Below are 55,739 nucleotides of genomic sequence, written 5' to 3' on the forward strand. Positions count from 1 at the left end.
TGTTCATCACCAAAGCTCCATTCGGGGGTTGGCGTACACACCGACGGGGGGGGTGTCGGCTACCTGTGCGCAAGCACCGTCAGGCGCTCAAAAGAGGGGAAAGTCTTCGAACCGGCTAGCTCGCGGGGCGAGAAAGGGGGATCGCCTCTTCGCGGCGCCGGGACCATATCCAACGACCGACGGCCCACCAACATTCCGGGCCCGGCCACCCCACCGGGGTGCCTCGATCGCGTGGCTCATGTGCAACGACCGACGACCCGCCATCATTCCGGGCCCAGCCACCCCGCCTCACCGGGGAGCCTCGATCGCGTGGCACATATGCAACCACCGGCGGCCCACCGACATTCCGGGCCGGCCACCCCCTGCGGGGGCTCGATCGTGTGGTTCATGTGCAACGACCGGCGGCCTGCCATCATTCCGGAACCGCGCCGGCGCCCCAGATCTCCGTGGGGCCGACCCCGGCAGCCCCGGCTCCAAGGGGCCTTCCTCGGCCGTGCACCCGCGTTCGACGACCCCCGGCCGCCCACCATTCCGGCCCCAGGATGCCGCCGGCCACATCCACAAACCGGACATCACCTGCCAGAACGCCCGGACGGAGGGGCCAGCCCTCCGAAGATCCACACAAGGTCGCGTAAACGGCGGTATCCGACAGCCGCCGATACCGCCACATCCCGTATATGGAGTCGATCAAGGACCGGCGGCACCGGCCCGGGCTGCGCCGGTGCCGGCCACCGGACCGGTCGACGCTCTGGCCAGAGCCGCTTCGCTGGCACGCACGGGGCAAAACTCCACGGAAGGGGCCCTCGGGCCGCTGGGAAGACCACACCTTCCCCGCAGGGCGCTCCGGGCGGACGGCCACCGCGCTCCGCGCAGACGCGCACTGAGGCCGTGAGGCAAGTGCGACACCCCGCACACGACGGGCGAACCACGCAGGCCGGACAGCCGGGCGGTGAAGGCGCACGACGCGGGTGTGGCCCGCCGTGACCGGCGGAGGGATCAAGCCTGACCGCCCGGAGCCGGGCACGGCGGGCCACACCCCAGCACCGCAACCGATCAGACGGGCCACACCCGAAACCGCAACCGCAAGCGGACAGCGGCCCCGAGCCGGGACCAGAAGTGATCAGGGCTCGAACTTGTAGCCCAGGCCCCGGACCGTGACGATGTAGCGCGGCGCCGACGGCTCCGGCTCGATCTTGGAGCGCAGCCGCTTGACGTGCACGTCCAGCGTCTTGGTGTCGCCCACGTAGTCGGCGCCCCAGACCCGGTCGATCAGCTGCCCCCGGGTGAGCACCCGGCCGGCGTTGCGCAGCAGCAGCTCCAGCAGCTCGAACTCCTTGAGCGGCAGCTGCACGGCGCCGCCGTCCACGGTCACCACGTGCCGCTCGATGTCCATCCGGACCGGGCCGGCGGCCAGCGTCGGGGCACCCGACTCGGTCGCCTCCGCGCTCTGCCGGCGCAGCACCGCCCGGATCCGGGCCACCAGCTCGCGCGGCGAGTACGGCTTGGTCACGTAGTCGTCGGCCCCGATCTCCAGGCCGACCACCTTGTCGATCTCACTGTCCCGGGCGGTGACCATGATGATGGGGACGTGCGAGCGCTGGCGGAGCTGCCGGCAGACCTCGGTGCCCGACATCTCCGGCAGCATCAGGTCGAGCAGCACGATGTCGGCGCCGGTCCGGTCGAACTCGGTGAGGGCGGAGGTGCCCGTCGCGGCGACGGAGACCTCGAAGCCCTCCTTGCGCAGCATGTAGGACAGGGCGTCGGAGAACGATTCCTCGTCCTCGACCACCAGTACGCGGCTCAACGGGGTGTTTCCTTTCCTGTCGGTCAGGCCTACCGGAGTTCGGCCGGGCCGGCCTCGATCCCAGCGGAGGAGAGTGTCGCCTCCAGGTCGTCCGGGGGTCGTGCGGGCAGCCGGAGGGTGAACGTCGACCCTCCACCAAGAGTGCTCGACACGTCCACCCGACCGCCATGGTTGCTGGCGATGTGCTTGACGATGGCCAGACCCAGGCCGGTGCCACCGGTGGCCCGGGAGCGCGCCTGGTCGGCCCGGTAGAACCGCTCGAAGATCCGGTCGACCTCGTTCGGGGCGATGCCGATGCCCTGGTCGGCCACGGCGATCTCGACGTGCTCGTCGGTGGCCCGCGCGGTCACCCGGACCGTGGTGTCCTCGCCCGAGTAGTTGATCGCGTTCTCCACCAGGTTCGCCACCGCGGTGGCGAGCTGGCTGTCGCTACCGTACACGGTCAGGCCGCGCTGGCCATCGACGACGATTTCCACGTGGCGGGCGGTGGCCCCGGTCCGGGTCCGGTCGATCACCTCGGCGATCACCCAGTCCACGGAGACCGGCTCGGGTGCGGGTTGCGGCTCGGCGCCCTGGAGCCGGGTCAGCTCCAGCAGTTCCTGGACGAGCCGGCCCAGCCGGGTCGACTCGTGCTGGATCCGCTCGGCGAACCGCCGGGCGGCGACCATGTCCTCGGAGAGGTCGGCCGCGCCCTCACCGGCCGGCTCGGTGGCGTCGACCAGCGCCTCGGCGAGGAGCTGAAGCGCCCCGATCGGGGTCTTCAGCTCGTGGCTGACGTTGGCCACGAAGTCCCGCCGGACCCGGGCCAGCCGGTGCGACTCGGTGACGTCGGCCGCCTCGACCGAGATGTAGCCGGCGCCCAGCCCCATCGCGCGCAGGTGCACGCCGAGCGGGTTGTCCCCGGCGCTGTCGCGGCCGCGCGGCAGGTCCAGCTCGATCTCGCGGCGCACGCCGGTGCGGCGGACCTGCCCGGCGAGGGTACGGATCAGCGGGTGCGCCACCATGCTGCCGGGCGTCCCACCGGTACGCAGCAGGCCCATCGCCCGCGCCGCCGGGTTCACCAGCACCGGCTGGTCGTCCGGGTCGAGCACCACCACGCCGGCGCGGAGCGAGTCGATCGTCTTCCGGCCGAGCCCGGCGAGCCCGCCCTGCTGATCGTCCGGAATCGCGGGCCTCCCTGTAAGCCGACGGGAGCCCTCGCTCCCCGATGACACCGCTCGCCGCCACTGCCCGACGGGTCCGGACAGCAGCAGCCCGGCGATCAGTCCGATCACCAGAGCCACGGCCACCGCGACCGCCACCGCCCAATCCACCCGGCGATCGTAGGGTCAATGTTCACCTGACGACCGGGCAGAACGGGACGAACCACGCTCACTTCCGGGAAAGTTCACTCACGGGCCCCGCGTCGTTCACCCGCGTTCACCTTGGCGCCGACACCCCCGGCCTACGGTGGGTCGCGCACCTGCTCACGCCGTTCGCGGCCGATCCCGGCCGCCGGCGGCCACCGACCTCAGGAAGTGACGATGCGCGACGAGTTCCGGGCCGACCTGCAGATTGTCAGCCAGCTGCTGGTGGACATGGCGGAGGGGGTGCGTGCCGCCCTGCGCCAGGCCACCAGGGGCCTGCTCACCGCCGACCGCGCGGCCTCGGAGACCGTGGTCGCGCGGGACGCCGAGATCGACGACCTCTACCGGCACGTGGAGGAGCGGGTCTGCGACCTGCTGGCCCGGCAGGCGCCGGTCGCCTCCGACCTGCGGGCGATGATCACGGCCCTGCACGTGGCGGCCGACCTGGAGCGGATGGGTGACCTGGCCGACCACGTGGCCAAGACGGCGCTGCGCCGGCACCCCTCCCCTGCGGTGCCGGCCGAGCTGCGTCCGGTCTTCACCGACATGGCCGCCATCGCCGACCGGATGGCCGAGAAGATCGCCTCGGTGCTGGCCAAGCCCGACGCCGCGCTCGCCGCCGAGCTGGACAGCGACGACGACGCCATGGACGACCTGCACAAGAGCCTCTTCGGCGTGCTGCTCGGCGACGACTGGCCGTACGGGGTGGAGACCGCGATCGACGCCACCCTGCTGGGCCGCTTCTACGAGCGGTTCGCCGACCACGCGGTGAACGTGGGCGAGCACGTGGTCTACCTGATCACCGGCGAGGCCGCCGCCTGACCGCGCAGGAGGGGCCCCTTGGCAACGCCGAGGCGTTCACAAGGTGCCCCTCCTTACCAGCTCAGCGGCCCTGGTTGGCGACGGCGGCCGCGGCCGCCCTGGCCGCCTCCGGGTCCAGGTACGTCCCGCCCAGCGTCTGCGGGCGCAGCTGCGGGTCGAGGTCGTAGCGCAGCGGGATGCCGGTCGGGATGTTCAGCTTGGCGATCGCCTCGTCGGAGATCTGGTCGAGGTGCTTGACCAGGGCCCGCAGCGAGTTGCCGTGCGCCGCGACCAGCACCGTCCGGCCGGCCAGGATGTCCGGCACGATCGAGTCGTACCAGTAGGGCAGCATCCGGTCGACGACGTCCTTCAGGCACTCCGTCCGCGGCATCAGCTCGGTCGGCAGCAGCGCGTACCGGGGGTCGCCGACCTGGGACCACTGGTCGTTGTCGTCGATCGGCGGCGGCGGCGTGTCGTACGACCGGCGCCAGAGCATGAACTGCTCCTCGCCGTACTCGTCCAGGGTCTGCTTCTTGTTCTTGCCCTGGAGGGCGCCGTAGTGCCGCTCGTTGAGCCGCCACGACCGGCGCACCGCGATCCAGTGCCGCTCGGCGACGTCCAGCGCCAGCTCGGCGGTGCGGATCGCGCGACGCAGCACGCTCGTGTGCACCACGTCCGGCAGCAGGCCGTGCTCGCGGAGCAGCTCGCCACCGCGCCGCGCCTCGCTCTCCCCCTTGGCCGTCAGGTCGACGTCGACCCAGCCGGTGAAGAGGTTCTTGGCGTTCCAGTCGCTCTCGCCGTGCCGCAGCAGGACCAGCGTCCCGACGGTGGGCCCCTCGCTCGCAGTCATGCGGATCATCCTGCCGTACGTCGTCGGCGGACACGCGGGGACCGGTCGTGACGACCACCACGTGGAAAAGCTGATGACCGGCGTTCCCGGGCGAGACTAGGTTGTAAGGCGCGGGGGATTCATCGGTCATTACCAAAACGGGGGCGTCAGGATGCGGACGGTACGCGGCTGGTTCCGGGACACCACGGGCGGGCTGCCGAGGTCCTTCTGGTACCTCTGGACCGGCACGCTGATCAACCGGCTCGGCTCGTTCGTCCTGGTCTTCCTGGCCATCTACCTCACCAAGGAGCGCGGCTTCTCGGCCTCGCAGGCCGGCCTGGTGATCGGCCTCTGGGGCGTCGGCGGCGCGGTCGGCACCACGATCGGCGGCACCCTCACCGACCGGTGGGGCCGCCGCCCCACGCTGCTCACCGCGCACCTCGGCGCGGCCGTCATGATGCTCGCGCTCGGCCTGGCCCGGCCACTCTGGGCGGTGGCCCTGGGCGCGCTGCTGCTGGGCCTGTTCGCCGAGGCGGCCCGCCCGGCGTTCGGCGCCATGATGGTCGACGTGGTGCCGGAGAAGGACCGGCTGCGCGCCTTCTCGCTGAACTACTGGGCGATCAACCTCGGCTTCGCCTGCGCCGCGGTGCTCGCCGGCGTCGCCGCCGAGGCCGGCTACCTGCTGCTCTTCCTGGTCGACGCGGCGACCACGGTGGTCACCGCGCTGATCATCTTCACCCGGGTCGGGGAGACCCGGTCGCCCGCGACCGGCCCGGTCGTCGCCAAGGGACCGGCGGTCCCCGCCGGTGCCCTGCGGACCATCCTCACCGACCGGGTCTTCCTCGGGTTCGTGGCGCTCAACCTGTTCTCCGCGCTGGTCTTCCTCCAGCACATCTCGATGCTGCCGATCGCGATGGGCGACTCGGGCCTGAGCCCCGCCACCTACGGCTCGGTGATCGCGCTCAACGGGGTGCTGATCGTGGTCGGCCAGCTCTTCGTACCCCGGCTGATCAAGGGCCGGAGCCGTTCGCACGTGCTGGCGCTCGCCGCGGTCGTGACGGGCTTCGGCTTCGGCCTCACCGCGTTCGCCGACGCGGTCTGGTTCTACGGCCTCACCGTGCTGATCTGGACGGTCGGCGAGATGCTCAACTCGCCGTCCAACGCCACGCTCATCGCCGAGCTCTCCCCCGCCGCGCTGCGCGGCCGCTACCAGGGCGTCTTCTCACTCTCCTGGCAGTTGGCCGGGGCCACCGCGCCGATCCTCGGCGGCCTGGTCCGGGAGCACTCGGGCAACTCCACGCTCTGGCTCGGCTGCGCGGCGATCGGCGTCGTGACGGCGGTGGCCCACCTGATCTCCGGCCCGGCTCGGGAACGGCGCGCGGTCCAGCTCCGGCCCCTCGCCACGCCGGTCCGGCCGGTCACCGTGGTCCGGCCGCCGGCGCCGGAGGTGGCCGAGGCCGCGGCCACCGCACCGGCCGAGCCGGTCCGTTCCTGAGGTACGCCCGTCCGGGTGGTGATCAGGGCCACGCTGGCGTGGTCGGACCCGGCTCCCTACGGTCTGAGGCGGACCGGTTAACAAACCTTCCTGGAGGACGGGTGCGCGGCCTGCGGCGCTGGTGGGACGACACGGCCGGCGGGCTCCCCGCCACCTTCTGGTACCTCTGGTCCGGCCTGCTGATCAACCGGGCCGGCGCCTTCGCGATGCTCTTCCTGTCGCTCTACCTGACCGCCGCACGAGGCGCCTCCGCGTCCCTCGCCGGGCTGGTGGTCGGGGCGTACGGGGCGGGCGGGGCGGGCGGGACGCTGCTGGGCGGGGTGCTGGCCGACCGCTGGGGCCGGCGGGCCACCCTGCTCGCCGCACACCTCGGCGCGGCCGCACTGATGGTGGGCCTGGCGTTCAGCCGGCAACTGGCGGTGATCGCCGTGCTCGCCGCGCTGGTCGGGGTGGTGCACTCGATGCCGGGTCCGGCCTTCGTGGCGGCCATCGTCGACGTGGTGCCCGAGGAACGCCGCTCGCGCGCGTTCAACCTCCAGTTCTGGGCGTTCAACCTCGGCATGGCGGTGGCCTCGCTGCTGGCCGGTCTGCTCGCCGAGGCGAGCTTCCTCGCGCTCTTCCTGGTCGACGCCGCCGCGACGCTGGCCGCGGCGGCCGTCATCGCGCTGAAGGTCCCCGAGACGCTGTCCCGCCGGGCGGCGACCCCTCGCGTCGTGGCGGGTCGGTCCCGGCGGCCGGGGCTGCACACCGCGCTGACCGATCGGACCTTCCTCGTCTTCGTCGGGCTGAGCTTCCTGCTGGCCGTGCTCACCATGCAGACCTCGACGATCATGCCGCTGGCCATGCGGGCCGACGGGCTGGGCCCCTCGGCGTACGGGCTGGTGGTGGCGGTCGGCGGCGCACTGATCGTGGCGGGGCAACTCTTCGTGCCCCGGCTGATCGAGCCGTACCGGAAGTCGACCGTGCTCGCCGCCTCCACCGGGCTGATGGCGCTCGGCTTCGGCGCGCTCGCCCTCGCCGATCACCTGCCGTTCTATCTGGGCGCGGCGGTGGTGTGGACCGTCGGGCAGATGCTCGCCGCACCCCCGAACGCGCAGATCAACGCGGATCTCGCGCCACCGGAGCTGCGGGCCCGCTACCAGTCGGTCTTCTACCTCACCTTCCCGGCGGCGTCCTTCGTGGCGCCCGCGTTGGGCGGCCTGAGCCTGCAGCACCTCGGCGAGCGGCACTGGCTCGTCGTGGGCGGGTTGGGCCTGGTCGCGGCGGTCGGTCACCTGCTCGCCGGGCCGCCTCGGGAACGCCGGGTCGCCGCGCTGCGGGCGGCGTCGGCGGACCGGACGGAAGCGCTGGTCGGGGGCCGCTGAGGCGGGTACGCGCGGCGTCCGGCCCAGGACGGCGTCGAGCGCCCACCTCGACCCCCGTCGAGGTGGACGCTCGCACCGTACGCCCGGCGGCGGCGGGCGACACTCACCCCCGTAAGCGTCGCCCGCTCGCGCCGCCGGTTCCACGGGTGGCACCGTCCCCCAACGATGTGCTCCACCCGATCCCTCGCGCCTCGCTTGCGCGGATCTGATCGATCCGCCGCTCCCCCGAACGATTACAAGCGTGGCGCGGTGCAATAAAGTTAGTTCGCCCGGATTCCGGATTCAACCCAGATTGCTGTCTTGCCCGTCACAACACCCGTGTCGGAAATCCGGCTGTCCCTTGCTCCGGGCCATGTGTTGACCAACAGCGGGTTCCCGCCAACCATTCCCGCAAACCTCAGGCGTCCTCCCGGTTGGGATTCTCGGTGCGGAAGAAGTTGCTCTGCCGGCCGTCCCGCATCTGCTCCTGGTAGATCAGGTTCAGGCCGCGCAGGTCGAAGGTCCGGAACCAGTCGTCCCAGGTGATCTCCCGGATCCGGCTGCTTTCCCGGTACCCCGGGATGTTGAACGTCAGCACGCCCGGCCGGCCTTCCCGCTCGGTGCCGGCGATGGTGGCCGGTTTGGCGCCCCGGTCCCGCGCCCAGCGCTGGATCACCTCGTGGTTGGCGGTCACCAGGCTCCGCCCGGGACGCTCCGGACGATCCTGCAGCGAGGTGATCTGCTGGGACGACCGCACCGAACGGGCTGAGGATCCGCCGGTCCGGACCGGCGTCGCCGCCGTACCCCCGGGAGAGGCCGCCGTCCGCCGACCCGCACCGGCGGTCGCCGTCGCGCCGCGCGCCCGGGACACCGCCGCCTTCTTCGCGGGGGCCGCCCGCTTCGCAGCAGGTGCCTTCTTCGCCGCGGCCTTCTTCGTGGGGGCCGCCCGCTTCGCGGCGGGCGCCTTCTTCGCCGCGGCTCGCTTCGCGGGGGCGGCCTTCCTCGCCGCGGCCCGCTTCGCGGGGGCGGCCTTCTTCGCCCGCGCACCGGTGACCTTCGCGGCGGGTACCGCCTTGGCCGCGGCGGTCCGCTTCGCCGGTGCCTTCTTGGCGGCCGCCTTCTTCGTGGCGGCGGCGCGCCCGGCCGGCCCGGTCGGCCTGCGTGCCGCGCCACCGCCTCGGCTCTCCGCCCGCAGGGTGTTCGCCAGCGTCTTCACCAGTTCCGGCTTGCGCAGGGCGGAGATCCCGGAGACCCCGCGTCGGCGAAGCTGGTTACGCAGGTCGTCGACCCGCATCCGGGAGATCTCGGATTCGGAGATCCGCGGTGTGTTCGGGGTCTTGTTGCCGGCTTGCCGCTTGGTCCTGGTCGCAGTCGTGCCGCGACCTGAGCTGATGCGCTGAGCCATGGGACACGCTCCTCGACAGTCCGTCCTCGGCCCGCGGTGGGTCCCAAGTGCCGCACCGCGCGGTGCGGCATACCCGTCATGACGGGTCCGAACCTCGGGTGGCCGGGCCGGAACTGGTCGACGGCGCGAAGAGGTGGGCGAACGCGGCCAGATTGGCGGTCGACTCGCCCCGCTTGACCCGCCATTCCCACTCCCGGCGGATCGCGGTGCCGAAGCCGATCTCCAGCATGCTGTCGAAGGACTCGTCCGCGTAGGTCAGGACGGCCCCGAGCAGCCGGTCCAGCTCGTCCTCGTCGAGCCCGGCCAGGTTGACCCGGCCGGTCAGGTAGACGTCGCCGACCGCGTCGATGGAGAAGGCCACCCCGTACATCCGGGCGTTGCGCTGGAGCAGCCAGGCCCAGAGCTCCTCGCGGCGCTCGTCCGGCTGGCGCATCACGAACGCCTCGATCCGCAGCGCGTGCTCGCCGACGATCAGGTTGCAGATCGTCTTGAGCTTGTGCGTCCCCGGCAGGGTGACCGCGTACGACGCCTCGCCGGTGGCCTCCCACTCCAGCTCGCGCTCGGCGCAGCCGGACTCGATCAGCGCGGCGACCTCACTCCTGCGGCTCACCGCACCCACTCTACGGGCGCGCCACGGACCCCACCCGCCGCCGGCCGGGCGGGCGGGACCGGTCACCAGGAGCAGGAGAGGGCCGGGTCGCCGGAGAGCTGCCCGGCCAGCCGGGCGCGGTGCTCGGCGATCGCCTCGCCGTACACGGCGAGCAGGCCGGAGACGGTGCGATGCCAGGAGAAGTTGCGGGCGTGACGCTGCGCGCCCCGGCCCAGAGCGGCGCGGCGCAGCCGGTCGGGGAGCAGCCGGGCCAGCGTACGGGCCCAGTCGACCGGGTCGTGGCCGTCGATGAGCACCCCGCTGACCCCGTCGCGAACGGCGGTGACCAGACCGCCCACGGCGGCGGCCAGGACGGGTGTGCCGCACGCCTGGGCCTCCAGCGCGACCAGGCCGAACGACTCGTTGTACGACGGCACCGCGACCAGGTCGGCGGCCCGGTAGAGGGCGGGCAGGTCGTCGCCGGTCTGCGGCGGCAGGAAACGCACCCGGTCGGCGACCCCGAGCGCGCCGGCCAGTTCGATCAGCGCGGTGGGCCGGTCGAGACCGCTGCCGCTGGGGCCACCGCAGATCACCACGGTCAGCTCGTCGACCAGCGCGGGCTCCCGCTCGCGCAGCGCGGCGACCGCCCGGACCAGCACGTCCGGTGCCTTGAGCGGCTGGATCCGGCCGACGAACGCCACCACGTACCCGGTGGTGGGCAGGCCGAGGCGGCGGCGGGCGGCGCGGGCGGCGGCGTCCCGGTCCCCGGCGACGGGCCGGAACCGGTCCAGGTCGACGCCGGGCTCCACGACGGCCACCCGGTCCGGCTCGGCGTCGTACCGGGAGAGCAGGTCGCGGGCCTCCACCCGGGTGTTGGCGACCAGCCGGTCGGCCTCGGCGACCACCTGCTCCTCGCCGATGAGCCGGGCCTTCGGCTCCGGCCGGTCCCCGGCGGCGAGCTGGGCGTTCTTGACCTTCGCCAGGGTGTGCGCGGTGTGCACCAGGGGCACGCCCCACCGCTCCTTGGCCAGCCAGCCGACCTGCCCGGAGAGCCAGTAGTGCGAGTGGATGAGGTCGTAGTGGCCCGGCGGGCGTGCCGCCTCGGCGCGGAGCACGCCGGCGGTGAAGGCGCAGAGCTGCCCGGGGAGCTCCTCTTTGGTCAGCCCCTCCAGCGGGCCGGCGGTGACGTGCCGGACGTGCACGCCGGGGGCCATCTCGACCACCGGCGGCAGGTCGCCGGAGGTGGCCCGGGTGAATATCTCCACCTCGACGTCGGCCTCGGCCAACCGTCGGGCGACCTCCAGGATGTAGACGTTCATGCCGCCCGCGTCGCCCGTGCCGGGCTGGTGCAGCGGCGAGGTGTGTACGGAGAGGGTGGCGATCCGGCGCGGCCGCGGCCACGGCAGGGCACCTCGCTGACGACCGACACCGGTGTGCAACTCCGCCACGTCCGCTCCCTCTGTCACGGTTGATGCCGTCCCGCACGCCCGGCGCTTTTCGGACAACGTCCTCGCCGGATGTCATCTTCCCGATCGGCGGGTGGTAATGCGCGGGGCGGTCCGCCGGCGTGACGGACCTCATCACCGCGTCGATGCCGGACGCGGGGGAGAATGCCGGGATGACCTCTGTCGCCATCGTCACCGGAGCGTCCAGCGGGATCGGCGCGGCCACCGCCCGCCGGCTGGCCGCCGAGGGTTTCCACGTGCTCGCCGCCGCGCGGCGTACCGACCGGCTGGCCGGCCTGGTCGCCGAGATCGAGGCGGCCGGCGGCGCGGCCACCGCGGTGGAGTGCGACGTCACCTCGGACGAGTCGGTGGCCGGCCTGGTCGCGGCGGCCGCCGCCGCGCCCGGTCCGGTGACCCTGCTGGTCAACAACGCCGGCGGGGCGCGCGGCCTGGACGCGGTGAAGTCCGGCTCGATCGGCGACTGGCAGTGGATGTACGACGTGAACGTGCTGGGCACGCTCCGGGTCACCCAGGCGCTGCTGCCCGCGCTGGAGGCGTCCGGCGCCGGCACCATCGTGATCGTCAGCTCCACCGCCGGGCGCGTCGTCTACGAGGGCGGCGGCGGCTACACCGCGGCCAAGCACGCCCAGACGGCGATCGCCGGCACCCTCCGGCTCGAGCTGTGCGGCCGCCCGGTGCGGGTGATCGAGATCGACCCGGGCATGGTGAAGACCGAGGAGTTCGGCCTGGTCCGGTTCGGCGGCGACGCCGAGCGGGCCGCCGCCGTCTACGCCGGGGTGGCGGAGCCGCTGGTCGCCGAGGACGTGGCCGACTGCGTCGCCTGGTGCGCCACCCGCCCGCAGCACGTCAACATCGACCAGTTGGTGGTCCGTCCGCTGGCCCAGGCCGCCCAGCACAAGGTGCACCGGACAGCCTGATGCGGCACCGGCCGCTCGGGGTGGTGACCCGGGGGACGACCAACCCGAACCGGCTCCGCCGGGTCGACAACTGGATCGTGGAGACCTGCGGCGAGGCGCTGCGCGCCGCCGCCGACCCGCTGGTGGTCGACCTGGGCTACGGCGCCACCCCGGTCACCGCCGTCGAGCTGCGGGCCCGACTCGCGGCCGGGGTCCGCGCCGACGTCCGGGTGGTCGGGCTGGAGATCGATCCGGTACGCGTGGCCGCCGCCCAGCCCGCCGCCGACCCGCCCGGGCTGACCTTCGCCCGGGGCGGCTTCGAGCTGGCTGGCCTTCGGCCCGCCCTGGTCCGGGCGTTCAACGTGCTGCGTCAGTACGACGAGAGCGAGGTGGCCGACGCCTGGCGGACGGTCGTCGAGCGGCTGGCCCCGGGCGGGCTCCTGGTCGAAGGGACCTGCGACGAGCTGGGCCGGCTGGGTAGTTGGGTGCTGCTCGACGCGGCCGGCCCACGCACCCTGACCCTGGCCGCGAAGCTGACCACCCTGGAGAGCCCGGCCCAGTTCGCCGAGCGGCTGCCCAAGGCGCTGATCCACCGCAACGTCCCCGGGGAACGGATCCACGACCTGATCGGCGCCTTGGACGAGGCCTGGCAGGCCGCCGCCGGCTACGCCCCCTTCGGCCCCCGCCAGCGCTGGCTCCGGACGGTAGCCGCGGTCGAAGAGGCGGGCTGGCCCGTCCTCGACCGCCCCCGCCGCTGGCGCCACGGCGAACTCACCGTCCCCTGGCCCACCATCTCCCCCACCTGACGGCCCCCTTCCTCTTCCCGCCCCCGCGGGCCGCGTTGATCATGAAGTTAGCGGTGCCCGGCGTCCGATTTGTCGCCGCTAACTTCATGATCGCCGAGGGCCGGCGACCCGGGTGGGTGGGGTCAGATGGTGCAGTTGATGAGGACGGGCTCGGGGTGGAGGGTGACGCCGAAGCGGTCGTGAACGCCGTCGCGGATCTCCCGGGCCAGCGCCACCAGGGCCGAGGTGCTGGCGGTGCCGCTGTGGTTGGTGAGCGCGAGGGTGTGCTTGCTGGAGATGGCCACCCCCTCCGGGCCGGAGTAACCCTTGCCGAAGCCGGCCTTGTCGATCAGCCAGGCGGCGCTGACCTTGACCACGTCCCCCGCGCCCGGCCAGGACGGCGGCTCGCCGAGGTCCGCGGCGCGCTCCCGGAACAGCTCGTACGCCTCGCGCTCCAGCACTGGATTGGTGAAGAACGAGCCCACCGACCAGGTGTCGGGGTCGTCCCCGTCCAGCACCATGCCCTTGCCGGCACGCAGCCGCAGCACGGTGGCCCGAGCGTCGGCCAGCGGCACCCGGTCGCCGACCTCGACGCCGAGCGCCCGGGCCAGTTCGGCGTAGCGCACCGGGCCGGAGAGCGGGGAGCGGGTCAGCCGGAAGTCGACCGAGAGCACCACCCAGCGGTCGCTGTACTTGAAGATGCTCCCCCGGTACACGAACCCGCAGTCGCCCGCCTCGATCCGTACCACCTCGCGGTGGGTGCGGTCGTACGCCTGGACGCCGGTGATGGTCTCGGCCACCTCCTGGCCGTACGCGCCGACGTTCTGGATGGGGGTGGCCCCGGCCGAGCCGGGGATGCCGGAGAGGCACTCCAGCCCGGACCAGCCCCGCCCGACGGTGGCGGCGACCAGGTCGTCCCAGGGCTCGCCGGCCTCGACCCGTACGGTGATCGTGTCGGCGTCCTCGGCGACCACCCGGAACCCCCGGGACCGGACAAGCACCACCGTGCCGGGGAAGCCCTGGTCGCCGATCACCACGTTGCTGCCGCCGGCGAGGATGAGGACCGGCTCGTCCCGTGCCTCCGCCTCCTGCACTTTTTGTACGATTTCCTCGGCGCTGCCGGCGGTCTCCAGCCGCCGAGCCGCGCCGCCGAGGCGAAGCGTGGTGTATCTCGCCAGGGTGGCCGGGTCGGTCGGGTCGGCTCCGGTCGTCGGTTCGGCGTAGACGTCTGACACGCCTTTCACCCTAGGCTGAGGGGTAGCCGCGGCACCCACTGGTGGCCCGGTCACCCCCGGGAGGATTGCGATGAGCAGACTGCACGGCACGAAGGACTTCTGGATCGGCGCATTGCGCACGGAGGGCCCCGCCTTCGCCGCCGCCGTCGCGGAGGCGCCGGCGGAGACTCCGGTGCTCTCCTGTCCCGGCTGGACGGTCTCCGACCTCGCTCACCACCTCTGCGGGGTCTACCGCTGGGCCCGCACGGTGGTGACCGCCGGGACCACCACCAGGCCGGTACGCGAGGAGGTGGCCCCGCCCGCCGACCTCACCCCGGCGCAGTGGTACCGCCAGGAGTTCGACCAGCTCATGCGTCTGCTCGAGGGGCTGGACCCGGAGGCGCCGGCGTGGAACTTCGCGCCACAGCCGAAGAAGGCGGGCTTCTGGCCGCGACGGGTTGCGCACGAGACGGCGGTGCACCGCTGGGACGCCCAGGTCGCCATCGCCGCCGGTGAGCCGATCGAGGCCAAGCTCGCGGCCGACGGGGTGAGCGAGGTGCTGGACACCTGGCTGCCGGCGGGCCGGCGGATCCAGCCCGGCCAGTGGCACGGCGTGGTGCAGGTGACCGCGACCGACGCCGCCCAGAACTGGTACCTGCGGCTGCGCGGCGAGGGGGTGGCGCTGCTGGACACCACCACCATCCTCGACCACGACGAGCACCATGCCCGGGCCCAGATCACCGGGACGGCGAGCGACCTGCTGCTGGCCCTGATGGGACGGATCAGCTTCGACGCCCTCGGCGTGGCCGGCGACCGCCGGCTGCTCGACGGGTTGCGGGTGGGCTGACCCCACCCGGGCGGCCCTCGGGCTCGCACAACAGCACGGCGGAGAGTGGCTTCCCGGCACGGGGAGGCCACTCTCCCCCGTTCGCCTGGGCGCCGAGCATCGGGCAACCGGTGTGACGGCGGGTAATCCTCACGTTGGGTCACCAATGCCGAACCTGCGTGACCTTGGGACCGCCCAAACCCTCCGCCGAACGACAGCAAATCGGACTTTTAGTCCAGCAGTACGGAGGCGCCGTAGTCGCTCCCTTCCGCCTTTGCTCTGCAGCCACCCACGCAGCGGACACGGAGCGTGGCTGCTGCGTGGGTGGCTGCAGAGCAAAGCGAGTGCGGGAGAAGGTACCTGCGCTCGTCGCCGTTACGCGCGGTGACGAGGTAGCGGCGATCGCGGCGTCGCCCGCGGGGTCGACCGGCGCGGGCTATCTCGTATGGTCGTCGTTGGACAACTTCGAACGGGTCGAGGGTTACCGCATGCGGTTCGGGATCGTCCACGTCGACCACCTGACCCGGCGGCGCACACCCAAGGAGAGCGCCCGCTGGCACCAGGAGGTGATCTCCCGGAACGGGCTGTGACGAGGTGGGGGGGGTAACGGGGATGACGACGGCGCAGCGCCCGACCCTGGAGGCGGTGGCCCGCCGGGCCGGCGTGTCCCGGGCCACGGTCTCCCGGGTGGTCAACGGCTCCACCACGGTCGCCGAGTCGATCCAGCGGGCCGTCCGCCAGGCCGTCGAGGAACTCGGGTACGTGCCGAACCTGGCCGCCCGCAGCCTGGTCACCCAGCGGACCGACTCGATCGCGCTGGTGCTGCCCGAGGCGGCGACCCGGGTCTTCTCCGACGACCAGGTCTTCCCGGGCATCATCCGCGGGGCGGCACAGGAGTTGGAGGCGGCGGACAAGCAGCTCGTGCTCATGCTGGCCGGCTCGCCGGCCGGGCACGAACGGGTCGAGCGGTACACCACCGGCCGGCACGTGGACGGCGTGCTCTTCGCCTCGCTGCACGGCGCGGACCCGCTGCCCGGCAAGCTGGCCCGGCTCGGTATCCCGGTGGTGTGCAGCGGCCGGCCCCTGGACGGCGCCGAGGTGCCGTACGTCGACATCGACCACGTCGGCGGGGTCGCCCGGGCGGTGCGCCACCTGATCGAGGGGGGCCGGCGGCGGATCGCCACCATCGCCGGGCCCCAGGACATGGTCGCCGGCATCGAGCGGCTGGTCGGCTACCGGGAGACCGTCGCCGCGGCCGGGCTGCCCGAGCTGGTCGCGTTCGGCGACTTCACCCGGGAGTCCGGCACCGCGGCGATGCGGCAACTGCTCGCCGAGCACCCGGACCTGGACGCGGTGTTCGCCGCGTCCGACCTTATGGCGCACGCCGCCCTGCGGACCCTGCGGGAGGCGGGGCGACGGGTGCCGGACGACGTGGCGGTGGTCGGCTTCGACGACATCGAGACGGCGGCGTACACCGAACCGCCGCTGACCACGATCCGGCAGCCGATAGTGGAGCTGGGCCGGGCGATGACCCGGCAACTGCTCCGGATCGCGGCGGGCGGGACGGTCGAGCAGGCGCTGATGCTGCCGACCGAGCTCGTCGTCCGCGACTCCGCGTAGCCGAGAACCACCGGACAGGGCCGGGGGTGTGCCACCCCCGGCCCTGGCCGCCTCGCAAACCCTCCTACTTCCCGGACAACCGCCCGATCATCACGTCCGCGTCGCGGACCAGGACGGCGCGCACCTCGGCGTTCGGTACGACCTTCGGGTCACCCGCCAGGTCCCGGAACGGCCGGAGCTCCCGCACCGCCTGCTTGTTGAGCCCCTTGGCCGCGAACTTGCCGGCCTGGTCCAACGGTTTGTGCAGCTGGCTGGCACTCTCGGCAGAGAGCCAGCCGGTGGCCCGGAACCGGTCCACCAGGTTGCCCATGTCCTCGATCGAGGTCGTCACGGTGAAGGTGATCGACCGGGTCGACCGGTTGCCCGCCTCGTCGGTCGCCACCACCGCCAGGGTGTGCTCGCCGAGCGACAGCCCGTAGAGCGGCAGCAGGGTGTTGTCGAGGATCGGCTTCCCGTCGAGCGTGCCGACCAGCGACGCCACCCCCGACGTGCCGTCCGTCGCCGAGTAGGTGATCCGTACGTCCTGGCTGTCGCCGTACGTGGCACCGGCCGCCACCCCGGAGAGGAGGACCGCCGGGGCCGTACCGTCGATCTTCAGCACGGCGGACTTCACGTCCTCGACGTTGCCCGCTCGGTCCGTCGCCCGGTACCGGAGGGTGTGGTTGCCGTCGCCGCGCACCTCCACCGAGTCGCTGTACGGCGTCCAGGCACCCCCGTCGAGCGAGTACTCGATCTTGCCCACTCCGGAGGTCTGGTCGGCGGCCGTGATGGTGACCGGCACAGCTCCGTTGTGCCACCCCGCGTCGCCGGGCGGGGCGAACGTGGCGGCGGAGACCGGCGCGGTCCCGTCGAGCTTGACCACCAGCTGCCGCGCCTCCTCGGCGTTGCCCGCGAGGTCCACCGAGCGGTACTCGACGGTGTGCTCGCCGTCGCCGGACACCGGGATCGGCCCGGTGTACGCGGTCCACCCACCGCCGCTCCGGTACTCGGTCCGCGCCACGCCGCTGTCGCCGTCGGTGGCGTTCAGGGTCACCGTGACGTCGGAGCGGAACCAGCCGGCGGCGCCGTCCGGGTCCGCCGGGGAGGTCGTCGCCCGGGTGGTGGGCGCGACGGTGTCGGCCGGCAGCTCCTGGAGCCGGATGTTGCGGAAGTAGACGTCGTCACCGTCACCGTGGTTCTGGATACCGACGTAGCTGGGCTGCTGCATCCGGGCCGGGTCGGTGTTGACGTACTGGTTGATCTTCACGCCGTTCAGGAAGATCACGATGCTCTGGCCCCGGACGACGATCTCGTACGAGTTCCACTGCCCCGGGGGCTTGAGTGCGGCGTCCCGGGCGGCCAGGTCGGCCGACTGGAAGTTGTAGATCGCCCCGGTCGTCTTCTCCGGCACGTCCGTGGCGTCGATCTGGATCTCGTGCCCCTGGTTGACCGCCGACCACGGGTCGTTGCCCGGGTTCGGGAACCCGACGAAGACCCCGGAGTTGTCGTCCCCGGCCAGCTTCCAGTCCAGCTTCAGGCGGTAGTCCCGGAAGCTCTGGTCGTACCAGTGCAGGCCCAGGCCGCCGTAGGACAGCAGGGTGCAGTCGGCGGCGTGCAGGAAGCCGCCCGGCCCGGCCTGCTTCCACTTCGCCAGGCTCGCCGCGGTGCCGTCGAAGAGGCTGGTGTAGCCGGCCTCCGGGGCGGTCGGCGTGCAGGCGTGCTGCGGCGCGTCGTCGAGCCGGAAGAAGTCGAACGACGCCGGGTTGCCGGTGCCATTGAAGGCGGCGACACCCACCTTCGGGTTCGGCACCGCGGCCAGGTTCCGCGGCCGGCCGACGGTCGTCCACTGCTCGCCGTCGGTCGAGTACGCCGCCGTCAGGGTCCGCCCGTCGCTGGTGACCTTCATCCACACCGTGTGCGGGAAGTCCACGGCCAGGTTGGGCGAACGGTCGACGGCGCCGCCGTCGATCGGCGATCCGCCCTGCTGCTGGATGAACTCGAAGTTGCGTACGCCGCTGTCGGTCCGGATGAACGAGAACTTGACGAAGTTCGGGTCGTCGCCGTGGACGATGAGGCCCGCCTGCTCCCACGTGTCCGTGTGGTCGATGGTCAGCTTCGTCACGGCCTGCCACGACCCGTCCGGGGCGTCCTGGAGCAGGATGTTCTTCGCGTCCGTGGCGCCGCCGTACATGTCACCCGGGAGGGCGTCGACCTGCAGCGACCCGTTGACGAGCCGGTAGTGCGCGGAGTCCTCGCGCAGCACCGTCCACCGGCACCGGTCGATGACCTCGCCGGTGAACTCGTCGTCCGGGTTCACCTCGGCGGACGGGTCTGCGCAGGGCGGTGCCACCCGGTAAGTGTTCACCGTGACGGTGGCCGACGCGGCCAGCCCGGACGGATCCCGCACGGTGACCTTGGCGGTGTGGATGCCGGCCCTGGTGTAGGTGTGCGTCGGGTTCTGCTCGGTCGACGTCGCGCCGTCACCGAACTCCCAGGCGTAGCTGAGCGGGTCCCCGTCCCGGTCCGCGCCGGTGGCGGTGAAGTGGACGGTCGCCGGGACCTCCGCCTGGGTGACGTCAGCCGACGCGCTCACCTCCGGCCGGGTGCTCGACGCCACGCCCTTGCCGTGGAAGGTGAACTGGTCGACGTCGAACAGCCCGCCGCCGGAGCCCTTGAACACCAGGTAGAGCCGGTGGGTGCCGCCAGGGTCGGTGACCGGGACGACCGGGCTGTCGACGTAGTTGTCCCAGCCGCCGGTGTTCGCCACGGCCAGGCTGGCGACCAGAGGCCCGTCGGGCCGGTCCGTCCGGAATTCGAGGGTGCCGCCTCCGCCGCCGGAGGAGAACCGGGCCTGGACACCGGTGATCCCGGTCAGGTTGTACGTGTCGAACGCGATCCAGTCGCCGTTGTCGATGTATCCGACGCGCTTCCCGCCGTGCGCGCCGCCCGCGTCGACGACCTGGATCCCGTTGGCCTCGGTGAAGTGCTCACTCTGCCGGACCCGCGGCTGGAGAACCAGCCGGGTCTGCCCGGTGAGCGGCGGAACGCCGGCCGCACCCTGGTCGGTGTAGGTCGCGGCGAGCACGCCGTAGAGGTTGGCGTCGGCGCTGTGGCCGTCCTCGGCGACGGTGTCGAGCACCCCCTCGCAGGCGTGCGTCTGGACCAGCCCGTGGCTGTGCGTGTCGTGGCCGAGGGCGTAGTCGATCTGCACGGTCCCGCAGTCGATCTCGCCGTCCTCGGGATCGGTGACGGTCGCCTTGAACGGCACCCGGTCACCGAACTGGAACACGCCACCGGCGGGCGGGTTGGTGAACTCGACGCGCGGCGCCGTGTTGCCGACCGTGATCTGCACGGTCGCCGTCCCGGTCGTACCGGCCTGGTCGGTCAGGGTGAGCCGGGCGGTGAACTGCCCCTTGGTGGGGTAGGTGAACGTGGGGTCCGGCTCGGTCGAGTCGACCGTGCCGTCGTCGGTGAAGTCCCAGGCGTAGGTGAACGAGTCGCCGGGGTCGGGGTCCCGGGATCCGGCGGAGGAGAAGGCCACGGTGAGCGGGGCCGCGCCGGAGGTCGGGTTGGCGCTCACCGCCGGGATCGGGGCGCGCTTGCCCTTGACGTAGTCGATCCGGTAGACGGCCGAGTCCGGCGCGCCGCCGAAGTAGCCACTGCCGTAGTCGAGGACGTAGAGGGAGCCGTCGGGGCCGAACTCGATGTCCATCGGCCGCACCACCTGCTCGGGGAACGGGTTGATGCTCTGCAGCTGGCCGGCGTCGTCCAGGACGATGTTCTTGATCCAGCCACGTCCCCAGTCGGCCGCGAAGAACGTGCCGTCGAAGTACGCCGGGAACTTGGTGTCCGACCTCAGGTCCGGGTCGTACCGGTAGACCGGGCCGCCCATCGGCGACTCGCTGCCGTCGCCGAACTCCGGCACCGAGGCGCCGTCGTACGTGATCCACGCCGGTTGCGCGGCGGGCAGGTCCTGCTTGCCGGTGTTGTGCGGCGAGGTGTTGCGCGGGGCGGCGCAGTCGAACTTCGGGCCGGAGGTCCCGGTCGCGAAGTCGTAGTCGTTGTACGCGACGTTCGGGCCGACGCAGTACGGCCAGCCGAAGTTGCCGGGGCCGCGGATCTGGTTGAACTCCACCATCCCGGCGGGGCCGCGGTTGGGGTCGGCGGCGCCGGCATCCGGGCCGTACTCGCCGAGGTAGAGCCAGCCGGTCTCCGGGTCGACGGTGAAGCGGAACGGGTTACGGAAGCCCATCGCGTAGATCTCGGGGCGGGTGCCGGCGGTGCCGGCCGGGAAGAGGTTCCCCTCCGGCGACTGGTAGCTGCCGTCGGCGGCCACCTTGATCCGTAGCACCTTGCCCCGCAGGTCGTTCGGGTTGGCCGACGAGCGCTGCGCGTCGTACGCGGGGTTGCGGCTGGGCCGCTCGTCGATCGGGTTGTAGCCGCTGGAGGCGAACGGGTTGGAGTCGTCGCCGGTGGAGAGGTAGAGGTTGCCCGCCGCGTCGAAGGCGATGTCGCCGCCGGCGTGGCAGCAGATGCCCCGGTTGGCCGGCACCTCGAGGATCTCCTGCTCGCTGGCCAGGTCGAGGGTGCCGCCGGTGAGTTTGAACCGGGACAGCCGGTTCACCCCGTCGAAGCGGGCGAAGTCCGCGCTGGTGCCGTCGTTCGGCGCGTCCCCCTCCGGGGTGTCCAGCGGGGGTGCGTAGTAGAGGTAGATCCAGCCGTTGCTGGCGAAGCCGGGGTCCACCCCGATGCCCTGCAACCCGTCCTCGTCGTGGTTGTAGACCGGGAGCCGGCCGGCGAGGCTGGTCACGCCCTCCGGGGTGGTGAGGAAGACGCGGCCGTCGCGGGAGGTGTGCAGCACCCGCCGGTCGGGCAGCACCGCGAGGTTCATGGGTTCGCCGGTGGTGTCCGCGCCCTTGGCGAGGGTCACCTGGGCGAAGTTGTCGTCGACGGTCGCCCCGCAGTCCGCCGGCAGCACGCCGGCCGCCGTCTGGATCCCGCCGAGCAGGTGCCGCAGGAACTCCGGTTCGGCGTACGAGGCGTCGGTGTGGCCGCCGCCGGTGTACCAGGATCGCCCCCCGTCGTACTGCTGGCACCAGGCGATCGGGTGGCTCGTGCCCATCGCGCCCGATCCCGCGCCGTACGTCCGCTCGTCGAGGGCCGCGAGCACGTGCACCTTGCCGCGCGGGTCGGTGCGGTAGTTGTACCACTCGTCGGTGCGGACCCACCGGTCCGGCAGGGACTCGGTGGACGGGTGCACGTGGTCGTCCACCTTGACCGTGGCCTGCTGGATGGCCGGGTGGCTGTTGAAGTACGCGCCCACGAGCTTGCCGTACCACGGCCACTCGTACTCGGTGTCCGAGGCGGCGTGCACGCCGGCGTAGCCGCCGCCCTGGCGGATGTACCGCTCGAAGGCCGCCTGCTGGTCGGCGTCGAGCACGTCGCCGGTGGTGGAGAGCCAGACCACGACGTCGTAGCGGGCCAGGTTCGCGTCGGTGAACGCCCCGGCGTCCTCGGTCGCGTCGACCGTGAAGTTGTTGTCCTGGCCGAGCTTCTGGATCGCCGCGATCCCGGCGGGGATCGAACCGTGCCGGAATCCCGCGGTTTTCGAGAAGACCAGGGCCCGGAAGCCCGGTTCGGCCGCCGCGGCCGGCGTGGCGAAGCTTCCGGATATCGGCAGCGCCAGCAGCGCACCGAGCGCTGCCGACAGCAGACGGCGTAACGGCTTGCGGGACACGGCGCCTCCTCATCCGATCGACCAGCTTCTACGGGACCTTAACGGCCGCGAAACACAAAGGACAGATGCTGGAGACGAAACTTCTGACGATGAGGGCACGACTTTTTGCATTTACAGGCGAAAGTGGCGGCATTTAACTCGTCGCGCATGCCGGGGGCTGCGGCTACCGTCGGCCCGTGTCTGCGATCCGTCCCGCCCACCCCGACGACGCGCCGGGCGTCGTGGCCCTCCGGACTGTCGTGCACCCCTACCTGGTGCGCGGTGTCGAGTCGACCCGGCACCTGATCGCCCATCCGCCGCCCGAGGAGGACTGGACGGCCTGGGTGGCCGAGGCGGACGGGCAGGTGGTCGGCTGGGTGTCGGCGTACCGGAACAGCCAGACCTCGGAGCCGGACGTGGGAGAGATCTCCACCCTGCACGTACACCCGGCGCACCGGAGTCGGGGCATCGGCACCGCACTCCTGGAGGCCGCGCTCGGCCACCTGCGCGCCATCGGCACGCGGCGGGTGCTCACCTGGTCCCAGCCCGGGTCCCTGCCGTTCGCCCGCCGGCACGGCTTCACGCCCAGTCGGGAGCTGCGCTACTCCGCACTCGGCCTACGGCCCGCCCCGCCGATGCCCGAACCGCCGCCGGACGTACGGCTGCTCCCGGCCACCGAGGTGGACCCGCGCCGGATCCACCAGGTGGACGCCGAGTCTTCGCTGGACGAACCGGGCGACGTCCCGACCGACGCCATGGGCTACGACATCTGGCACAACGAGGTCTGGATCAACCCAGGGCTGGAGCGGGACGCCAGCACGGTAGCCGAGGTGGACGGCACGCTGACCGCGGTCAGCCTGGTCAAGCGGGACGGCGACCGGATGTGGTCGGCGTTCACCGGCACGGTGCCCGGGCACCGGGGGCGGGGCCTGGCCCGCCTGGTGAAGCAGGCCGCGCTGCACCGCGCCGCCAAGTCGGGCGTACGGATCGCGTACACCTCGAACGACGAGGCGAACGCGCCGATGCTGGCGGTCAACGCCCGGCTCGGCTACCGGCCGGTGGCCGCCCAGTGGTCCTGCCTGCGCGAACTCAGCTGAGCCCGGCGGCCACCCGTTCGGCGGTCGCGTACGTGCCCGTGCCGAAGAGCACCAGCCGCGCCTCGGTGACGTGCGTCGGGGTGGCCCCGCGCAGCACGGCCAGTGCCTGGCGGACGGCGTCCTCGACCGGCCAGCGGTAGACGCCGGCGGAGATCAGCGGGAAGGCGACGCTGGTCGCGCCCAGCTCGTCGGCGACCTTGAGACTGTTCGCGTAGCAGTCGCGCAACAGCGCCGACCGGTCCTCGCCAGCAGAGTGGACCGGCCCCACGGTGTGGATCACCCACCGGGCCGGGAGGTTGCCGGCGGTGGTGGCGACCGCCTGGCCGGTGGGCAGGCCCCTGCCGTAGCGGGAGGCGCGCAGGGCCCGGCACTCCTCGAGGATGGCCGGACCGCCCTTGCGGTGGATCGCCCCATCCACTCCCCCGCCGCCGAGCAGCGAGGAGTTGGCCGCGTTGACGATGGCCTCGGCCCGCTGGGTGGTGATGTCGCCCTCGACCAGGATGAATTCCATGTCAGCCCTCCTCGACGGACTGTCCGAGCGACCGGCGGGCGAGCAGGGTGGCGCCGGCGACGGCGGCCGGCATGATCAGCACCGCGCCGAGCGGGATCAGGAAGCACACGAAGACGGCCACCCCGAACCCCAGGGTGGTCGGACGGTCGGCCTTGAGCAGTGACCGGCGCTCCGGCAGGCCCATCCCCCGGCGGTAGAAGGCCGCGCCGACCAGCTCCAGGGCGAGGAACCAGCCACCCACCGCCGCACCGATCACCGGGACGACCGTCTGCCCGACCAGCGGGATGAAGCCGGCCGCGAAGAGGGGTACGCCGACCAGCGCGGAGACCGCCACCAGCCGTAGGGAGTCGATGATGCTGCGGCGCAGCGAGGCCCAGAAGGACACCTCGACCGCGCCCGGCGTGCCGCCGAGCCGGTCCTCGACCCGCTCGGAGATCTTTTCGTAGAACGGGTCGCCGACGGCCAGGGTGACCGCGGTGAAGGTGAGCACCCCGAGCAGCCCGGCCAGGCCCACGATCGCCAGCCCGGCGATCACCCGGACCAGGCCCCGCCAGGCCCCCGACCAGTCGTCGGCGAACGGGGTGACCAGGGCGGCGAGGTCGTCCACGAAGTACAGCAGGGTGGCGAACGCGGCGACGAAGAGCACCCCGGAGATGAGCGCCGGGACGATGCCGAGCAGCATGAGCCCGGGGCTGCGGACATAGAGGCCGATGCCGCGCAGCAGCAGGCCGGCGCCGGAGAGGAAGCGGCTGGCGGCGCCGGTCACCGGCGCGGCGAGGCGGGGTACGTCCACGACCGGACAGCCTAGTGGTCGCCCGCAGCAACCCTGGTCGCGCGAACTCGGGCAGGATGGGCGGGTGCGTGCGTCCCGGCTGATCTCGCTCGTGCTGCTGCTGCAGTCGCGGGAGACGATGACCGCGGCCGAACTGGCCCGCGAGCTGGAGGTCTCCGAGCGCACCGTCTACCGGGACGTGCTGGCGCTCTCCGCCGCCGGCGTGCCGGTGTACGCGGACCGGGGCCGGGCCGGCGGGTACCGCCTGCTCGGCGGCTACCGGACCCGGCTGACCGGGCTGACCCGGGACGAGGCGGAGGCGCTCTTCCTGGCCGGGCTGCCCGGTCCGGCCGGCGACATGGGGCTGGCCGACGCGGTGGCCGCCGCCGAGCTGAAGGTGCTCGCCGCGCTCCCGCCGAGCCTGCGGGACGCCCCGGCCCGGACCGGGCAGCGGTTCCACCTCGACGTGCCGGGCTGGTTCCGGCAGAGCGAGCCACCCCGGTGGCTGACCGAGTTGGCCCGGGCGGTCTGGCGGGACCGGGTGGTCGAGCTGCGCTATCGCCGGGGCGAGCGGGAGGTGACCCGCGTGGTCCAGCCGTACGGGCTGGTGCTGAAGAGCGGCGTCTGGTATCTGGTCGGCCGGGTCGGCGACGGGTACCGGACGTACCGGGTGGACCGGGTGGTCGGCGTCGAGGTGGGCGGGGAGACCTTCGACCGGGACCAGGTCTTCGACCTGGGGGCGTACTGGCGGGAGCAGGCCGAGGCGTTCCTGCGGGACATCTTGCGGGCCAAGGTCGCCGTCCGGCTCAGCGCCGCCGGCCTGCGCGCGCTCCGGCACCTCGTCGACGCCCCGTTCGTGTACGACGAGGCGGTCGGCGCCGCCGACGGGCCCGACGGGCAGGGCCGGATGGTGCTCCGGCTGCCCGTCGAGTCCGTCGAGGTGGCGTACACCCAACTGCTCTCGCTCGGCCCCGAGGTGGAGGTGCTCGACCCGCCGGAGCTGCGGGAGCGCTTCGCCGCGGCGGCCCGCCGCACGGCCGCGCTCTACCTCGGCGGGCCCCTGCCGGATGCGGCGGAGACGGCCACGGCCGCCGGTCAGCGGTAGCCGGTGTCGTCCGCCGGCTTTCCGGCCGCGATCACCTCCCTCTCGTACCGCAGGAAGTGCGGGCGGGTGCCGTCGAGGTCGGTGAAGCCGTACACCTGGGCGAGCCCGCCGGCGTCGACGGACTGGCCGTTCCAGCGGGCCCGGTCCGGGTCGGCGGCCAGGGCGGCCACCGCGCGCCCGACGAAGGCCGGCGTCTCCGACATGACGAAGTGCGGCTCCTTCGTCGCGCCGTCGCGCCAGTTGGCCTCGGTGACCCCGTAGTGCTCCAGCATCGCCTCGGACCGCATCCAGCCGGGGGTGAGCGCGACGGCCGTGCCGCCGTGCGGCGCCAACTCGTGCGACTGGGTGAAGGCGAGCCGGTTCACCGACACCTTGGCCAGGTCGTAGAAGACCGAGAGCCGGTACGTCCGGTCGTTGTACTCCTTGGTGCCGTCGCCGATCTCGACGACCAGGCCGCCCGGGTTGCGGATCAGCAGCGGCAGGGCGAAATGGCTGGTGATGATGTGGGTGTCCACGGCCAGCCGGAGCATGCGGAAGCCGGCGCCGAGCGGCTGCTCCCAGACCGGCTTCTCCCAGGTGATCAGCGGGTCGCCGCCCCAGATGTCGTTCACCAGCACGTCGAGGCGGCCCTGCTCGGCGTCGATCCGATCGACCAGGCGGCGTACCTGGTCGGGGTCGAGGTGGTCGACGGGGATGCCGATGCCGGTGCCGCCGGCGGCGGTGACCAGCTCGGCCGTCTCCTCGATGGTCTCCGGCCGGCCCATCTCGGAGCGGCGCTCCCGGGTGCTGCGGCCGGTGGCGTAGACGGTCGCCCCGGCGGCACCGAGTTGGACGGCGATCTGCCGACCGGCGCCCCGGGTCGCCCCGGCGACGAGTGCGATCTTCCCTGTCAGCGGTTGCGTCATACCGACGACGATGGCAGCGATACCTGACAACGGAAGTCCGGTTTCCCGGGCGATCCGGATCCGCCATCATGGCCGGCATGCACCTGCTGCTCTCCGGGATCGTCGGCTCGGTCGCGTACGGGCTGGCTGGCCCGGGCTCGGACGTGGACCGGATCGGCGTCTTCGCCGCGCCGACGGTGGCCTTCCACGGCCTGCACCCGCCCCGGGAGTCGGTGGTCACCACCGAGCCGGACGTGACCCGGCACGAGGCGCGGAAATACTGCCGCCTGGCGTTGAGCGGCAACCCGACCGCCACGGAGCTGATGTGGCTGCCGGACGACTGCTACGAGACCCGGACCGAGTTCGGCGAGCGGCTGATCGCCGTCCGCTCGGCGTTCCTCAGCGCGCCCCGGGTCCGGGACGCCTACCTCGGATACGCCGGCCAGCAGTTCCGGAAGCTGGCGGGCCGGGACTCCACCGTGGGCGGGCGGCGGCGCACGGCGAAGCACGCCCGGCACCTGGCCCGGCTGCTGCACCAGGGCCGGGTGCTCTACGCGACCGGCGTGCTGGAGATCCGGCTGGCCGACCCGGAGTGGTTCCGGGCCTTCGGCGAGCGGGTCGCGGGCGGCGCCCTGGCCGAGGCGGAGGCGCTGGTCGCGGCGGCCGAGCGCGACTTCGACCGGATCCGTACGCCGCTGCCGGAGCGGCCCGACGAGGAGACCGTGGAGCGCTGGCTGCTCGATGTAAGGGCCGCCCACCTGCCGCCCGACCGGCTCCGGCGCTGAGGCACGCCCACCGAGTCGCCGGGCCACCGGCCGCCGGGCCGCCGGGCCGCCGAGGGGATATCCCGATGCCGGCACGGCACCCGGCCGGTATGCTCGCCGAGCGTCCTCGACGACCGGAAGGAGGTGAGCGCCGTGTCCATCACGACATTGCCGTGCTCCCATCCGGTCACGAGGACCCGGGCGTCCTGACGGGAGCACTCGCCTCCCGGAAGGAAACCATGACCGACCTGGTCATCCGCCCGCTCAACGCGGGCGAGGAAAAGCTCTTCGATTCCCTGTCCGACCCCGGTCTGGTCGGGCGCGCCGCGTTCGGCGAGCGCTGGCTCGACATGGCCGCCGACGGCCAGTACCGCCCCGAGTGGAGCTGGATCGCGCTGCGCGACGGCGTCGTCGTGGCCCGCGCCGCCTGGTGGGGTGGGCCGGACGACGACCAACCCCTGGCGCTCGACTGGTTCGACTTCACCGACCCCGACGCGGCGGTCCAGCTGCTCCGGACCGCGCCGCTGCGGGCCGAGTACTCGATCTCACTACCGGTCGGCTGGCGCACCGACCCGGCGGTACGGGCCGAGGCCGAGGCCCGGATCGCCGCCGCCACCGAGGCCGGCATGTCGGTGCTGGTGTGGCGGTACCGGTACCGCTGGACCCTGGACCAGGGGCTGCCCGACCGACCGGGCCGGTTGGAGTTCCGCCCGGAGCCGGACGATGCGGTCGTGCTGGACGTGCTCCGCCGCGTCGTCGAGGGCAGCCTGGACGCGCACGCCCGGCACACCGCCGCGGCGTCCGGACCGGACGCCGCCGCCCAGGAGGAGCTGGACCTGTTGCGCTGGCTGCCCAGCCCGCGCGACTGGTGGCGGCTCGCCTGGACCCCGGACGGCGAGCTGGTCGGCCTGACCGTGCCGGCCCGCAACCACCGCGACCCGATCGTCGGCTTCGTCGGCGTGGTGCCCGGGCAGCGCGGGCACGGCTACGCGTACGACCTGCTGGTCGAGGCGACCCACGTGCTGGTCGAGGCCGGCGAGACGGAGGTCGTGGCGGCCACCGACCAGACCAACCACCCGATGGCCGCGGCCTTCGCCCGGGCCGGCTACCCGATCGAACGCGAACGCGTCGACCTGGTCTGAGCCCACGGCTCCCGGCGCGCGGGTCGCGCGCCGGGAGTCGCGTCAGTCGGCCAGGCGGCTGCCCAGATTCAGTCCACCAGGCGGACGCGGACCCGGCGGTTGGCCCGGCCCTTGCTCTCCACCTTGACCACCTGGACCTTGCCGATCTGGGCGGTGGAGGCGACGTGGGTGCCCCCGTCGGCCTGCACGTCCAGCCCGACGATGTCGACGATCCGGACCTCCTGCTCGTCCGGCGGGATCAGATTGGACTGGGTACGGATGATGTCCGGCAGGGCCAGCGCCTCCGTCCGAGGCAGCACCCGCACGGCGACCGACCGGTCGGCGGCCACCTCGGCGTTGACCAGCTCCTCGATCCGGGACTTGAAGTCCGGCGGCACTTCGGGGAGGTTGAAGTCCATCCGGGCCTCGCCGGGTTCCATGTTGCCGCCGGTGACCAGCGCGCCGAAGTCGCGGAAGACCACCCCGCAGAGCACGTGCAGCCCGGAGTGGGTACGCATCAGCATGGTCCGCCGGACGTCCTCGACCGCACCGGTGACGGCGGTGCCGACCGGTGGCAGCGGGTCACCCTCGGCCGGGATGAGCCAGAGGTCGTCGCCCTTGCGGGTGCCCACGATCCGGGTCTGCACCCCCTGCCAGAGCAGCACCCCGTGGTCCGGCGGCTGCCCGCCGCCGCCCGGATAGAAGGCCGACCGGTCCAGCACGATGCCCTGCTCGGGATCGGCCGCCAGCACCGTGCACTCCCACTCCCGCAGGGTGGGGTCGGCGAGGTCGAGGCGGTGCGTACGGCCGTGGTGTGTGACGCCCATGCCGGGCACGTTACCCGTTGAGGAACGTCGAGATCCGCTCCCGCAGGTCGGCGCGGTCGGACCAGAGGACGCCCGGCCGGTCGTACACGTGCAGGGTGGCCTGCGGCAGCGCGGCGGCCAACTGCTCGGCGACGGCCACCGGGTGCAGGTCGTCGCCGGCGCAGCCGATCACCAGCGCCGGCACGGTGACCCCGGCGAGCGCGTCGGGGGTCCGCAGCGGGGTCTGGTCCGGCAGGCTGGCCAGGCCCGGGGCGAGCCCGTCCCGGAGCAGTTGGTCCAGCCGTTGCCGCAGGTAGGCCCAGCCGGCCGGGGTGTTGCGGACGGCCGGCGGCAGCTCCAGCGACACCACGTCGGCCAGCGCGGAGGCGTCTCCCTCCGCCACCGCGTCGAGCAGATCGGTCAGCCGGGCCCGGGCCACCTCGCCGCGCGGGGTGTCCAACACGGCGGGCAGGAAGAAGACCAGCTTCTCGAAGCGTTCCGGGCTCTCGGCGAGCAGCCGGCACAACGCGCCCGCGCCGAGGCTCGCCCCGAACGCCCGGGTGGCGCCGCCGAGGTCGGCGATCGCCCGCAGGTCGCGGGCCAGGTCCAGGTAGCTCCACGGCCCGGGCGGCGAGTCGGAGCGGCCGTGCCCGCGGAACTGGAAGAAGATCTTCCGGCCGGTGACCCCGCTGCCGAACGGGCGGGTGATGGCGATGCCGTTGCCGAGCCCGTGGGCGAACACCGTCACCGGGTCACCGGTGCCGGTGACCAGCCGCTCCAGCCGTACGCCGTGCGGGGTGGTGACCAACTCGGTCTCCGGCTCGGGCAGCGCCGGCCGGCCGGTGCGAGGGGCACCGGGGCCGGGCCCCCAGGTGCGGGGGCCGCCGTCCGGTGGCGGGGGCCAGCGGAAGCTCCTCACCAGGAGCCCCGGCCGTCGTGCAGGTCGCGCAGCCCGACCCGGACGTCCAGCAGGTAGATCATCGCGGCCGCGATGCCGATCAGGGTGAAGATGCTCAGCACGCCGCCGCCGACGCCGAGCAGGGTGAGGACCAGGCAGACCGCCAGGATGGCGATCCAGCCGCCCTTGGGCAGGGTGCCGATCGCGGCGAACGCGTCGGAGCGCTGGGTGATCGCGTGGACCAGCGCCACCGCCTCGATCACCAGGGCGAAGACGAGCAGGATCAGCTCGATCACGTAGCGGACTTCGAACGCGAAGATCGGCGCGGCGTAGGCCATGTCGGCAAGCTTATGCCGAGACCCCGGAAAACGTCCGACAGGACGCTGTCCGGGGTCTCGGTCCAGCTTCGACTCACTCGGCGGCGGGGCGGGTCCGCTTCGTGGTCTTCGGCAGCTTCGCCGACGGGGTCGCCGACTTCGCCGCGGTGGCCCTGGTGGCGGTGGCCTTGGTGGCTCGGGTGCGCTTCACGGCGGCCGGCTTGGCCTCGGCGGCCGCGGCCACCTCGGTCGGGGTCGGCACCTCGGCCGGGGTCGGCACCTCGGCCGGCGGGGTGACGCTCTCGGTCGCCTCGATGTCGGCGTTCACCGTGTCGGCGGCCTCCAGCACACCCGCGCCGACGACCCGCTCACCGCGGGCGACCAGCTCGGCGTACGCGGCCACCGCCCGGGCCTGCGCGGCCTGGGCCCGCTCCTGGGCGCCGGCCAGCACGGCGGCGGCGTTGCGGCCGGCGGCCTCGCGGAGCTTGTCCAGGTCGAGGTCGGTCGGGACGGCCTTCTCCCGCAGCCCGGTCGCGGTCAGGTTGGCGGTCTTCAGCGTCTCGGTGGCCTTCTGGCGCAGCTCGACACCGGTAACGACGGCCTTGCCGCCGAATTCGGCGACCACCCGGGTGCCGAGGTCGCTGACCGCAGCGGGCAGCTTGCGGAGCTGCTCGAGGGCCAGCTCGCCGGCGCCGGCGGCGGCGTAGAGCGGGGCCGGAATGCGGTTGGTCTTCGGCTGGGTCATGACTTCTCCTCCTCGGCCGCGCCGGCGGCCTTCCGGACCACCCGGTGGGCGGTCTTCCTGTCGGGGTCGGCGGTGGTCGGGGCGGGCGCGGGACCCGCCTCGGTGACGGCGACCGACTCGAGGACGGCCTCGGTCGGGGTACCGCCCGGCGTCGCGGGGCCGGCCGTGGCCGGCGTGCTGGCGGCCGGGGCCGACGGCGCCGCGGCCGGCACGCCGGTCGACGGGGTCGGCTCGGTGGCCGCGGTCGGCTCGGTGGCGCCCTGCGCCGCGGCGGTCGCCTCGGCGAGCCGGGCATTCTCCCGGCGGAACGTCTCGTAGATCTGGGTGAGTGACTGCTTCTGGGCCATGGTGAGCTCGGGATCGACGGCGATCGCCGCGAGCACGCCCTGCCCCTCCTTGGCGTCCAGCAGCCCGGCACGCAGATACATCGCCGGGGTCGAGACCCGCAGCGCGCTGGCGAGCTGCTGGAGCACCTCGGCGCTCGGCTTGCGCAGGCCGCGCTCGATCTGACTGAGGTACGGGTTGCTCACGCCGGCCTGCTCGGCGAGCTGCCGCAGCGAGATCTTCGCGTTGCGGCGCAGATCGCGAATGAACCCGCCGACGTCGGGAAGGTCCTTACCGGTGGCCATGACTCCACGCTAACGCGGGGCGCTAGCTACTGCAAGCAAAATGCTAACCAAAGTTAGCAGGGTCTCAGGTAGCCGGTTGCGCGACCGGTGTCCGGTCCGTACCGTTCCCCCGTGGTCAAGATCGACGTGAATGGTGCGGTGCTCGCGTACGACGAGGTCGGCAGCGGCAGCCCGGTGGTGCTGCTCCACGCCGGCATCGCCGACCGGCGGATGTGGCGGGGCCAGCTGCCCGCGCTCGCCGCCCGGCACCGGGTGATCGCCGTGGACCTCCGCGGCTACGGCGAGTCCGAGCTGCCACCGAGCCCGTTCGCGCACCACGACGACGTGATCGGGCTGCTGGACGCCTTGGGCGTCCCACGCGCCGCGCTGGTGGGCTGCTCGTTCGGCGGCAAGGTGGCGGTGGACGCCGCGCTGGCGTACCCGGACCGGATCTCCGCGCTGGCCCTCTTCGGCGCCCCGGTCTCCGGCAACGAGTGGTCCGAGGAGACCGAACAGCTCTGGGACGAACTGATCGGCGAGGTCGATCCGGAGGACTTCGCCGCGACCGCGGCCGGCGAGGTGCGGTTCTGGGTGGTCGGCCCGACCCGCCGCCCCGAGGACGTCGATCCGGAGCTGATCCGGTTCGCCGACGAGATGGACCGGCGGGCCCTCGCCGCCGAACTGGCGCTCAGCGCCGTCGAGGTGGGCGAACTCGACCCGCCAGCGATCGGCCGGCTGGGTGAGCTGGCCATGCCGGTGCTGGCCGGCGCCGGCGCGGACGACCTCGCGGACCTGCGCCGGCTCGCCGACCGGATCGCCGCCGAGGCCCCGCACGGGGTGCGGCTGCCGGACGTCCCGGACGCCGCCCACCTGCTCCCGCTCGAGCGCCCCGAGCCGGTCAACGCCGCCCTGCTCGACTTCCTGCCCTGAGCCCTGCCCGACGCAGGTGCGTCACGCGGATTCACGGGAAGAGTGGCTGTCCACTCTTTCCGTGAATCAGGCCCAGGGTTACCAGACCGGGCGGATGGCGCCGACCGGCAGGCCGCCGCCGAGCAGCGGCAGCTCGGCGTACTCGGCCAGCACCGGGGCCTCGACGCCGAGCCGGCGCAGCGCCGCCACCAGCACCGGCATCCGGGCCCGTCCGGCGCCGTCGTCGATCTTGACGGCCACGGCGCCGACCCCCGGGACCGCCGCCGCGACGACACCCTCCGCGCCGACCTTCGCCAGCAGCCCGGGTACGCCGCGCATCAGCCGGGTGTCGTCCGCCTGGGTGCCGCCCACCAACTCCGGGTACGCCCGCATGGCGTCCGCCACGGTCCGCTCGACGGTGCCGGGCTCGGCGGAGACCAGCCGCAGGTACGCCCGCGCCAGCCCGGTCAGCGAGACGGCGAGCACGGGAGCGCCGCAGCCGTCCACCCCGACGGCCGCCGCCGTCTCCCCGGTGAACTCCTCGATCGCGGCGGTCAGCCGCTGCTGGAGCGGGTGCTCGGGCCGCCAGTAGCCGTCCAGCGGCCAGCCGGCCGCGAGGCAGGTCAACAGCATCCCGGTGTGCTTGCCGGAGCAGTTCATCCGGGTCCGCGTCGGCCCGCCGCCGGCCCGCAGCACCGCCTCCCGGGCCGCCTCGCCGACCGGCAGGTCCGGCGGGCAGTGCAGGGCCTCCTCGGTCAGGCCGGCGCCGCGCAGCAGCGCCGTGACCCGCTCGACGTGGAACTCCTCACCGGCGTGGCTGGCCGAGACCAGCGCCACGTCGGCCGGTTCGGTCAGCGGCAGGCCGGCCCGGAGCATGCCGATCGCCTGCATCGGCTTGTTGGACGAGCGGGGGAAGATCGGCGAGGCCACGTCCCCCGCCCCGGCCACCGGTGCACCGGCGGCGTCGAGCACCGCCACGGAGCCACGGTGGATGCCCTCCACGAACCCGGACCGGACCACCTCGGCGAGCGGCACGCCGCCCTCGTACGTCTTTCCCACGAGGTGGACGGTACCGACGGGCGCGGCGGGCCTGTCACCGGGGTGACCAGCGGCGTCGGCCCTGGGCGTACAGGGGTGCCGGGCCTGCCGCGGCTTACATGCCGAGGAGCTGCCGGGCCTCGGTGGTGGTCAGCGGCGGGCGCTGGGCGAGCTGGGCGAAGCCGACCGCGCGGGCGACCAGTTGCATGTTGGACTCGACCGGCTGGCCCTTGGCGTAGGTGACCGTGTCCTCCATGCCGACACGCAGGTGGCCGCCGGCCGAGAGGGAGGCGAGCAGCACCGGGATGGTGCTGCGGCCGATCCCGGTGGCCGAGAAGGTGGTGCCCTCCGGCAGGTCGCGCAGCATCTGCTGGGCGGCGACCAGGGTCGCGGTGGTGCCCGGCATGCCGCCCGGCACGCCCATCACGAAGTCGACGTGCACGTGCCCGCCGTGCGGCAGGCCGTACTTGCCGAGCAGGCGCTGGAGGGCGGTGAGGTGGCCGAGGTCGAAGATCTCGTACTCGGGGACGACGCCCTTCTCCTGCATCCGGGTGTGCAGGTCGACGATGAACTCCCAGCGGTTCAGGAAGACGTCGTCACCGAAGTTGACCGTGCCCATGGTGCAGGAGGCCATGTCCGGGCCGGCGTCCAGCACGGCCAGCCGGTCGGCCTCCGGGTCGGTCACCGCACCGCCGGAGGAGAGCTGCACGATCAGGTCCGTGGTCTCCCGCAGCGCCGCGACGGTCTCGCGCAGCCGCCCCTGGTCGAGGGTGGGCTTCGCCTCGTCGTCGCGGATGTGGACGTGGATCACGGCGGCGCCGAGCGCCTCGCACTCCTTGGCCGTGAGCAGCAACTCGTCGAGGGTCACCGGCAGCGCCGGCACCTCCGCCTTCGCCGACTCCGCGCCGGTGGGGGCAACCGTGATCAACGTCCCTGTGCTCATGCCGGCGATCCTAGACGCCCCACCCGACTCCGGTCGATGGCCGGAGCGGGCCGAGGCGGAAGAATCATGCCTGATCGGGCGCGGAGCCGAAAGAATTTCCGCCTTGCGGCCCTCGGCAAGGCACCCTTACGACGGCTCGATGGCGGCGGCGGCCTCGCCGACCAGCAGGCGGGCGTCCTCGGCGACGTTGCGCTTGACCACGGCGAGGGCGATCTGGCCCAGCTCGTGGTGCTGCACCGCGGTGCCGACGAAACCGACCGCCCGGCCGTCCAGGGTCACCGGGGTGCCGGCGGCCGGCAGCTGGTCGGTGGTCACCCCGTCCAGGTGGAGCAGGACGAGACGGCGCGGCGGCTTGCCCAGGTTGTGCACCCGGGCCACCGTCTCCTGCCCGCGGTAGCAGCCCTTGTCCAGGTGTACGGCCGTCCCGATCAGGTCGACCTCGGCCGGGATCGTCCGGTGGTCGGTGTCCACCCCGACCCGCGGCCGTCGGGCGGCCACCCGGATCGCCTCGTACGCCCACAGCCCGGCCACCGGCACGCCGGCCCCGCGCAGCTCGTCCACCACCTGGGGCATCGCTTCCCGGGGCACCAGCAGGTCCACGCCGAGCGGCACCCGCCGGGCCCACCCGCCGACCGGCAGCGGCTTGACGTCGTACACCACGGAGGGCCGGGACGGCAGCTCGCCGGAGCGGAACTTCGGGCCCGGCACGGCGACGGCGTCCGGCGCGGCCAACCCGGTGACGCCGAGCGTGTCGAGCGCGCCGGCGGCCTCCGGCCCGACCAGCGAGAGCAGCGCGTGGTCGGCGGTCGTGTCGCGCGGGTCGACCTTGCTGAAGAACCGCATCTTCTCCAGGTACGACAGCAGCCCGGTGGTCATCCCCGGCTCGGTGTCCAGCCAGGTGGTCTCGCCGTCGTCGGCGACCATGGCGTGCTGCTCGAGGTGCCCGTGCGGAGAGAGGACGAGCAGCTCGGTGCCCTGCCAGGCACCCAGCCCGGCGAGGTGCTGGCTGGTCAGGGTGTGCAACCAGCCGATCCGCTCCTCGCCCGGCACCGCCACCACACCCCGGTGCGAGCGGTCGACCAGGCCGACGCCGGTGGCCAGGGTGCGCTGCTCGCGCAGCGGGTCGCCGTAGTGGGCGGCCACCGGGCCGACCCCGGCCGCCCGGTGCACCGGCTCCGGCTGCTCCCGGGTCTCCTCGTCGATGGCCTCGGCGGCCACCGCTCCCACGATGTCGATCATTTGCGTCCCCCGTCCTCGCACTGGCCGCAGACGCCGAAGAGCGCCACGTGCCCGATGTCCACCTGGAACCCCCGCTGTGCGGCCAACTGGTCGGCGAGCGGGCGGAGCAGCTCCGGCTCGATCTCGTCGATCGCGCCGCACTCCCGGCAGACCAGGTGGACGTGCTGGTGCTCGCCCGCCGCGTGGTAGGTCGGCGAGCCGTGGGACAGGTGGGTGTGCGTCACCAGCCCGAGCCGCTCCAGCAGCTCCAACGTCCGGTAGATGGTGGTGATGTTGACCCCGGCGGCCACCTCCCGGACCGCCGTGTGCACCTGCTCCGGCGTGGCGTGCCCCAGGTCCATCACCGCCTGCAGGACGAGCTGCCGCTGCGCCGTCAGCCGCAGCCCACGGGAGCGGAGCAGTTCCGCGAGGGAGGATTCGGACACCGTCCGATCATAGTTCGGCCACCGCACCGCCCCGCCCGCACCGGCGGAGCCCCGCGCTGTCGGTCGCGAGGTCGCTGGCGGCCTGGGGCGCGGCACCGCCGGCACCCTCATGATCCCGACGGGCCGGGGCGGCGTCAGCCGGCCACGCGGAGGAGGCGGGCGGAGAGGTGGGGGCTCAGGGGGTGGCCCATGGCGGCCATCTCCTGGGCGTACAGCAGGGCGCCCTCGACGATGCCGAAGAGGCGGGCACCGGCGGTGACCTCCTTGGCGGCGGCCGTCCGGAGCACCGCGTCGGTGGCGAACTCGATCTGGGTGCCCTTGCGCCGGCCGATGTGCAGCTCCATCACCCCGGTCGGCGTGCTCATCAGGGCTTCGACCTCGTCGGTGCCCCGGTCGCCGTCCATCACCGGGCGCCACCAGCCGACCTCACGGCCGGCCGGGCGGACCGGGCGGCTCTGCTCGTCGAGGATCCAGGCGCGGGACTCGTAGAGCAGGAACGGCCGGCCGTCGTGGCTGATCCGGATCTCCTGTGCGAAGTCAAAGTCCTCGATGGTCGGGAACCCGCCCCGGCCGCGCCCCCGCCACACCCCGATGTACGGCAGCAGGCCGTCCAGGCTCGGGTGCAGCTTCGGGCCGACGCGCAGGTCGTGGCTCTCCTCGTACGGGTACGGGTCGACCGGCGGCGCGTTCAGCCACGGCGGCGGCGCAAGTGGGTTGTCGCTCACCATTTTCCTCTCGAGATCTTCACGGCCAGGTAGACCAGGCCACCGGCGAGCGCGCCCAGGCCGGCGACCAGCAGGCTGACGAACCCGATCTCGGTAACCATCCGGGCCATCCTATGCTGGGCGCCATGGCCCGTACTCTCGTCGTCAAGGCCACCGCCGGGGCGGACGCACCCGAGCGCTGCGCGCAGGCCTTCACCGTCGCCGCCACGGCGGCGGCCGCTGGGGTCGACGTGTCGCTCTGGCTGACCGGGGAGTCGACCTGGTTCGCGCTGCCCGGGCGGGCGCAGGAGTTCGAACTGCCGCACTCCGCGCCGCTGGCCGAACTGCTGCACGTGATCCTCGCCACCGGCAAGGTCACCGCCTGCACCCAGTGCGCCGCCCGGCGGGACATCGGCCAGGGTGACGTCATCCCCGGCGTACGCATCGCCGGCGCGGCCGTCTTCGTCGAGGAGGCGATGGCCGAGGGCGCCCAGGCCCTGGTCTACTGACGGCCGCCCGGGCCGGCCCGGGACCGATGTCCACCTTGTGTGGAGCGCCGATAATGACCCGGCATGTCCGGCTGCTGCCTACGATTCGGATGTGGGTCAGGCGACCGAGGAGTTCTTCGCGGCACTGCCGAAGCGTGCCCCGGCGGTGCTGCGCGGCCCGGCCGGCGGCACCCTCCAGGTCGACCTGACTGCGGGCAACCGCACCGAACACTGGTACCTGGAGCTGGCGCCCGGGTCGGTCCGGGTGAGCCGGGAGCAGCGGCTGGCGGACGCCACCTTCACGGTCGGTGCCGACCTGTTCGAGGAACTGGCCGAAGGCCGCGAGTCGGCCCTGGCGGCGGTGTTCCGCAACGAGGCCACGCTCAGCGGCAACGTGCTGCTGTTCCTCCTCTTCCGCCGGTTCTTCCCCGATCCGCCCGGCACCCGGGATCCCCGCGAGGTGGCTCGCGAGGTCGCCCGCGAACAGGCCGGACGGTCCGGATGACGCGGGTCAGCATCCTGGACGGCAACACGTTCCTGGTCAGCGACGAGCGCGGCGACATCGAGCCGTCCTTCGACTTCCCCACCGGGCTGTTCTCCTTCGACACCCGGTTCGTCTCCGCGTGGATACTCACCCTCGACGGCCAGCGACTGCAGCCGCTCTCCGTCGACGACTCCCAGTCGTACGCGACGCGCTTCTTCCTGGTCCCCGGCGAGCCGACGCACTACGTGGACGCCAAGGTCTCGGTGATCCGTAGCCGGGCGATCGGCGGCAGCTTCGGCGAGGAGCTGACCCTGATCAACCACTCGGAGCAGGAGAAGGAGTTCAGTCTCCGAATCGACATCGGCGCGGACTTCGCGGACGTCTTCGAGATCAAGCACCAGCGGCCGAAGAAGGGGCGCACCACCCCGAGCGTGGCGGCGAACGAGCTCCGGCTGGTCTACCGGCGGGAGAATCTCCACCGGGAGACCGTGATCAGCACGAGCGCGCCGGCCGACATCGACGAGGGCGGCATGACCTTCCGGATCCGGGTCGGTCCGCACGGCGAGTGGACCACCCGGTTGCAGGTCAGCACCGTCATCTACGGCGCCCGGGGCGAGGACATCCGGAGCACCCTGCCGCTGGGCGGGCACCGCACGGCCGCGGCGATCCACGCCGAGCAGAACGACCTGATCGAGCGGGCGCCGAAACTCGGCTGCGACTGCCAGCCGCTGGCCGGGGCGTACCGGCGCAGCCTCAACGACCTGGCCGCCCTCCGGTACGAGTCGATCGCGCTGGGGGTACGGCTGCTCGCCGCCGGCCTGCCCTGGTTCATGACCCTCTTCGGCCGGGACAGCATCTTCACCTCGCTCCAGGTGCTGCCCTTCCTGCCCGGCCTGGTCCCGCCGACCATCCTCATGCTGGCCGGCCTGCAGGGCAGCCGGTTGGACGACTTCCGGGACGAGGAGCCCGGCAAGATCCTGCACGAGCTGCGGTACGGCGAGACCGCCGGCTTCGAGGAGCAGCCGCACTCCCCGTACTACGGCTCAGCCGACTCGACCACGCTCTTCGTGATCCTGCTCGACGAGTACGAGCGGTGGACCGGGGACACCACGCTGGTCCGGCAACTGGAGCACGAGACCCGGGCGGCGCTGAACTGGATCGACACGTACGGGGACCTGCTCGGCACCGGATACGTCTGGTACATGACCCGCAACCCGGAGACCGGCCTGCCGAACCAGTGTTGGAAGGACTCCTGGGACTCCGTCTCCTACGCCGACGGCCGGCTGCCCGGGTTCCCCCGGGCCACCTGCGAACTCCAGGGGTACGCGTACGACGCCAAGCTGCGCGGCGCCCGGCTGGCCCGAACGTTCTGGAACGACCCCGCGTACGCCGACCGGCTGGAACGCGAGGCGGCGGAGCTGAAGGAGCGGTTCAACCGGGACTTCTGGATCCCGGATAAGGAGTACTACGCGATGGCCCTGGACCCGGAGGGACGGCACGTCGACGCCCTCTCGTCCAACATCGGCCACCTGCTGTGGAGCGGCATCGTGGACGAGTCACGGGCCGCCGCGGTGGCCGGTCACCTGCTCGGGCCGCGCCTCTTCTCCGGGTGGGGGGTACGTACCCTCGCCGACGACCAGGGCCGCTACAACCCGATCGGCTACCACGTCGGCACGGTCTGGCCGTTCGACAACTCGTTCATCGCCTGGGGGCTGATGAAGTACGGCTTCCGGGAGGAGGCCGGCCGGATCTGCGACGGGATGCTCGCCGCGTCCCGCTACTTCGACGGGCGGCTCCCCGAGGCGTTCGCCGGCTACGAGCGCACCCTCACCGACTACCCGGTGCAGTACCCGACCGCATGCAGCCCGCAGGCCTGGTCGTCCGGCACGCCGCTGCTGCTGCTCCGGGTGATGCTCGGCCTGGAGCCGCAGGGCGAGCATCTGATCATCGATCCCGCCCTGCCCGAGGGGATCGGCCGGGTGGAGGTGCTCGACATCCCGGGCCGGTGGGGCCGGGTGGACGCCCTGGGCCGCAGCCGCGGCCCGCACGACCACAGCCACTGACGTTCGCACCCCGGCGGCCCCGCCACCTCGGCCGGGCGCGGTCCGGGGGCCCCGGGTTGGCCGAACCAGGCGGTCAGCCGATCGAGGCCGCCAGCCCGGGAGCGGCCCCGGTTCGGCCGGACCGGGCGGTCAGCCGGCGCAGCCGGTCGAGGCGGCCAGCCTTAGCTGGTCGCCGGTGGCGTCGGCCAGCACGGCCACCGGCCCGGCCCGGTAGGCGTACACCTCGGGACGGTCAACCACGGCGACGCCGAGCGGGCGCAGCGGCGCCAGCGACACGGGCTTGCCGCCGGCCGCGGCGCTGACCGTCCGGGCGGTCCCGCCCGCCGGGCAGGGTGCCACGACCACGTCGGCAGCCGGCGGGACGGAGCGGCCCAGCGCCCGCAGCGCCGCCCCCAGCTCCGGTGCGACGGCGGGCGCTGGCCGCGGCTCGGCGTACTCGGTGTCGACGGGACGGCAGCCGGTCGCGGCAGAGAGTCGGACCCGTCCGTCGGCCACCACCCGCCCGTCGACCGCGACGAACTCCCCCGCGTCGGCGCGCAGCCGGGGACCGCCCGACGCGGCACCGACCCCGGCCCACCAGTCGGCCGGCAGTCGTTGCGCCACCCGCTCCAGCACGGCCCGCTCGCCGCCGACGGCGACCAGCACGTCCAGGCCCCGGGTCAGTGTCGCCCCGTCGGCCAGCGGGGTGACCCGGCAACCCCGGCGCATCTGGGCCGGGGTCAACTCCCAGGCCTCGCCGTCCACGGCGGCCACCAGGCGCCCCAACGCGCCGTCCACCACCGGAATCGCCTGGCCCAGGCTGCGCTGCTCCTTCACGGTCGGCGGGTCGTGCCGCACCGACCACCAGGTCAGCCCGGCGAGCAGCACCGCCCACGCCGCCGCCGCGGCCACCAGCCAACGCAGCCCGCGCCGCCCCGGGGCCGGCTGCTCGGGACGGGTCGGCGGGGCGTACCCCGCCTGGACAGCACCACTCACCGGGCCATCGTGTCACGCGGCGGCGAGCCCTCGGCCTGGCGGTGCCAGGTCGCCGATCTGGCGGTGTCGCACGGCCGCAGACCCCACCAGATCGCCGACCCGCAGTCGATCAATCCCGAGCCGGCCTGACCGGGCCAGGCCGGGCGGGAGCGCCCCGGAACGACCCGCGGCCCGCCGCCCTGGGGGGGGGTAGGGCGACGGGCCACGGGTCGGTCAGAGCGTGGGTCAGGCGGCGACCGTCACGGCCACCTCGTTGATCCCGCGAGCGGCGGTGACGGCGGTGTCGCCGTTGCCGTGCCGGGAGAGCGCCCGCAGGGTCCAGTTGCCCGGCGCGGCGAAGAACCGGAACTGGCCGGCCGGGGAGGTCACCACCTCGGCGGTGAACTCGCCGGTCGAGTCGAGCAGCCGGACGTACGCGCCCGGCACGACCTCGCCGGACTCGGCCTTGACCAGGCCGGTGATGACGGTCTCCTTCTCCAGGTCCAGGCTGGCCGGCAGCGGCGCGGCCTGGTCGGGAGCGGCGCAACCGGCGGCGGTGGCAGCCGTTGCCGCAGTGGAAGCAGTCATGGTGATCAGGCCTCCCCCGGCTCGTCGCCGAGCGCAACCGGCACGCCGACCAGCGAGCCGTACTCGGTCCACGAGCCGTCGTAGTTCTTCACGTTCCGGTGGCCGAGCAGCTCCTGGAGCACGAACCAGGTGTGCGAGGAGCGCTCGCCGATCCGGCAGTAGGCGATCGTCTCCTTGCTGTCGTCCAGCCCGGCGTCCGCGTAGATCCTGCGCAGCTCGTCGTCGGACTTGAAGGTGCCGTCCTCGTTGGCCGCCTTGGACCACGGGACGCTGATCGCGGTCGGCACGTGGCCGGCCCGCTGGGCCTGCTCCTGCGGCAGGTGGGCGGGGGCGAGCAGCCGGCCCGCGTACTCGTCGGGGCTGCGCACGTCGACCAGGTTTTTGGTGCCGATCGCGGCGACCACCTCGTCGCGGAAGGCGCGGATCGAGGTGTCCGGCTCGCTCGCGACGTACTGCGTCCGCGGGCGCTCCACCCGGTCGGTGACCAGCGGGCGGGCGTCCAGCTCCCACTTCTTACGACCGCCGTCGAGCAGCTTCACGTCACGGTGACCGTAGAGCTTGAAGTACCAGTACGCGTACGCGGCGAACCAGTTGTTGTTGCCGCCGTAGAGGACGACGACGTCGTCGTTGCCGATGCCCCGGTCCGAGAGCAGCGCCTCGAACTGGGTCTTGTTGACGAAGTCCCGGCGCACCGGGTCCTGGAGGTCGGTCCTCCAGTCGAGCTTGACGGCGCCGGAGATGTGGCCGGTGTCGTAGGCCGACGTGTCCTCGTCGACCTCGACGAAGACGACGCCCGGGGCGTCGATGTTCTTCTCGGCCCACTCGGCCGAGACGAGTGCGGTGTCGCGACTCATCAGATCACTCCCTGGTGAGGACGGATGGTGAGCCTGCGCGCGGAGATCGAAGTCGGTAGTTGTCGCACCACGCGCGGGACCCAGAGCTAGGAACGGATCACGGGTACGTGCGACGGCGCCGCTGCCGGGCGATCAAGGGAAACCGGAGGGTACGCGGACCCTGCGTGCCGGTGGCCGCTAGGCGGCCGAGGACAGCCCCGCCGTCAGATGACGGGGCGACACAGGCAGGTGGCCACGCGGCACAGGTCGACCGCGCGCCGTTTGGTGAGGAGCGTCCCCATGGGGAGGGACACTACCAGCCGCTCCGGCCGGCGCCACCGGTCCGACCAGCATCCGGGACACGGCACCAGCCCGGACAACGCCGACGGCCCGACCGGTGGTCGGGCCGTGAGCAGGGATTCCGTCAGCTGGCGGAGTTGATCGGCACGTTCTTCGCGTCGGCGGTGACCACCAGGCCCTCCGGCTTCGGTTCCACCTTCCGGACGGCGAGCTGGAACGGCAACTCGGGCAGGGGCACGTTGATCGAGATGCTCCGGGCGTAGTTGGCCAGCAGCGCCTTGGCCATGGGCAGGTTCGGCAGACCCTCGGCGGTCAGGTCGTTGAACCGCAGCGCCACCTTGCCGCCGGCGACCGTCAGGTCGGCGGTGCCGTGGACGGTGAGCTTGACGCCGAGGATGTCCGCCGGAGCGGTGACCGTGAGCTTGCCGTCCCGCTCGCCGAGGGTGAGCCCCGGCCGGTCGAGCATCTTCGCCAGGCTGTCGTAGCTGATGGTGGCGCGACCGTCGACGCTCTCGGCGACCACGTCACCCTGGCCGGACCGGAGGGTGTCCAGCGACGCCCGCACGTTGCGGGCGTCCACGTCGAGCCGCGGCACACTGACCGCGTCGCCCTGCACGGAGCCCGTCACGTCGGTCAGCACGATCGAGATGTGCTGGTACTTTCCGGCGACCACCTGGGTGAGGAACGGGAAGCCGGCCACGTCGACCTTGGGCGGCGCGGACTGCACGTCCTGCTTGGCGACCTCCTGCCGCACCTGGTCGGCGATGGCGCGCTCGGCCACCCCGGCGGCCACCCGGTCGGCGACCACCAGCAGCCCGGCCAGGACCAGCAGCAGGACGACGAAGCCGATCAGCACCTTCCGGCCCCGTCGTCGGGGCCGGTCCTCGTACGCCGGGTACGCCTCTGCCACGCCGCCTCCTGTCCTCGCTGCCGGTCGCGAGATCCGCGCTGTCGTCCTCTCGGGGCGCAACGGTACTTACCCGAGGCGTGAAATCCCCAACCGCAGCTCAGAGGAAGAGCACGCACATGGCGTACGCGGCCGGCGCGGCGAGCGCGAAGCCGCCCAGTGGCCCCTGCATGTGCCGGGCGATCCACATGGTGGGCGGCTCGCCGGCCATCAGCCGGCCCGCCTCGGCGTATCCGACGGCGAGGTCGGCCAGCACGGCGGTGGCCGCCGTGACCAGCCCGACCAGGGCGGCGCTGGTCGGGGTGAAGCCGACCAGGTAGCTACCGAACACGGCGCTGGTCAGGGTGCCGAGCATGGCGCCCACGACCACGCCGGCGGCCCCCCGGGGCACCTGCGGGGCGAGCCGGGGCCAGGGCGCCACCGCGTCGGTCAGCCGGGCCACCAGGAGCGCGACACCGGTGGCGGTGAGGCAGACGGTGATCGCCTGGGTCCCCTTCGGGATCCGGCTGAGCACGATCAGGCTGGCGAACGCGACCACGCCCACCACGATCAGCAGGGTGCTGCCGAGCGAGTCGGTCACCCGGACCCGGTCCACCCGGCGGACGAGCTGGCCGAGCACGCCGAGCACGAAGCCAGCGGCCGCGGCGTACCCGAGCGGGGCCAGGCCGGCGATCTCCGACTGCACCGCGGCGGCGTCGGCGATCGCGGCCACCCCGGCGCTGACCAACGCGACCACCAGCAGCGCCGGCGGGCGCATGGCCATCGTCCAGGCGAGCACGAAGAGCAGTTGGACGCCGAAGACGATGAACGCGAAGGGCAGCCGGTGCCCCGGGCCGGCGGTCTGCGCGCCGAGTACCAGGCCGACGCCGAGCAGCGCGGCGAAGCCCGCGACGGTCAGCGCCAGTGGTCGGCGTACCGGGACCGGGGGCACCTCCTCCACGGCCTCGTCGGCGGACTCGGGGTCCGGGCGTCGCCCCGGGCCGCCCTTGCGGAGCCGGCGCGGGCCCGTCCGTTCGGTCCGCTCCTCGCCGTCCGTCGGACCGGTGCGCGGACCCGGCGGATAGCCACGGGACGGGCCGGCCGGCCCCGGACGCGCGTCGTCGGCCCACGGGTCGCGGCCCGTGTCGGGCGAGGTGGAGGGAAACACGCCCCGATCGTGCCAGACCCGGCGGCTCCGGCGGAGGTCACGGTTTCGGCAACGTTAAAACCCGGGCCGCGATCGAGGGCAGATCGGGCAAACGGGAAATCGTACGGAAGCCGGATCCGGTCGATCCGTTACGCTCAAGCCGTTAGTCGCCCGTCAGCGACGCCGGGTCCCACGCAAGTTCGCAGTGCCACCCCGCCCGGGAGTGTCGCTGGTCGCGCGCGGCCGAGGCCGCCGGGGGACGGAGGTGATCGTGTGGAGATCCTGCTGCTGGTGACCGCCCGCGCGGGGGAACCATCGGCGGTGCTGCCGGCGCTCGACCTGCTGCCGCACTCGGTCCGCACCGCGCCGCGCGACGTCCGCACGCTGGTGTCCGGCCCGACCCCGGACGCCGTCCTGGTGGACGCCCGCTCCGAGCTGAGCGAGGCCCGCGCGACCTGCCGGATGCTGCACGCCACCGGGCTGGGGGTGCCGCTGGTCGCCGTGGTCACCGAGGCCGGCCTGATCGCGCTGAACGCCGACTGGGGCGTGGACGACGTCATCCTGGCCGGGGCGGGACCGGCCGAGGTGGAGGCGCGGCTGCGGCTCGCGGTCGGCCGGCTCAGCAACGCGACGGCCGGCGCCGGCGGCTCGATCCGGGCCGGCGAGCTCACCATCGACCCGGATACCTATGCGGCCAAGCTCAAGGGCCGCCCGCTCGACCTCACCTACAAGGAGTTCGAGCTGCTGAAGTTCCTCGCCCAGCACCCGGGCCGGGTGTTCACCCGCGACCAGTTGCTCCGCGAGGTCTGGGGCTACGACTACTTCGGCGGCACCCGGACGGTCGACGTGCACGTCCGGCGGCTGCGCGCCAAGCTCGGCTCGGAGTACGAGTCGATGATCGGCACCGTGCGCCAGGTGGGCTACAAGTTCGTTGTGCCGCCGTCGCGCTCGCTGCCGGAGTCGGAGACCGCGCCCCTGCCGGTCTGACCGAAAACCTCTTCTGTTCCCTCTTTCGTGAAGCTTCCTCCCTTCTGACCCTTTTGCCCTCTTGGCCGGGATTATCCTGAGTCAAATTCGGACAAAGGGGGCGGCAGTGCGTACGGGGATCAGGGAGAAGAGCACAGGCCGACACGGCGAGCCCGACGGGCGGTGCCGGTGATGTCGGCCAAGACACTACGCCGGATCGCGACCGTGGCCCTGGTGCTGGCGGCGCTGCTCGGCTCGTCGTTCGCGATCGGCCACAGTCTGATGGCCCAGCTGGCACCCCCGCCCACCGGGGCGACCGCCAACGTCAACAGCACGCACTACGCCGACCAGCCACCCCCCACCAGCCCCTCCGCCTCGCCGTCCGCCAGCCCGAGCCCGTCCAAGCGGGACCGCCAGCCGCAGGGTGACCCGGACGGGCCGTTCGGCGCCATGGTCACCACCGGGTCGTCCCGGGTGGCGCTGACCTTCGACGACGGGCCCGACCCGCAGTACACCCCGCAGGTGCTCGCCCTGCTCAAGGAGTACCGGGTGAAGGCCACCTTCTGCGTGGTGGGGGAGAACGCGGAGAGCAACCCGGACCTGGTCCGGGCGATCGTGTCCGAGGGGCACACCCTCTGCAACCACTCCTGGAACCACGACGTGAGCCTGGGCGACCAGTCGCCGGGGACGATCCGGGACGATCTGCTGCGGACCGACGCGGCGATCCGGGCGGCGGCGCCGAACGCGCGGGTCGCGTACTACCGGCAGCCCGGTGGGGCCTGGACGTCCCAGGTCGTGTCGGTCGCCGAGGAGTTGGGCATGGTCCCGCTGCACTGGGCGGTGGACCCGGTGGACTGGTCGATGCCCGGCGCGGCGCAGATCACCGATACGGTGCTGACCCAGACCGCCCCCGGCTCGATCGTGCTGATGCACGACGCCGGCGGCGACCGGTCGGGCACGGTCGAGGCGTTGCAGTACCTGCTGCCCGAGCTGCTGCGCCGGTTCCAGCTGGAGGCGCTGCCCACCGGCACCACGTGACGACCACCACGGGCCAGCGCGGGCGTCGGGCCGGATCGGCGGCCCGCCGCCCGCTACGGTGACGGGATGAGCGAGCGGCAGCAAGCGAATCGTCAAAACGGTGCGGCGGCATGAGCAGCACCGAGCCGACCGCCGACCGGGTCGTCCGCGCCGACCGGCTGGCGCCGGTCGAGGTGTCCGAGGTGCTGGCGCTGGCCCGCGTCGCCGGAGACGCCGACGGCGCCGACCCGCTCGACGAGCACGTGCTGCTGCGGCTGCGGGAGCCGGAGGCGGCCGCCGTGCACCTCACCGCCCGGGCCACCGACAACACCCTCACCGGGTACGCCCACCTGGACACCACCGACCCGGCGAACGGCATCGGGGTGGAGATGGTGGTGCATCCGACGTACCGCCGGCGTGGCACCGGACGGGCGCTGGCCCGGGGCGTGCTGGCCGCGGCGTCCGGGCCGCTGCGCGCCTGGGCGCACGGCGACCACCCGTCGGCCGCGGCGCTCGCGGTCGACCTGGGCTTCGCCCGCGCCCGGGTGCTCTGGCAGCTGCGCCGCCCGCTGACCGCGGCCCTGCCCGAGCCGGCGCTGCCGGACGGGGTCGAGCTGCGCGCCTTCCGTCCGAGCGAGGACGACGAGGCGTGGCTGACGCTCAACAACGCCGCCTTCGCCGCGCACCCGGAGCAGGGCCGGTGGACCCTGGCCGACCTGCGGGTACGCCTCGCCGAGCCGTGGTTCGACCCGGCCGGTTTCCTGCTCGCCGTGGAGTCGTCCACCGGCCGGCTGCTCGGCTTCCACTGGACCAAGGTGCACGAGCGGCCCGGCTCGACCCCGATCGGCGAGGTCTACGTGCTCGGCGTGTCCCCGACCGCGCATCGGGGCGGGCTCGGCCGGGCGCTCACCACCGCCGGGCTGGCGTATCTGCGGGACCGGCGCGGGCTGGACCGGGTGATGCTCTACGTCGACGAGTCGAACACCGGGGCGGTCGCGCTCTACGAGCGGCTCGGCTTCGCCCGCTGGTCCGCGCACGTCAACTACCAGCTCGGCTGACCCCGTCGCCGACGTCGACAGGACCGGACAGCACGCATCACGGGACCGTCACGGTGACGTTCCGGGGCGATCCCGTGCCGCCCGACGTATGGCGATAAAGGGGACACCTCCCCGCCAGTTCATGTAATGGACAACACACACTCAGCTGGCCGTCGTTCCACGGAGCGAGCCTGTTCATCTTCCGTTCACTTCTGACCGGCGAACCGTCTACCTGGCACTTCTAGCTTCATCTTCAGCCGGTCAGCGCCGGCACCCGGCCTCCCGGACCGGGCGACCTGACAAAGACGTGAAGGGAAACCCCTCAGGTGAAGCTGCAGCGCCACGGCGCCATCGCCTGCCTCGCTCTCACCGCGGTGCTCGGTCTCAGCGCCTGCGGTTCGGACAACAACGAGCCGAGCGGCGCCTCCGCCTCCGGCTCCGCCGCCGCCGCCGACTGCGCCACGGGCACGCTGAACGCGCAGGGTTCCTCCGCGCAGAAGAACGCGATGGCCGAGTGGATCAAGGCGTACCAGCAGAAGTGCGCGGGCACCACGATCAACTACGAGCCCAGCGGTTCGGGCGCCGGCATCCAGGCCTTCATCGCCGGCACCGCCGACTTCGCCGGTTCGGACTCCGCCCTGAAGCCGGAGGAGCAGCCGCAGGCGGACGCCAAGTGCGCCGGCGGCCAGGCCCTCAACCTGCCGATGGTGATCGGCCCGGTGGCCGTCGTCTACAACGTCAACGGCGTGGACAACCTCCAGCTCAAGCCGGCCACCCTGGCGCAGATCTTCGCCGGCAAGGTGACCAAGTGGGACGACCCGGCGATCAAGGCCGACAACCCGGACGCCAAGCTGCCGTCGACCGCGATCCAGGCGGTGCACCGCTCCGACGAGTCGGGCACCACCGACAACTTCACCAAGTACCTCTCCAAGACCGCCGAGGCGGACTGGACCTTCGGCAACGCCAAGGCCTGGAAGGCTCCGGGCGGCGTCGGCGCGGCCAAGTCCGACGGTGTGGCCAGCAAGGTCAAGAGCACCGAGGGCACCATCAGCTACGTCGAGTGGTCGTACGCCGAGAACTCCGGCCTGAAGAAGACCAAGGTCCAGAACGGTGCCGGCGAGTGGGCCGAGCTGACCGCCGAGTCGGCCGGCAAGGCGATCGCCGGGGCCAAGATCGAGGGCCAGGGCAACGACCTGAAGATGTCGATCGACTACAACACCAAGGAGGCCGGGGCGTACCCGATCGTCCTGGTGACCTACGAGATCGTCTGCAGCAAGGGCCTGGCGGCCGACAAGCTGCCGCTGGTCAAGGGCCTGCTGACCCACGCGGCCAGCGCCGAGGGCCAGCAGGACCTGGTCGAGCTGGGCTACGCCCCGCTGCCGGACTCGGTCCGCACCAAGGTCGAGACCGCGGTCAAGAGCCTCGCCTGACGCACCGGCCCACACCACCTTCTCAATGCGAAGCGAGCGAGCAGATGGGTGACACCCCTCAGCGCTCGGCGCACGCCGGCACCGGCGGGACCCGCGTGGCCACGAGCCACGAGTGGCCCGCCGGTGCCTCGGCGCGTGTGGCCGAGACCTCCGGCAACCCTGGTAACCGCGAACCCGGCCTGGGCGGTGGCGGGGCCCTGCCCCGGGCCCGGGCCTTCGGCGCGGAACGGGCGTTCCGTGGCCTTACCCTGGCCGCCGGCACCGCCGTCCTGGTCGTCATCGCGGCGATCGCGATCTTCCTGATCGCGAAGGCCGTGCCGGCGCTGCGGGCGAACACCGAGTCCTTCTGGACCTTCGAGGGCTGGTTCCCGAACGAGAACCCGCCGAAGTTCGGCATCGGGGCGCTCGCCTTCGGCACCGTGCTCACCGCGCTGCTCGCTCTGCTCATGGCGGTGCCGGTCGCGATGGGCATCGCCCTCTACCTGTCGCACTACGCCCCCCGCCGGTTGGGCAACGGCCTCGGCTTCCTGATCGACCTGCTGGCCGCCGTGCCCAGCGTGGTCTTCGGGCTCTGGGGCCGGGACTACTTCGCCCAGCCGATCGCCGACCTGTCGACCTGGCTCAACCGCTACTTCGGCTGGATCCCGATCTTCGGCGAGGGTCCGTATGGGAACTCGATCCTGCTCGGCTCGGTGGTGCTGGCGATCATGGTGCTGCCGATCATCACCTCGCTGTCCCGCGAGGTGTTCCGGCAGACGCCGACGGCCAACGAGGAGGCCGCCCTCGCCCTGGGCGCCACCCGCTGGGAGATGATCCGGACCGCCGTCCTCCCGTACGGCCGGCCGGGCGTGATCGCCGCGGTGATGCTCGGCCTGGGCCGCGCGCTCGGCGAGACCATCGCCCTGGCGCTGACCCTCGGCTCCACGTACGCCATCTCGTTCAACATCCTGCAGAGCGGCGGCAACTCGATCGCGGCGAACATCGCGAACCGGTTCGCCGAGGCGAACGACACCGGTCGGGGGGCCCTGATCGCCTCCGGCCTGGTGCTCTTCGCGATCACGCTGATCGTCAACATCACCGCCCGCGCGATCATCTACCGCCGCCGCGAGTTCACGGAGTCGGCCGCATGACCACCACCGTCACCTCCCACCGCCCGCAGCCCCCGGCCCAGCCGGTCACGCTGCGGGCCAAGCGGCTTCCGGCGTACGCCGCGCCCGCCATCGCCGTCGTGGCCCTGCTGGTCGCCGCCGGGATCGTGTACGGCGCCGGCATCGGCGGCCCGGTCCTGGTCGTGGTCCTCGGCGCGCTGCTCTACCTGGCCGGCCTCTACGCCGCCGCGAACGCGGTGGAGGGCCACCGGTCCGCCCGCAACCGAACCTGGAGCGCGCTGATCCACTCCGCCTTCGTGCTGGCGGTGCTGCCGCTGGCCTCGGTGGTCTGGACCCTGGTCAGCAAGGGCGCCGAGCGGCTGGACGGCAACTTCTTCCTCACCTCGATGAACAACATCGGCGCCCGGGACGCGAACGGCGGCGCCTACCACGCCATCGTCGGGACCCTGGAGCAGGTCGGCATCGCCACCCTGATCACCGTCCCGCTCGGCGTGCTCTGCGCCATCTACGTCGTCGAGTACGGCCGGGGCCGGTTCGCCTTCACGATCCGCTTCTTCGTGGACGTCATGACCGGCATCCCGTCGATCGTCACCGGCCTGTTCGTGCTGGCCTTCTGGGTGCTGATCGTCTCGCCGTTCTTCAACGACGGCCGGCCGGGCTTCTCCGGCTTCGCCGCCGCCCTGGCACTGAGCGTGCTCATGCTGCCCACCGTGGTCCGGTCCAGCGAGGAGATGCTCCGCCTCGTCCCGGCCCCGCTGCGGGAGGGCGCGTACGCCCTCGGCGTGCCGAAGTGGAAGACCATCCTGCGGGTCGTGCTGCCGACCGCGCTGCCCGGCATCGTCACCGGCATCATGCTCGCCATCGCGCGGGCCGCCGGCGAGACCGCGCCGGTGCTGCTCGTCGCCGGTGGCGGCGCGGCGATCAACTTCAACCCGTTCGAGAACAACCAGTCGTCGCTGGCCCTCTTCGTCTACCAGCAGGCCGGCGAGGCCTCGAAGTACTCGCCGGCGCGGGCGTGGACCGCGGCGCTGACCCTGGTCGCCCTCGTCCTCATCCTGACCGTCGCGGCGAAGTTGCTGGCCCGTCGCAACCGGCTCGGCCGATGAACCCCGGAGGTACCACCACCATGGCCAAGCGCATCGAAGCCACCAACGTCACCGCCTACTACGGCGCCTTCAAGGCGATCGAGAACATCAACCTGACCGTCGAGCCGAAGACGGTGACGGCCCTGATCGGACCCTCGGGCTGCGGCAAGTCCACCTTCCTCCGGTCGATCAACCGGATGCACGAGGTGCTGCCGGGCGCCCGGGTCGAGGGCAGCCTGACCATCGACAACCAGGACATCTACGACCGGGACGTCGACGTCACCGCGGTCCGCCGGATGATCGGCATGGTCTTCCAGCGGCCCAACCCGTTCCCCACCATGAGCATCTTCGAGAACGTGGTGGCCGGGCTGCGGCTCAACGGGGTGAAGAAGAAGTCGATCCTGGAGGAGGCGGCCGAGAAGGCCCTCCGGTCGGCGAACCTCTGGGACGAGGTGAAGGACCGGCTCGGCAAGCCGGGCGCCGGCCTCTCCGGCGGCCAGCAGCAGCGGCTCTGCATCGCCCGCACGATCGCGGTCGAGCCGCAGGTGGTGCTGATGGACGAGCCCTGCTCGGCGCTCGACCCGATCTCCACGCTGGCCATCGAGGACCTGATGTTCCAGCTCAAGGACAAGTTCACCATCATCATCGTCACGCACAACATGCAGCAGGCCGCCCGGGTGTCGGACCGGACCGCCTTCTTCTCCATCGAGAAGACCGGTGACCCGGGCCGGCTGATCGAGTACGACAACACCCAGAAGATCTTCAGCAACCCGAGCGTGAAGAAGACCGAGGACTACATCACCGGCCGCTTCGGCTGAGCCACTGATCCCGGTCCGCGAGGGGCGTCGGTCGATCTCGACCGGCGCCCCTCGGCCCGGGTCAGTCGAGGAGGAAGCGGGGCTCGCCGTTCGCGGGGAGGTCGAGGCGCGGGGTGACGGGGGTGGCGGCGTCGCGGGTCGCCGCGGCCCGGGCCACGCCGGCCAGGTCACCCGCGGCGGCGACCTGATTCAGGGTGACCAGGGTGGGCGGCAGCATGTTCAGCTCGCCGGCCTCCGCCCGGGCCAGGGCCTCCGCCGGGCGGATCCACATGGTGTGGTCGGCCTCGCCGGAGACGTCCCGGGTCCGCTGCCCCTCGGGCAGCAGGGCCACGAAGAAGTACGTGTCGAACCGGCGCGGCTCGAACTCCGGGGTGATCCAGCGGCTCCACGGCAGCAGCAGGTCGGACCGGAGGGTGAGCCGCCGGCCGGCCAGCAGGTCGGCGAAGCCGGATCGGCGGGACACCAGGTCCTGCCGGGCCGCCTCCCAGTCGTCCCCGCTCACGTCGCCCACCACGGTCGCCGCGTCCGGGCCGGCCAGCAGCACGCCCGCCTCCTCGAAGACCTCCCGGGCGGCGGCGCAGACAACCGCCTGGGCGGCGTCCGGGCCGAGGCCGAGCCGGCCACCCCACGCGGCCGGCTCCGGGCCGGCCCAGTCCAGGTGCGCCTGCGAGTCGGAGCGGTCCACCCCGCCGCCGGGGAACGCGTACACGCCGCCGAAGGCCATCGCGGCGACCCGGCGGATGACGTACACCTCGAAGTCGGCGCCGGCGGGGCGGAGCAGCAGCACGGTGGCCGCGACCCGGGGCACGGCCGGGACGCCGCCCTCGGCGTGGAACCGTCGGGCGTGCTCCACCAGGGCGGGGGGTGCGGCGAAACCGTGGGTGGTCATCCTGCGAGCCTAGTTCCCGACCAGTGGATCAACGCTCCGGCGATCCGGCGGACCGGGATAGCGTGCCGTCTCATGACGCGTTGGGGAATCCTGGCCACCGGGCTGATCGCCGGCCGTTTCGCCGCGGACCTGCGGCTGGTGCCGGGGGCGGAGCTGGTGGCGGTCGGCTCGCGTACCCGGGAGAGCGCCGAGCTGTTCGCCGCCCGGCACGACGTGCCCCGGGCGTACGCCTCGTGGGCGGAACTGGCCGCGGACCCGGACCTGGACGTCATCTACGTGGCCACCCCGCACGCCGCCCACCACGAGGCCGCCATGACCTGCCTGGCGGGTGACAAGGCCGTGCTGGTGGAGAAGCCGTGCACCCTCGACCTGGCGACCAGCACCGAGCTGGTCGAGACGGCGCGCGCCCGCAGCCGCTTCCTCATGGAGGCCATGTGGATGCGGACCAACCCGCTGCTCCTGCGGGTGGTTGAGCTGATCGCGGAGGGGGCGATCGGCGAGGTGACCCACGTACGGGCGGACTTCGGGGTGGCCGGGCCGTTCCCGGCCGGGCATCGGATGCGGGCCCGGACGCTCGGCGGCGGCGCCCTGCTCGACCTCGGGGTCTATCCGGTGAGCCTGGCCCACCTGCTGCTCGGCGCACCACGGCACGTGCAGGCGTGGGCCCGGCTGAGCCCGGAGGGCGTGGACGAGAACACCGGCATGGTGCTCGGCTGGGACTCCGGCGCGGTGGCGACCCTGAGCTGCGGGATGGTGGGCGCCACCGCGATCACCGCGTCGATCACCGGCACCCGCGGCCGGATCGACCTGCCCGAGCCGTTCTACCGGCCGGGCGCGGCGGTGCTGCACCGGCGCGGCGCCGAGCCGGAGACCGTCGCGGCGGAGCTGACCGGCGGCGGCTACCAGTACGAGGCCGCCGAGGTGCAGCGCTGCCTGGCGGCCGGGCTGATCGAGAGCCCGCTGGTGCCGCACGCCGCCACCCTGGAGGTGATGGCCCTGCTGGACGACATCCGGGCCCGGATCGGCGTCTCGTACGCGTGAGGGCCCCCGGCCGGGCGGCCGGGAGCCCTCCCGACGTCGGTCTCAGAACAGCGGACGGACCAGCAGGTACGCCAGGCAGGCGATGGCCGCCGCCGCCGGGAACGTGATGATCCAGGCGACCACGATGTTGCCGGCCACGTTCCAGCGCACCGCGGAGAGGCGCTTGGTCGCGCCCACGCCCATGATCGCCGAGGTGATGGTGTGGGTGGTGGAGATCGGGGCCTTCAGCACCAGGGCGTTGAAGTAGAGCACGGCACTGGCCACGGTCTCGGCGGCGAAGCCCTCCGGCGGGCCCAGGTCAATGATCTTGCGGCCCAAAGTCCGGATGATCCGCCAGCCACCCGCGTAGGTGCCGGCCGCCAGCATGGCCGCCGAGGTCCAGAACACCCACTGCGGGATGTGGGTCTTGTCGGACTGGTAGCCACCCGTGTAGAGGGCCAGCACGATGATGCCCATGGTCTTGGCGGCGTCCTGCATGCCGTGACCGACCGACATGGCGGCGGCCGAGGCGGTCTGCGCCCAGCGGAAGCCCCGGTTCAGCTTGCCCGGCTGCCCCTTCCGGAAGAGCCAGAGGATCGCCAGCATCACCAGGAAGCCGAGGATCAGGCCGACCACCGGCGAGAGCACCATCGGGATGATGACCTTGTCGATGATGTTGCCCCACTGCACGACGCCGTCCGCGGCGAAGAGGGTCGCCCCGACCAGGCCGCCGAAGAGGGCGTGCGAGGAGGACGACGGCAGGCCGAAGTACCAGGTGATCAGGTTCCAGGCGATCGCGCCGAGCACGCCGGCGAAGACCACCCCGAGGCTGGCCACCCCGGTGGGCAGGGTGACCAGGCCGTCGCCGACCGTCTTGGCCACCCCGGCGCCGAAGTGCGCGCCGACGAAGTTGCCGACGGCGGCCAGCGCGAGGGCGACCCGGGGGGTCAGCGCCCGGGTGGAGACGCTGGTGGCGATCGCGTTGGCCGCGTCATGGAAGCCGTTCGTGTAGTCGAACGCCATGGCGACCACGATCACCGCCAGCACGGCGATGAGTTCGGGAGTCACGGGCTCAGGACTCCTTGACCGCGATGGTCTCGACGGTGTTGGCCACGTGCTCGAAGGCGTCGCAGGCGGCCTCCAGCTCGTCGGCCACCTCCTTCATCTTCAGCACGGTCAGCGCGTCGTACTCGCCGGAGAAGAGGCGGACGAGCAGCATCCGGTACGCCTGGTCACCGTCGTTCTCGAGCCGGTTGCACTCGATCCAGTAGTCCTCGAGGTTCTTCATCGACCGCAGCTGCGGCATGGCGTCGGCGGTCAGCTTGGCCTGCTGGTCCAGCACGTTCACCAGCTCGTGCAGCTCGCGCGGCAGCGCGGGGAGCTTGGTCAGGCCGTACAGGTAGAGCAGGTTGCCGACCGCCTCCAGGTGGTCCATCACGTCGTCGAGCAGCGAGCCCAGCCGGTAGATGTCCTCGCGGTCGAACGGCGTGATGAAGGTGGAGTTGATCTTCTTGAACAGGTCGTGGGTGATCTGGTCGCTGTCGTGCTCGACCTCGGTCAGCCGCTCGCTGACCGACTGCACGTCAACGCCGGGCAGCGCCAACTCGTTGAGGAGCTCGGTACCC

General features: G+C 72.8%; 54 protein-coding genes and 1 pseudogene (1 of these 55 running past the window's edge). 24 read left to right on the plus strand and 31 right to left on the minus strand.

Annotation, left to right across the window (positions count from 1 at the left end):
- Window positions 1-1,120 precede the first annotated feature (1,120 nt).
- Complete coding sequence (locus ACY34I_RS09055) at window positions 1,121-1,804, minus strand: response regulator transcription factor (protein WP_148793293.1); 684 nt, start codon at window positions 1,802-1,804, stop codon at window positions 1,121-1,123.
- 29 nt (window positions 1,805-1,833) lie between these two features.
- On the minus strand, window positions 1,834-3,117 hold the full coding sequence (locus ACY34I_RS09060) for a sensor histidine kinase (RefSeq protein WP_462754162.1): 1,284 nt from the start codon (window positions 3,115-3,117) through the stop codon (window positions 1,834-1,836).
- 210 nt (window positions 3,118-3,327) lie between these two features.
- Here ACY34I_RS09060 and phoU point away from each other — a divergent pair, with 210 nt between their 5' ends.
- The gene (phoU, locus tag ACY34I_RS09065) at window positions 3,328-3,972 is read left to right on the plus strand and encodes a phosphate signaling complex protein PhoU (RefSeq protein ID WP_148793292.1); all 645 of its coding nucleotides are present in this window, start codon (window positions 3,328-3,330) and stop codon (window positions 3,970-3,972) included.
- A 61-nt stretch (window positions 3,973-4,033) separates the two neighbouring features.
- Here phoU and ACY34I_RS09070 read toward each other — a convergent pair whose 3' ends face one another.
- Window positions 4,034-4,801 (minus strand): phosphoglyceromutase, encoded by a 768-nt coding sequence (locus tag ACY34I_RS09070; RefSeq protein ID WP_148793291.1) that lies wholly within the window; start codon window positions 4,799-4,801, stop codon window positions 4,034-4,036.
- Between the two features lie 151 nt (window positions 4,802-4,952).
- Here ACY34I_RS09070 and ACY34I_RS09075 point away from each other — a divergent pair, with 151 nt between their 5' ends.
- Both ACY34I_RS09075 and ACY34I_RS09080 read left to right on the plus strand, forming a co-directional pair.
- Window positions 4,953-6,275, plus strand: a complete 1,323-nt coding sequence (locus ACY34I_RS09075) for an MDR family MFS transporter (RefSeq protein ID WP_462754163.1) — start codon at window positions 4,953-4,955, stop codon at window positions 6,273-6,275.
- 101 nt (window positions 6,276-6,376) lie between these two features.
- A complete protein-coding gene (locus tag ACY34I_RS09080) occupies window positions 6,377-7,639 on the plus strand; it encodes an MFS transporter (RefSeq protein WP_462754164.1) in 1,263 nt (420 codons plus the stop codon).
- A gap of 397 nt (window positions 7,640-8,036) precedes the next feature.
- Here ACY34I_RS09080 and ACY34I_RS09085 read toward each other — a convergent pair whose 3' ends face one another.
- The 3 genes from ACY34I_RS09085 to mshA all read right to left on the minus strand — a co-directional run bounded on the left by ACY34I_RS09085 (window position 8,037) and on the right by mshA (window position 11,060).
- On the minus strand, window positions 8,037-8,912 hold the full coding sequence (locus ACY34I_RS09085) for a hypothetical protein (RefSeq protein ID WP_462754356.1): 876 nt from the start codon (window positions 8,910-8,912) through the stop codon (window positions 8,037-8,039).
- Between the two features lie 187 nt (window positions 8,913-9,099).
- Window positions 9,100-9,633, minus strand: a complete 534-nt coding sequence (locus ACY34I_RS09090) for a type III secretion system chaperone family protein (RefSeq protein ID WP_462754165.1) — start codon at window positions 9,631-9,633, stop codon at window positions 9,100-9,102.
- Between the two features lie 62 nt (window positions 9,634-9,695).
- Window positions 9,696-11,060 carry a D-inositol-3-phosphate glycosyltransferase gene (gene mshA / locus ACY34I_RS09095; protein WP_462754166.1) on the minus strand — a complete coding sequence of 455 codons (1,365 nt, stop codon included), beginning with the start codon at window positions 11,058-11,060 and terminating at the stop codon, window positions 9,696-9,698.
- Window positions 11,061-11,230: 170 nt separating this feature from the next.
- Here mshA and ACY34I_RS09100 point away from each other — a divergent pair, with 170 nt between their 5' ends.
- Both ACY34I_RS09100 and ACY34I_RS09105 read left to right on the plus strand, forming a co-directional pair.
- The gene (locus tag ACY34I_RS09100; RefSeq protein ID WP_462754167.1) at window positions 11,231-11,995 is read left to right on the plus strand and encodes an SDR family NAD(P)-dependent oxidoreductase; all 765 of its coding nucleotides are present in this window, start codon (window positions 11,231-11,233) and stop codon (window positions 11,993-11,995) included.
- Complete coding sequence (locus ACY34I_RS09105; protein ID WP_462754168.1) at window positions 11,995-12,780, plus strand: class I SAM-dependent methyltransferase; 786 nt, start codon at window positions 11,995-11,997, stop codon at window positions 12,778-12,780. Before ACY34I_RS09100 ends, ACY34I_RS09105 begins: the two co-directional genes overlap by 1 nt.
- Window positions 12,781-12,902: 122 nt before the next feature.
- Here ACY34I_RS09105 and ACY34I_RS09110 read toward each other — a convergent pair whose 3' ends face one another.
- Window positions 12,903-13,994 carry a UDP-N-acetylmuramate dehydrogenase gene (locus ACY34I_RS09110; protein ID WP_462754169.1) on the minus strand — a complete coding sequence of 364 codons (1,092 nt, stop codon included), beginning with the start codon at window positions 13,992-13,994 and terminating at the stop codon, window positions 12,903-12,905.
- A 70-nt stretch (window positions 13,995-14,064) separates the two neighbouring features.
- On the opposite strand from ACY34I_RS09110, the gene ACY34I_RS09115 reads away from it, so the two are divergent.
- From ACY34I_RS09115 to ACY34I_RS09125, 3 genes and pseudogenes are all read left to right on the plus strand, one after another.
- Window positions 14,065-14,820 carry a maleylpyruvate isomerase family mycothiol-dependent enzyme gene (locus ACY34I_RS09115; RefSeq protein ID WP_462754170.1) on the plus strand — a complete coding sequence of 252 codons (756 nt, stop codon included), beginning with the start codon at window positions 14,065-14,067 and terminating at the stop codon, window positions 14,818-14,820.
- A gap of 388 nt (window positions 14,821-15,208) precedes the next feature.
- Window positions 15,209-15,389, plus strand: a pseudogene (locus ACY34I_RS09120) (family 1 glycosylhydrolase); the annotation flags it as partial.
- 22 nt (window positions 15,390-15,411) lie between these two features.
- On the plus strand, window positions 15,412-16,419 hold the full coding sequence (locus ACY34I_RS09125) for a LacI family DNA-binding transcriptional regulator (RefSeq protein ID WP_148793281.1): 1,008 nt from the start codon (window positions 15,412-15,414) through the stop codon (window positions 16,417-16,419).
- 64 nt (window positions 16,420-16,483) lie between these two features.
- On the opposite strand, the gene ACY34I_RS09130 is transcribed toward ACY34I_RS09125, so the two are convergent.
- Window positions 16,484-22,135 carry a ThuA domain-containing protein gene (locus ACY34I_RS09130; protein ID WP_462754171.1) on the minus strand — a complete coding sequence of 1,884 codons (5,652 nt, stop codon included), beginning with the start codon at window positions 22,133-22,135 and terminating at the stop codon, window positions 16,484-16,486.
- Between the two features lie 176 nt (window positions 22,136-22,311).
- Between ACY34I_RS09130 and ACY34I_RS09135 the strand changes: the two genes are divergently transcribed.
- The gene (locus ACY34I_RS09135; RefSeq protein WP_462754172.1) at window positions 22,312-23,211 is read left to right on the plus strand and encodes a GNAT family N-acetyltransferase; all 900 of its coding nucleotides are present in this window, start codon (window positions 22,312-22,314) and stop codon (window positions 23,209-23,211) included.
- Here the strand turns inward: ACY34I_RS09135 and ACY34I_RS09140 are convergent.
- Window positions 23,204-23,722 carry an O-acetyl-ADP-ribose deacetylase gene (locus ACY34I_RS09140; RefSeq protein ID WP_462754173.1) on the minus strand — a complete coding sequence of 173 codons (519 nt, stop codon included), beginning with the start codon at window positions 23,720-23,722 and terminating at the stop codon, window positions 23,204-23,206. The two genes, ACY34I_RS09135 and ACY34I_RS09140, sit on opposite strands and share 8 nt — an antisense overlap.
- 1 nt (window position 23,723) lies before the next feature.
- Window positions 23,724-24,515 (minus strand): EI24 domain-containing protein, encoded by a 792-nt coding sequence (locus tag ACY34I_RS09145; RefSeq protein ID WP_462754174.1) that lies wholly within the window; start codon window positions 24,513-24,515, stop codon window positions 23,724-23,726.
- 64 nt (window positions 24,516-24,579) lie between these two features.
- Here ACY34I_RS09145 and ACY34I_RS09150 point away from each other — a divergent pair, with 64 nt between their 5' ends.
- Window positions 24,580-25,599, plus strand: a complete 1,020-nt coding sequence (locus ACY34I_RS09150) for a helix-turn-helix transcriptional regulator (protein WP_462754175.1) — start codon at window positions 24,580-24,582, stop codon at window positions 25,597-25,599.
- Here ACY34I_RS09150 and ACY34I_RS09155 read toward each other — a convergent pair.
- Entirely contained in the window at window positions 25,590-26,504 is a 915-nt protein-coding gene (locus ACY34I_RS09155; RefSeq protein ID WP_462754176.1) for an SDR family oxidoreductase, read from the minus strand. The two genes, ACY34I_RS09150 and ACY34I_RS09155, sit on opposite strands and share 10 nt — an antisense overlap.
- 77 nt (window positions 26,505-26,581) lie before the next feature.
- Between ACY34I_RS09155 and ACY34I_RS09160 the strand changes: the two genes are divergently transcribed.
- Window positions 26,582-27,268 carry a nucleotidyltransferase domain-containing protein gene (locus ACY34I_RS09160; RefSeq protein ID WP_462754177.1) on the plus strand — a complete coding sequence of 229 codons (687 nt, stop codon included), beginning with the start codon at window positions 26,582-26,584 and terminating at the stop codon, window positions 27,266-27,268.
- A gap of 218 nt (window positions 27,269-27,486) precedes the next feature.
- Entirely contained in the window at window positions 27,487-28,389 is a 903-nt protein-coding gene (locus ACY34I_RS09165) for a GNAT family N-acetyltransferase (RefSeq protein ID WP_462754178.1), read from the plus strand.
- 68 nt (window positions 28,390-28,457) lie between these two features.
- Here ACY34I_RS09165 and ACY34I_RS09170 read toward each other — a convergent pair whose 3' ends face one another.
- From ACY34I_RS09170 to ACY34I_RS09190, 5 genes are all read right to left on the minus strand, one after another.
- Complete coding sequence (locus ACY34I_RS09170; protein ID WP_462754179.1) at window positions 28,458-29,195, minus strand: alanyl-tRNA editing protein; 738 nt, start codon at window positions 29,193-29,195, stop codon at window positions 28,458-28,460.
- Window positions 29,196-29,205: 10 nt separating this feature from the next.
- Complete coding sequence (locus ACY34I_RS09175) at window positions 29,206-30,093, minus strand: alpha/beta fold hydrolase (protein ID WP_462754180.1); 888 nt, start codon at window positions 30,091-30,093, stop codon at window positions 29,206-29,208.
- Window positions 30,090-30,410: a DUF2516 family protein gene (locus ACY34I_RS09180; protein WP_148793272.1), complete on the minus strand. Its 321-nt coding sequence runs from the start codon at window positions 30,408-30,410 to the stop codon at window positions 30,090-30,092. The genes ACY34I_RS09175 and ACY34I_RS09180 overlap by 4 nt, the downstream gene beginning before the upstream one ends.
- 73 nt (window positions 30,411-30,483) lie before the next feature.
- On the minus strand, window positions 30,484-31,134 hold the full coding sequence (locus tag ACY34I_RS09185) for a hypothetical protein (protein WP_462754181.1): 651 nt from the start codon (window positions 31,132-31,134) through the stop codon (window positions 30,484-30,486).
- Complete coding sequence (locus tag ACY34I_RS09190) at window positions 31,131-31,763, minus strand: helix-turn-helix domain-containing protein (RefSeq protein ID WP_462754182.1); 633 nt, start codon at window positions 31,761-31,763, stop codon at window positions 31,131-31,133. Before ACY34I_RS09190 ends, ACY34I_RS09185 begins: the two co-directional genes overlap by 4 nt.
- 111 nt (window positions 31,764-31,874) lie before the next feature.
- Here ACY34I_RS09190 and ACY34I_RS09195 point away from each other — a divergent pair, with 111 nt between their 5' ends.
- Window positions 31,875-32,672 carry an alpha/beta fold hydrolase gene (locus ACY34I_RS09195; RefSeq protein ID WP_462754183.1) on the plus strand — a complete coding sequence of 266 codons (798 nt, stop codon included), beginning with the start codon at window positions 31,875-31,877 and terminating at the stop codon, window positions 32,670-32,672.
- Between the two features lie 78 nt (window positions 32,673-32,750).
- On the opposite strand, the gene ACY34I_RS09200 is transcribed toward ACY34I_RS09195, so the two are convergent.
- The 6 genes from ACY34I_RS09200 to mtfM all read right to left on the minus strand — a co-directional run bounded on the left by ACY34I_RS09200 (window position 32,751) and on the right by mtfM (window position 37,122).
- The gene (locus ACY34I_RS09200; RefSeq protein ID WP_462754184.1) at window positions 32,751-33,710 is read right to left on the minus strand and encodes an asparaginase; all 960 of its coding nucleotides are present in this window, start codon (window positions 33,708-33,710) and stop codon (window positions 32,751-32,753) included.
- Window positions 33,711-33,804: 94 nt separating this feature from the next.
- Window positions 33,805-34,632 carry a beta-keto acid cleavage family enzyme gene (locus ACY34I_RS09205; RefSeq protein ID WP_462754185.1) on the minus strand — a complete coding sequence of 276 codons (828 nt, stop codon included), beginning with the start codon at window positions 34,630-34,632 and terminating at the stop codon, window positions 33,805-33,807.
- A 126-nt stretch (window positions 34,633-34,758) separates the two neighbouring features.
- Window positions 34,759-35,871: a CAF17-like 4Fe-4S cluster assembly/insertion protein YgfZ gene (gene ygfZ, locus ACY34I_RS09210; RefSeq protein WP_462754186.1), complete on the minus strand. Its 1,113-nt coding sequence runs from the start codon at window positions 35,869-35,871 to the stop codon at window positions 34,759-34,761.
- Window positions 35,868-36,296: a Fur family transcriptional regulator gene (locus ACY34I_RS09215; protein WP_073834482.1), complete on the minus strand. Its 429-nt coding sequence runs from the start codon at window positions 36,294-36,296 to the stop codon at window positions 35,868-35,870. The genes ygfZ and ACY34I_RS09215 overlap by 4 nt, the downstream gene beginning before the upstream one ends.
- A 134-nt stretch (window positions 36,297-36,430) precedes the next feature.
- The gene (locus tag ACY34I_RS09220; RefSeq protein ID WP_462754187.1) at window positions 36,431-37,024 is read right to left on the minus strand and encodes a heme-binding beta-barrel domain-containing protein; all 594 of its coding nucleotides are present in this window, start codon (window positions 37,022-37,024) and stop codon (window positions 36,431-36,433) included.
- Entirely contained in the window at window positions 37,018-37,122 is a 105-nt protein-coding gene (gene mtfM, locus ACY34I_RS09225; RefSeq protein WP_274534545.1) for a small membrane protein MtfM, read from the minus strand. Before mtfM ends, ACY34I_RS09220 begins: the two co-directional genes overlap by 7 nt.
- Before the next feature lie 12 nt (window positions 37,123-37,134).
- Here mtfM and ACY34I_RS09230 point away from each other — a divergent pair, with 12 nt between their 5' ends.
- The 3 genes from ACY34I_RS09230 to ACY34I_RS09240 all read left to right on the plus strand — a co-directional run bounded on the left by ACY34I_RS09230 (window position 37,135) and on the right by ACY34I_RS09240 (window position 40,035).
- Window positions 37,135-37,509, plus strand: coding sequence for a DsrE family protein (locus tag ACY34I_RS09230; protein ID WP_148793264.1), 375 nt, complete (start codon window positions 37,135-37,137; stop codon window positions 37,507-37,509).
- 91 nt (window positions 37,510-37,600) lie between these two features.
- Window positions 37,601-37,993 carry an SCP2 sterol-binding domain-containing protein gene (locus ACY34I_RS09235; RefSeq protein ID WP_462754188.1) on the plus strand — a complete coding sequence of 131 codons (393 nt, stop codon included), beginning with the start codon at window positions 37,601-37,603 and terminating at the stop codon, window positions 37,991-37,993.
- Complete coding sequence (locus tag ACY34I_RS09240) at window positions 37,990-40,035, plus strand: amylo-alpha-1,6-glucosidase (RefSeq protein WP_462754189.1); 2,046 nt, start codon at window positions 37,990-37,992, stop codon at window positions 40,033-40,035. The genes ACY34I_RS09235 and ACY34I_RS09240 overlap by 4 nt, the downstream gene beginning before the upstream one ends.
- A gap of 129 nt (window positions 40,036-40,164) precedes the next feature.
- Here ACY34I_RS09240 and ACY34I_RS09245 read toward each other — a convergent pair whose 3' ends face one another.
- From ACY34I_RS09245 to ACY34I_RS09270, 6 genes are all read right to left on the minus strand, one after another.
- Entirely contained in the window at window positions 40,165-41,010 is an 846-nt protein-coding gene (locus ACY34I_RS09245; RefSeq protein WP_462754190.1) for a hypothetical protein, read from the minus strand.
- A gap of 225 nt (window positions 41,011-41,235) precedes the next feature.
- Window positions 41,236-41,577, minus strand: a complete 342-nt coding sequence (locus tag ACY34I_RS09250) for a DUF1416 domain-containing protein (RefSeq protein ID WP_148793260.1) — start codon at window positions 41,575-41,577, stop codon at window positions 41,236-41,238.
- Between the two features lie 5 nt (window positions 41,578-41,582).
- On the minus strand, window positions 41,583-42,431 hold the full coding sequence (locus tag ACY34I_RS09255; protein WP_462754191.1) for a sulfurtransferase: 849 nt from the start codon (window positions 42,429-42,431) through the stop codon (window positions 41,583-41,585).
- A 203-nt stretch (window positions 42,432-42,634) separates the two neighbouring features.
- Complete coding sequence (locus tag ACY34I_RS09260) at window positions 42,635-42,712, minus strand: Ms5788A family Cys-rich leader peptide (protein ID WP_311202345.1); 78 nt, start codon at window positions 42,710-42,712, stop codon at window positions 42,635-42,637.
- 122 nt (window positions 42,713-42,834) lie between these two features.
- Window positions 42,835-43,620 (minus strand): LmeA family phospholipid-binding protein, encoded by a 786-nt coding sequence (locus tag ACY34I_RS09265; protein ID WP_462754192.1) that lies wholly within the window; start codon window positions 43,618-43,620, stop codon window positions 42,835-42,837.
- Window positions 43,621-43,717: 97 nt separating this feature from the next.
- The gene (locus tag ACY34I_RS09270; protein WP_148793257.1) at window positions 43,718-44,764 is read right to left on the minus strand and encodes a hypothetical protein; all 1,047 of its coding nucleotides are present in this window, start codon (window positions 44,762-44,764) and stop codon (window positions 43,718-43,720) included.
- Window positions 44,765-45,016: 252 nt separating this feature from the next.
- Here ACY34I_RS09270 and ACY34I_RS09275 point away from each other — a divergent pair, with 252 nt between their 5' ends.
- From ACY34I_RS09275 to pstB, 7 genes are all read left to right on the plus strand, one after another.
- Window positions 45,017-45,730, plus strand: coding sequence for a winged helix-turn-helix transcriptional regulator (locus ACY34I_RS09275; protein ID WP_148793256.1), 714 nt, complete (start codon window positions 45,017-45,019; stop codon window positions 45,728-45,730).
- Window positions 45,731-45,901: 171 nt separating this feature from the next.
- Window positions 45,902-46,747: a polysaccharide deacetylase family protein gene (locus ACY34I_RS09280; protein WP_462754193.1), complete on the plus strand. Its 846-nt coding sequence runs from the start codon at window positions 45,902-45,904 to the stop codon at window positions 46,745-46,747.
- Between the two features lie 110 nt (window positions 46,748-46,857).
- Window positions 46,858-47,784: a mycothiol synthase gene (mshD, locus tag ACY34I_RS09285; RefSeq protein WP_462754194.1), complete on the plus strand. Its 927-nt coding sequence runs from the start codon at window positions 46,858-46,860 to the stop codon at window positions 47,782-47,784.
- Window positions 47,785-48,089: 305 nt separating this feature from the next.
- Window positions 48,090-49,193 carry a phosphate ABC transporter substrate-binding protein PstS gene (pstS, locus tag ACY34I_RS09290; protein ID WP_462754195.1) on the plus strand — a complete coding sequence of 368 codons (1,104 nt, stop codon included), beginning with the start codon at window positions 48,090-48,092 and terminating at the stop codon, window positions 49,191-49,193.
- 44 nt (window positions 49,194-49,237) lie between these two features.
- Complete coding sequence (gene pstC, locus ACY34I_RS09295) at window positions 49,238-50,323, plus strand: phosphate ABC transporter permease subunit PstC (protein WP_462754196.1); 1,086 nt, start codon at window positions 49,238-49,240, stop codon at window positions 50,321-50,323.
- Window positions 50,320-51,408 (plus strand): phosphate ABC transporter permease PstA, encoded by a 1,089-nt coding sequence (gene pstA / locus ACY34I_RS09300; protein WP_462754197.1) that lies wholly within the window; start codon window positions 50,320-50,322, stop codon window positions 51,406-51,408. Before pstC ends, pstA begins: the two co-directional genes overlap by 4 nt.
- A 20-nt stretch (window positions 51,409-51,428) precedes the next feature.
- The gene (gene pstB, locus ACY34I_RS09305; RefSeq protein ID WP_148793250.1) at window positions 51,429-52,205 is read left to right on the plus strand and encodes a phosphate ABC transporter ATP-binding protein PstB; all 777 of its coding nucleotides are present in this window, start codon (window positions 51,429-51,431) and stop codon (window positions 52,203-52,205) included.
- Window positions 52,206-52,266: 61 nt separating this feature from the next.
- Here pstB and ACY34I_RS09310 read toward each other — a convergent pair whose 3' ends face one another.
- Window positions 52,267-53,094, minus strand: coding sequence for an NUDIX hydrolase (locus ACY34I_RS09310; protein WP_462754198.1), 828 nt, complete (start codon window positions 53,092-53,094; stop codon window positions 52,267-52,269).
- Window positions 53,095-53,166: 72 nt separating this feature from the next.
- Here ACY34I_RS09310 and ACY34I_RS09315 point away from each other — a divergent pair, with 72 nt between their 5' ends.
- Window positions 53,167-54,135, plus strand: a complete 969-nt coding sequence (locus ACY34I_RS09315; RefSeq protein WP_462754199.1) for a Gfo/Idh/MocA family protein — start codon at window positions 53,167-53,169, stop codon at window positions 54,133-54,135.
- Between the two features lie 42 nt (window positions 54,136-54,177).
- Here ACY34I_RS09315 and ACY34I_RS09320 read toward each other — a convergent pair whose 3' ends face one another.
- Both ACY34I_RS09320 and ACY34I_RS09325 read right to left on the minus strand, forming a co-directional pair.
- Window positions 54,178-55,182: an inorganic phosphate transporter gene (locus ACY34I_RS09320; protein ID WP_148793248.1), complete on the minus strand. Its 1,005-nt coding sequence runs from the start codon at window positions 55,180-55,182 to the stop codon at window positions 54,178-54,180.
- Window positions 55,183-55,186: 4 nt separating this feature from the next.
- A protein-coding gene (locus tag ACY34I_RS09325) for a DUF47 domain-containing protein (protein WP_148793247.1) crosses the window boundary here: on the minus strand, window positions 55,187-55,739 show its 3' portion. Its footprint extends 74 nt past the window's final position; only the last 553 of its 627 coding nucleotides appear in the window; its start codon lies off the right edge, out of view; its stop codon occupies window positions 55,187-55,189.

This window comes from Micromonospora sp. RTBAU3-60 (assembly GCF_054963695.1).

Excerpts from the sequence above, each read along its gene's own strand:
- ACY34I_RS09205 (WP_462754185.1), bottom strand. The coding sequence starts at position 34,632 with ATGAGCACAGGGACGTTGATCACGGTTGCCCCCACCGGCGCGGAGTCG.
- ACY34I_RS09255 (WP_462754191.1), bottom strand. The coding sequence starts at position 42,431 with ATGAGTCGCGACACCGCACTCGTCTCGGCCGAGTGGGCCGAGAAGAAC.
- ACY34I_RS09160 (WP_462754177.1), top strand. The coding sequence starts at position 26,582 with ATGCACCTGCTGCTCTCCGGGATCGTCGGCTCGGTCGCGTACGGGCTG.
- ACY34I_RS09085 (WP_462754356.1), bottom strand. The coding sequence starts at position 8,912 with ATGCGGGTCGACGACCTGCGTAACCAGCTTCGCCGACGCGGGGTCTCC.
- ACY34I_RS09310 (WP_462754198.1), bottom strand. The coding sequence starts at position 53,094 with ATGACCACCCACGGTTTCGCCGCACCCCCCGCCCTGGTGGAGCACGCC.
- ACY34I_RS09125 (WP_148793281.1), top strand. The coding sequence starts at position 15,412 with ATGACGACGGCGCAGCGCCCGACCCTGGAGGCGGTGGCCCGCCGGGCC.
- mshD (WP_462754194.1), top strand. The coding sequence starts at position 46,858 with ATGAGCAGCACCGAGCCGACCGCCGACCGGGTCGTCCGCGCCGACCGG.
- ACY34I_RS09315 (WP_462754199.1), top strand. The coding sequence starts at position 53,167 with ATGACGCGTTGGGGAATCCTGGCCACCGGGCTGATCGCCGGCCGTTTC.
- ACY34I_RS09180 (WP_148793272.1), bottom strand. The coding sequence starts at position 30,410 with ATGGCCTACGCCGCGCCGATCTTCGCGTTCGAAGTCCGCTACGTGATC.
- pstC (WP_462754196.1), top strand. The coding sequence starts at position 49,238 with ATGGGTGACACCCCTCAGCGCTCGGCGCACGCCGGCACCGGCGGGACC.
- ACY34I_RS09075 (WP_462754163.1), top strand. The coding sequence starts at position 4,953 with ATGCGGACGGTACGCGGCTGGTTCCGGGACACCACGGGCGGGCTGCCG.
- ACY34I_RS09100 (WP_462754167.1), top strand. The coding sequence starts at position 11,231 with ATGACCTCTGTCGCCATCGTCACCGGAGCGTCCAGCGGGATCGGCGCG.
- ACY34I_RS09280 (WP_462754193.1), top strand. The coding sequence starts at position 45,902 with ATGTCGGCCAAGACACTACGCCGGATCGCGACCGTGGCCCTGGTGCTG.
- ACY34I_RS09250 (WP_148793260.1), bottom strand. The coding sequence starts at position 41,577 with ATGACTGCTTCCACTGCGGCAACGGCTGCCACCGCCGCCGGTTGCGCC.
- pstA (WP_462754197.1), top strand. The coding sequence starts at position 50,320 with ATGACCACCACCGTCACCTCCCACCGCCCGCAGCCCCCGGCCCAGCCG.
- ACY34I_RS09230 (WP_148793264.1), top strand. The coding sequence starts at position 37,135 with ATGCTGGGCGCCATGGCCCGTACTCTCGTCGTCAAGGCCACCGCCGGG.
- ACY34I_RS09070 (WP_148793291.1), bottom strand. The coding sequence starts at position 4,801 with ATGACTGCGAGCGAGGGGCCCACCGTCGGGACGCTGGTCCTGCTGCGG.
- ACY34I_RS09220 (WP_462754187.1), bottom strand. The coding sequence starts at position 37,024 with ATGGTGAGCGACAACCCACTTGCGCCGCCGCCGTGGCTGAACGCGCCG.
- phoU (WP_148793292.1), top strand. The coding sequence starts at position 3,328 with ATGCGCGACGAGTTCCGGGCCGACCTGCAGATTGTCAGCCAGCTGCTG.
- pstB (WP_148793250.1), top strand. The coding sequence starts at position 51,429 with ATGGCCAAGCGCATCGAAGCCACCAACGTCACCGCCTACTACGGCGCC.
- ACY34I_RS09260 (WP_311202345.1), bottom strand. The coding sequence starts at position 42,712 with ATGGGGACGCTCCTCACCAAACGGCGCGCGGTCGACCTGTGCCGCGTG.
- ACY34I_RS09115 (WP_462754170.1), top strand. The coding sequence starts at position 14,065 with ATGAGCAGACTGCACGGCACGAAGGACTTCTGGATCGGCGCATTGCGC.
- ACY34I_RS09185 (WP_462754181.1), bottom strand. The coding sequence starts at position 31,134 with ATGACCCAGCCGAAGACCAACCGCATTCCGGCCCCGCTCTACGCCGCC.
- ACY34I_RS09190 (WP_462754182.1), bottom strand. The coding sequence starts at position 31,763 with ATGGCCACCGGTAAGGACCTTCCCGACGTCGGCGGGTTCATTCGCGAT.
- mtfM (WP_274534545.1), bottom strand. The coding sequence starts at position 37,122 with ATGGTTACCGAGATCGGGTTCGTCAGCCTGCTGGTCGCCGGCCTGGGC.
- ACY34I_RS09105 (WP_462754168.1), top strand. The coding sequence starts at position 11,995 with ATGCGGCACCGGCCGCTCGGGGTGGTGACCCGGGGGACGACCAACCCG.
- ACY34I_RS09140 (WP_462754173.1), bottom strand. The coding sequence starts at position 23,722 with ATGGAATTCATCCTGGTCGAGGGCGACATCACCACCCAGCGGGCCGAG.
- ygfZ (WP_462754186.1), bottom strand. The coding sequence starts at position 35,871 with ATGATCGACATCGTGGGAGCGGTGGCCGCCGAGGCCATCGACGAGGAG.
- ACY34I_RS09170 (WP_462754179.1), bottom strand. The coding sequence starts at position 29,195 with ATGGGCGTCACACACCACGGCCGTACGCACCGCCTCGACCTCGCCGAC.
- ACY34I_RS09165 (WP_462754178.1), top strand. The coding sequence starts at position 27,487 with ATGACCGACCTGGTCATCCGCCCGCTCAACGCGGGCGAGGAAAAGCTC.
- ACY34I_RS09155 (WP_462754176.1), bottom strand. The coding sequence starts at position 26,504 with ATGACGCAACCGCTGACAGGGAAGATCGCACTCGTCGCCGGGGCGACC.
- ACY34I_RS09240 (WP_462754189.1), top strand. The coding sequence starts at position 37,990 with ATGACGCGGGTCAGCATCCTGGACGGCAACACGTTCCTGGTCAGCGAC.